The following is a 57671-nucleotide window of genomic DNA, read 5'->3' on the forward strand; positions in this document are numbered from 1 at the left end:
TTGTCAAACTTTGTGAGTCCCCCAGCAGAGCTGGGGGTTTACCTTTGATTAATTACCTTGTGTTTTTCTTAATGACGCCCAGTCTTTACGAATTGCCGTTTTAAACGCTGCGTCGAAGTTGATGTATTCGTATCCTTTTGCTTGGCACTGGTCTTTGAAGTTTTCCAGGTGCTTGAATATGTCTTCGCTGTAACCCTTCTCCTGGTACCAATTTAGAACCCCGACCGATACCGCGAAATCTTCGGGAAGAGTTGCTTTTTTCTTAACCGATTTTTTGACGGTTTTCTTTGTATTTATAACTGGTAGATTATTGATGGTTCTATTGATAGGTTCTGTGTGCCGTTTTTGGGACTGGTGTCGCTGTCTGTGTTAGCTTCTCTCCCCCTACACCTATCAGCTGGTAATAATTACCCTTACCCACATCTCTTTTAACACTCAAAATACCAGCGCTTTCCAGCTCGCAAATAACCTTCATTACCGTCTTTCTATCCAGACCAGTGTCTTTATTCAATCGAGCCAGAGACGGCCAGCATTGATGGTTTTCTCCGGCGCGGTCTGCTAATGACAGTAAGATCAATTTACAGGTCGGCTTTATACTGATGCCCCAGGCCCACCGCGTGGCATCAATGCTCATTGACAATTCTTCTTTCCAACTCATCAATTGCGGCAATAAATTTATCTAACCTATTTCCTAATTCTTTTTTTAAAGCGATTAGTTTCATTGGTTCAATAAAGTAAACCTTGTAGTGAGTTCTCCGGCCGCTGTATCTCGCTATTCCGCCGGGTCTGGTTTCATCCACAATCGGCCAACCGGCCTCTCTTAGTTTATAAATTGGGTGACGCAAACAATAACTTCTGCTGTCACTTTGAAAATCCAGGTGGCTAACTTTTAAGCCAGACAAAATCATTGCTAAAGCTGCGCCCTCCAGGGATTTGACCGAAGGAAATTTTTGGGCGGTCATAGTTAGGCCGCCGAGGAGGTAGATTGCTGAGGATGGTGTTTATCAAGCCAAAGCAAAACGTCAGCCTTGCGGTATTTAACAGAACGGCCAAGCTTAATAAACGGGATCCCGGTACCTGCCCAACGGTCCCGCTCCATTGTTGCCAGTGAGCAGTCTCTAACGGCTGCAATTGTCTTTTGATCAAATAATGCGTCGTCTGGCGCAGCATTGAACTGATTTAACAAATCAATCCTGGAGATTGTGTTAACTTTGCTCATTCAAGTTTTCCTTTTTTGTAAGAAATTGGTTGAATGAGATTTTAAGTATTTGAATATATTATAAAAGATTGGCTTCCGGGGAAAAGGTATGCAATCCCCGGTTTTGGTGGGTATTTTTAGTTTTTCGGCTTTCCAGCTAATAAAAATGCCGGCAATTCCTCTTTCTTCACTGCCGACTTAATAGCATTTCTAATTTGCCCAAGCGAGGGCGGCTTAGGAAAAACATTATTTTCCCAGGGTATTTCGCGGCTGTTTGCCCAATGTTTTTTTATGCATTCAGCAAGGGTTGATGACCTATATTTCTCAACCTTTCCTTTGTAATCCGGCTCAGGGTTCTTCAAAAAAAGTTGGCTCTATATTCAATTTCATTTTCCAACGCTGTCTTTTTTGTGCTCTTTGCGTTATTCCCTAAAATTGACGCCCCTTTGCCTTTAAGATGCGCGTGAAGCGCTTTTATATTACTGACAAGCGGTGCCGGCAAGTCATTAAAGTACTTATCTTTTAACAAATCTGGATCGGTCGTTTGTGCAAGTAATACCAGTTTTCTTAATTCCTCAAGAGCTCGTTGTTCAAGCTCATTAAATAACCAACTTACCCAATAACCATCAAGGCCACCACAATCAGCCAAGGCAGTATTAATCCGCTCGTGTCTCGCTTTTAACTCATCTGGAGATTGAGCCACCGAACCATTAAAAAACCGCAGAAACTCGGCTTTCATCACTTCAATCGCTAAAAGCTGGGCGTCAACAGTGTTTTTATCCGTTGTCATGTTAATATCCTCGTGCCCTCGTGTAGTAATCAACCCAGGTAAGCGCTACAGTGAAACTCCCAGTTAGTATATAAATCGTCAACTCACCTTTAGCGCCCAGATAGATAAGGTCATCTTCAGAGCAATTTAGGATTTTTGCCACTTGTTCAAGTCGATAGTAGTCGCGTTCGATCAAGACAACCCCCCTTTAGGTGTAAGCCTTTGTAAAAGAATCTGAACCAGTGCAGCAAAGGAACTGCCTTTTCTCCCCGTCGGGATAGGTTCAGATAAACGGGTATGGTTTCAAGTAATACGGATAAATGAAACTTCATCGTTTTGATGAAATTCAGCGATAACAGCCGCTTTATTTCTCAATAACAATTGAATCTGTCGATTGGTAGAGTTTCCGCGCTTTACCCAGATGACCTTGGGCGGATGTCCGTACAAAATGCTTTTTTCGTAAAAGTCGGAATCCTTGCTGACAATCATAAAGCCGTTGTCTTTGGCATAACGCCAAACCTCGTCATCCGATCCACCGCCTAAACCAATCCGGTCAACATGTGCTGAATCAGGGAAAATGTCGGCGAGTGCCGCCACCATTTTCGGCGATAGGTTTTCATCAAATAATAGCTTCATCCGGCAATAACACGGCTATGGCGTTCCCTGTCGGCGGCATAGGCAAAACAAGCCCTGATGTCGTCTTGGGTTAGGTAATCATAATCGTCCAATACCTCTTGTTCGGTCATACCCGCCGCAAAGCAGTCAAGAACGTCGTCAACGGTTATCCTAAGCCCTCTAATACAGGGCTTACCGCTACGCTTGCCCGGCTCTATGGTAATAATTTCGTGATAGTCGATAGTCATTGCATTAACCTCTGTTTTGTTTGAGTGGCACAATATCGGCGGATTGCCTTAGCCCTGCCGACTTCAACATAAAATCGGTAATGGTTTGCATCGGTTGCCGCAACCGCTCCACGTTCATTTGAATATAGCCGCTGGTCACATCATCGCCTTGTTTGTGATTCACCAAGGCCTTGACCGCAAAGGATGAAATATCCAGCGATTCAGCTATGGTGACAAAAGTCCGGCGCAAGTCGTGCATACCGAACGGCAATTCTGTTTTTTCAATGATTTTGGCTAACTGCCGCTTAGGTTCGACCAGATAACCCCGCGCGCCATCACCAGGGAATACAAAAGCGCTGGCGCTGTTCGCCTTGCGTGTTGTCAGCATATCCGCCAGATAATCGGATAACGGTAACTGTATCGGCCTATGGTTTTTGGGGTCTCGCAAAATATAGCTGGCATCGGTCAAGTCAATATCAGTCCATTGCAGTTTTGCCGATTCATCTTTTCGGCATCCGGTCAGCAATACGAAAACCAAATAATCCCTGATGGTGTCGTTATCGATGCTTAACACGGCATCGAACCACGCCGCCAATTGGTGGGGCTTAAGGTGGCCGGTACGGCGTTCCACCTTAAACCAGCTTCGAGTCTGGCTGATCCGCTTAACGGGATTCTCGGGCAGTACCGATAAGCCTTTGCCGGTCTCGTATTTAGCGCCAGCATAATTCAAGACGCTACGTAAGGTACGCGCTCCCAGATTAGCGTAAGCTTCGCCGCGTTCCTCGCCTATCTTTTTATGGCGGCGCTCCACTGCATCGCGGGTAATGTCGGTAATAGGCAGCTTTTGCCAGTCGGGGTAAATGTTGTTCATCACGCCGGTATAATCCCTTATCGTCTTGGGCTTGAGCGGTCGAGCATCCAGAAATGCCGTGAATACTTCGCCCAAAGTGACCGCCTTGATATTCTTCTCGCGCTTTTCCTTTACTGGATCAATACCCGCCGCAAGTGCGCCTATTCCTTTCTTAGCCGCAATCCTTGCCTGCTCTGCTGTCATGGTGGGGTACTTACCTAAAACGACACGTTTTGTCTTGTTGCCGATACGCTGCTGAACACACCATGTTTTTGATGTTGTGCCAACGTACATGCCAAAACCGGGAAGCTCATCATCCCAATAAAAAACCTGTCCTTTTTCCACAAATCCCAATTTATCAACAACAGATTTTGTTAGCTTCATCCTGTCCACCCAGTCCGAAATTAATAAGCATATAATAAGCAGATTATTTAAAAGTCTTTCAAAGACCGTCTGATTTATTATAACAACAAACCTTGATACAGCAAGGCTTAATAGTGCTTATTAAAAGTCAGTAAGAGTGGGTAAAAGTACAGGTAGGCTAATTTGTAATCAGCCGGTCGCGGGTTCGATTCCCATCGCCAGCTCCAAGAATATCAAGGCCTTAAATGCAAATCTAAGGCCTTTTTTATTGCCTGTAGTAAATTTGTCACGGCTTTTTGCATATCCCGCATATCCTTGAAGATGCTCACTCGACAAATGGATGCGTAATAATACCATCGACAAATCAGCCCAACCTCTCAGCTCTTTCAGAACATGCACCGGAGTATCGTTTTGAATGTGTCATGATGCCCAAGTATGTCGCAAACCGTGCCCATAAAAATCAACGATACCGGCGCGTTGTAATGCTTTACGCCATTTATGATTATTTATACGGGCCACTGGTAATTGAAAAACGTGCTGGATATCGGTAATACCAGCCGCGACCTCTATGGCGACAAGGGCTATGGGGATGGCAACCACGAAGCGCAGCTTAACGCTGAAGGTTGGCGGGGCATATCCAGCGCAAGGCTGCCAAAAGTGTCACAATACTCGTATCGCCAAAACCCGAGGCAAGTCGAACATGTCTTTGCCAGACTTGCGCTGAATATGCTAAAGCTTAGCCGACTTCCACTATGCTCGCGGCATAATCTTCCGGCGGCTCAAAGCCCAACAGCGTGATACAGGTCGCCGCCAGATTTGCAATGCCGGCCTTCGGCACATCAGCCAAACGAGCGTTGGCCGCCCCCGACGGATCGTACACAATCCCAGGCACCGGATTCAACGAATGAGCCGTCTTCGGTTTACACCGCCCCTGCTCATCCAACACCAGCGCACCGGTCTTTTTATCCAGTTCGCACATGTCGTCCGCATTGCCGTGATCGGCCGTGCAAACCATAATGCCATTGGCCTTCTTCAGTGCGTCCATAATCCTGCCGACATTTTCATCCACGGCTTCGACGGCCAATTTTACTGCGCTGACCACGCCCGTATGCCCCACCATGTCGCCATTCGGAAAATTCAGGCGGATGAACTTAAATTCCCCGCTCTCAATCGCCTGCACCACCACATCGGTAATTTCATCCGCTTTCATCCGCGGCGCATCCTCGAACGGGCATACATCGGACAGAATCTCTTTCCAGGTCTCGGTCGGGAACTTACCCGAATTATTGCCGTTGAAAAAATAGGTCATGTGGCCGTATTTCTGCGTTTCCGAAATAGCCAACTGTTTGACCCCCGCATTCGAGAGATACTCGCTCATCGTGCGATCAATCGCAGGAGGCGTCACCAGATACCGCGCCGGCACCCCAAGGTCGCCGTCATATTGCATCATGCCCGCATACAGCACGTCCGGTTTCGGGCCACGATCGAATTCCTTCAATTCATCCGCTTCAAATGCTTTGGTAATTTCCAGCGACCGATCACCGCGGAAGTTAAAGAAGATCACGCTGTCGCCATCCACAATCGGGCCCACAGGCACACCGTCGCGTTCAATGACAAACGCGGGTAAATCCTGGTCTAAAATACCCGGATTTTCAACACGGAAAGTTTCCACCGCTTCTTTCATAGAAGCAAACGTCCGGCCCTCCGCTTTCACATGCGTTGCCCAGCCGCGCTTCACCATATCCCAATTGGCGTCATAACGATCCATCGTAATATTCATGCGCCCGCCGCCCGATGCCACGCAATAATCGACCGTGCCATCCGCATTGATTTCTTTCAAGAAGGCATCGAAACGCTCAACATAGTCCAATGCCGATGTCGGCGGCACATCGCGTCCATCAATCAACGCATGAATCCTAGCCTTCTTTACGCCCTGCTCTTTCGCCTTCCGTAACATCGATTCCAAATGATTCAGGTTGGAGTGTACATTGCCATCCGAAAACAGGCCGATAAAGTGCAGCGTCGACGATCTGTCATTGACATTGGAAACGAGCTCCTGCCAAACCGAACCGTCAGCATACATCGCACCCGAGGCAATCGCCTTGCCAACCAAAGCCGCGCCCTGTTCAAAAACACGGCCACAGCCGATGGCATTATGGCCCACTTCCGAATTACCCATGTCTCCGTCGTCCGGCAGCCCCACTGCAACGCCATGCGCCCGCAACTCCGTATACAAGGCATTCTCATGCAACCAAGTCAGATTCGGAGTATTTGCCTGTTTCACAAAATCGCTTTCTGGATTTTTACCAATTCCGACCCCATCCATAATCACCAACACCACCGGACCTTCCGGCCCCGCAAAACTCTTACTCTTTTTCAACTCAATCATTTAAAACTCCAACTTACAGGTGCATCAATAAAAAACAATAAACGGCTTTTAATATTCCAGTCCCCGAATGGCAAAATCATTATCATCAGAAAATTGGCGAAATTTTTAACGATTCAACCAAATCGGGCATTTACTTGAATGCTGAAAAACTGATTTATTCAACAGCGCCTATTTTAACCTGATTTTTAAGGTGTAGTTTATCTATGCTGGATAATATGCCGATGTACGTAAAAACAATTTTCCGGATTACGTCAGATCATACTTAATCATCAATTTTTAATGGCGGGTCTTAGCCTAACTGTGCTGTTCGTCGTTCAATGTCGGCAGGGATTCTGTGAGCGGCCATTCAACGCTACAGTAAGTGACGTGCTGCTAGCGGAAGCAGAGCGAAGCCGCCGAACCCTGATAAAAAAACCGCCAACGGACGGCGCGTCCCTTTGACCGTTTTTTTAGGCCAGAAAGTACATCCAAAACCGCGCAGCCACAAGCAAAAAGGCGATGTGCTTCGAAAAGGGTAGCGTCCTCTTTTCCTTTTTTGGGTGCGAAGTCGATCACGAAGCACACGAGTTTGAGGATTCCTTCATTGTTTCCCGTGAATCTGAACATCAATTGCCGAATCGTCGCTACGGACTTCGTAGTAACGCTCCGGATTGCGATAAACATTCACCATCTGATGGCCAGTTGAGAAGGTGTTTTCCTCAAGGTAATTTGCATTGCCCCAGATCATTTCCTCAATAGTACGGGACGCATATTCGCCGAACGCACCGCCTGACTTCACAAGTTTTTCAACCTGAGCGACCTTGCGCAGATTTTGGATGCCTTCTGTTTCTGCATCCGGCATGATGATAAAGAGATAGTCTCGTGCACGGCTGATGGCAACATTGAGGATGTTTTGCTTGTTGAGAAACATCTGCGGGCTTGAAGAGATTGTCGGCGGTGGATTGAGAACCGCAATGATGATGTCGCACTCATCACCTTGGAAGCCGTGAATCGTGCCAACCTGAATTTCTACGGCATTAGGTTTGGGTGTCCATGAGTCGATCAGCCTACTCAACATGTTCGCTTGGGCGCGATAAGGGGCGATGACCCCGATGCGGATCGTGTCTGCATGGCCGATCTGTATTTGCCCTGCAAGCCACCGGACAAACTCGAAAGTGAACAGCGCCGAATAGGTCTGATAGGGCGTTCCGCTCTCCAACCGCTTCGCCCGGTAGATGCTTTCGTATTTGCTAACAGGAAACTTGATGAGGTTGAGCGGTTGGACATCAAGGCCGTTGAGCTTCAACGGGCGTTGCGTTCCTAGCGCGCGGTTGTGCTTCAAGATGCCGTCATAGGTGAAACGGCTGAAAACCTCGCCGATGGCTGGGATACTTCGGTATTGCGTATCCAGATTCGTCACCAAGTAGTCGTGTGGCTCCGTAACAGGCTTTGCAAAAGCTCCTGCTTTATTGAGGCCGACCAGCGTGTAGATGTTTTCGTCCTTCCATTGCTCGACTGCGACAATCGGTTCAATCTGGAAAGGGTCTCCGGCAACGATGAACTTCCGGGGCTTCTGGCGATATAGCGGATAGATGATGTTGGAAAGCGAAATCATCGAAGCCTCATCAATGACAATGGCATCCCACTCCATTTCATGCAGCTTCTTGCTGCCATATTCGACCGCAAACCCATCGTAGGCGAAGCGGGCAATGGTCGTGACTGTCACGGAATGGCTTAACGCGCCGATGTCAAAGGAGCGTTCCCGCCACACGCCTGCTTTCTCGATGCGCTCGTCAACTGAGGTTCCGAAGCGAACCAGCCAGTTCAGATATGAATTATCCGCGCCCATCTTCTCCATGATGCGGGTCGTCAGTACATCCGCTGCCTTGTTGGTCGGCGTAAGAACAAGCACTCTTGTCGGTTCCGTTCCCTGCACCATAGGTATCAGTATCTTCTCTGCAAGATGAGTGGTCTTGCCTGTTCCCGGCGGGCCGAATACGAACTCGATGTCGGGCGTCAGGCTCGCCTTCATGTCGAATTTTTCGTCAAGCCTCAACTCACGGAATCGCTCCAGCAACTCTTGCAACAGAAAGGACGGGTTCTGGACTTCGATACGCGCCTCTAATACCTCACCCAAGTCAATTCCGCTCAACTCACCCGCAGACGCCAGTTTGCCGAGCAATGAGAACTCTCTGGCAGAAAACGATTCGACATGCAGCTTCCCTGTGCGGCCATTGCCAAAATCGAGATCCACACGCACGCGCGAAAACTCTTCGATGGATTGTGGGATGAAACGGTTCGGCTCTTTCAGGACGATGGTTCTGGACGATTGACTATCCTGCTCCACCTTGCCGAAACTAATGGAAATAGTCTTGCCATCCGCGTTCTTTTCGCTGCTTGCTCTGCACTCCAGTTCCAGCAATGCGAGAAACCAGCCGTAGCTGTATTTCGGGAGTGAATTGGCCTTGTTCAACAACGCTTGTTCGCGTTCAAAGCGCTCAATCTCGCTGGCGTAACGGTCTTTGGCGCGATCCAGTTTTTTGCCGTAGTCCACCGTTTTCGGGGTGTAGTCGTCCGTGTCTTCGTTAGCATCACTTGGCTGGGCGGGTGGTGTGGGATCATTTTCCCGATGACCCGACGAGTTGGCGTTCTTGACGGATGGGCGGCGATTTAGAATGTCACGAATGAGCTGCGAGTCAGCCACGGCTTGTTCGTTGTTGGTTCCGTCATTTTCTGGGTTACTTATGCCGCCTTGCTTTCTACGACAGAACTGCTGGAACTCCTCCCATTCGTCATCTGAAACGCCTTCAAAGCGTTTACCAAGGCGGATAAGGTGCGCCTCTTCCTCACTCAGATGCGCGGTATCCAGCGCTTCGTCGCGAATGCCCAAGAATTTGATGAGAGACTCTGCCGCTGCGCTGGTCTTATCGTATTTTTCGGAAAGCGTTTGGATCGTTACTCCTTCGACTGAACACAAGACGCCCGAATTGTTAAGAATCCAAGACTTCGTGCGCAGATTCCGGCTCGCGCTGGAGTCGCACCAAGAACTGCCCTTGTAGCCTCCTCTCGGCCCGTAATGTTGCTTCAAAACCCTCATTGAGTCTACATATCGGCTCCACGATTCGCTGAGCACCTTCCAAAGAACTTCAGAATACTCGCTCTCGATCTTTGATAACAGCTCATCCAGCCCATCAATCTTCTTGTCGTTGGTGGCATCCACGACCCTTGGCGCACTTGAAATTCCCAGTTGTCGAAGAAACTCATCCAGCCGCCTAAAGTCGTTCTCGCCAACCATCTCGCGGTATTCGTCCAATAGCAGAAACTTGGTGTCCGGCTTGGTTTCAAACCACGCCTTCAAATCTGGAGTAGGGAGATAAATGTCCTTCGCCCTCCCGCGAAAAATCTTATCGTCCTCGGCGGCGTTGTATCGAAGAAACTCCTTATCCTTTATCAGCCCAATAAATTCCCCGACTTCCTCGTTCCTGCATTCCTTGAAATAGCGGAAAAACTTGTTGAAATGAGGAGATGTGCCAATCGCTTCATTGGTTTTGTATGCCGGAAGTATCTTGTTGTAAATCTCGTCGCGGAGACTTGGCTTCTTGACGCCGAACTTCTCGATGAACTCACGAGTGGCCTTTTTTGACAATAGTTCCTTTTTGACGGTTGTGTAGCCTTCAATGTCGTCGTCTGGCAGGAAGAGGACGAGCTGATCCTTGCCGTCAAAGGCCGGGGCAGCATTGCCATCCTGGTCAAGAAAGATAGGCTTGTCCTTAACGAACTTCTGGTAGGAAACACGCTCGGAAAGGTAGGCATAAAGTTTGTGTAGCCATAGCTGTGACTGTGCGGCGATGAAGTTAGAGGTGATTTTTTTGAGAACAGCTTCGGGATCGAGGCTCGAAACAATCAGATTCGGGTCTTTACGACTGCGGGCATCGCCTCCGTCAATGTATTCTGCCAGTGCTCTTTTGGCGTTAAGGACTTCCTTCTTACCCCGACTCGGAAAAACCCACTTCGCTTTTTCCATGCCGGTCAGTTGTGCCAATTGTTTGTCAGAGAACAACTCGACCAGTTCGGTGTCGGATGCCCAGTATGAACGGCTTTTGGATGAACACCCCCCCTTTGCCGCTGGCAATAGGGTATCGGTCTGGAGTTTGTGCTTGATGTCGTCAAAGAAAGGCTTGAACGAAATCTTGGTTCTGTCATCCAAGCTGCTGAATCTCGATTGGTCGTAGGGAATGATCTCAAGGAGGCTGTCATCTATCAGTTTTTCATCTCGAAGAATCGACAGGCTGTCGGCGGCTAGCTGCGCCAACTGTTGGACCAATTCCTGGTTGTGCTTTTCGCCAGCCTTAATTCCTTCCCGGCTATCTGTCAGAAGAAACGGCGCGTGAAGGATGAAGTTCAGATTCGTTACTTCCTTGGTCGGGAAAAAACAGAATGCAGGGCGGTCAATAGGCATGAGTCTTCCGCTCTCTCCCAAGGCATAGCCGATGGAGCAGAGTTGTCCACTCCCGCCGTTTCGCGTGAATAACAAAAAACGCTGAGTAGTTCTTCCGCCATTCACTACCAATGCCAGCGTGATCCACTGAACCGTTATGTCTCCTTGCTCAATTTTCCGCGTGACTTCCTTGGTGTATTTGCCAGTGACTTCCTCCGCCTCAAAGGACACGGATTTCAGACTGGAAAGGAACAGGACAGGAAACTCCAGAGCTTTTAGTTTCTCAAGAATTTCGTCATGGCTCTCTTGGGGCTGTTTTTCCTTGTGGTCAAACGGAAAGAAGAACACCGTCTCTGAACATTTTCGCCAATCAAGGTCGGCATCCAGCATGTGCGGCACGATGAAGCGTTCGATCTTGAACCGGATTTCCGGGTCGTAAACGTGCGGTGATTGCGTGTATTGAAAGACCGCCTTGAACCCGACGCCGAACTTGCCGATGGAAGCCTCTGTCTTGTTTGAATTGGCAATGGAAGTAATGGCGTTGATATGCCCCAGAGTGCTGTTGTTCGTATCCACTTCTTCGTTCTGCGGATTGGAAACGGTGAACCGGACAGAGCCGTTATGCGTGAAATAAAGTCCGCTTTCTTCAAGGCGGAATGTGGAAGTTGCCGCCTTGACATCATCTGCGTTTTGTAGAAGCTCGTAGATGAAGTGCGCTTGATCGGAGTATTTGTCCACGACGCTGCGCTGGACGCCGCGCATGGACGGCTTCTCCAGTATGTGGGCGCTATCGGAACGATCCTGCGTCAGCGCATCGAACCATTGTTTTTCTTGTTCAGTCATTATCTTTTGTTTCACCTTTTTCTTCCTGTATTCCGAGTGATTATTGCGCCAACTAGTTATTAGATAGTTTCCGTATGATTACCATGAAACCCGTATAATCAAAATAAATTTGTAATCAGCAAGGATTTTCCCCTTCTGTATATCATCCAAACTGCACAGATAGCTATTTTGGAGGTTGCCATGTTAGCCGTTCGGCGCATACGCTTCGCCACAGCTTTGCCAGTCATCTTCTGTAAGCCAACGTCGATATTCGCACCATTCAAGAATTATTGGGTCATAGCGATTTGAGAACTACAATGATCTACACACATACCGTGCCCAGTCGAACGATCAAGGACGCGAAAAGTCCACTGGATTTATGAAGCAAAATCATCGGCGGCAATGTGCCGGGTTTCAGTCATTCCTCAACAATTGTTCTGTGGCGGGTTTTGGCCGATTGAAGCCATTCGCTGTCAGTACCTGTGTAATATTACCAAATCAAATCTGAACATTTAAAACTGGTCACTGTATTTATATCAATGAGAAATTTGATAGCGTAATGCGTCATCATTAGTCCTTAATGCCGCATTGGTTTTGCGCTGCATTCACTTGGTCTATTGCGCTCTTCGGCCGAGAAGGTTCTAAGTTCGTGCGTATGAGAAGGTTAAGTACTACCCTCTCCTTAAAAACCGACATCCTACAAAATCAGAAAGGTGCGGCTTATGGGTAAACACACAGATTTGCAGATTGAAAAAAATGGCCGTCATTCACTCGGCGGCTTTGTAGTTATACATAACCCGAGTCACACCGATTGTTAAAGATCGCCTATCTCAATTAAGATCATGTGCCCAACACACAAATAGTATGCATAAGATGAACGAAACAGAAAACCTAAGCGAAAGGACAATCGATTTTCAGGAACTGCTTACCTCACAGCAAACACTATTGCTATCGACGGCTTCGGCAAGCTGTGTTCCTGATCTTAGCTATGCTCCGTTTGTACGGGACCAGGCAGGGTATTTCTATATCTTTGTCAGCGAGCTTGCTTGTCATACTGCCAATTTATTTAATAATCCGCTGGCTTCGGTCATGTTTATTCGCCCGGAATCCGAGGCCCGCAATCTTTTTGCGCGCGAACGTGCGGTATTCAACTGTTCAGTCAAAGCGCTGGATCGTGATGAGCCAACTTACACGGCACAGCTAACGGCGTTGCAGGATAAATTCGGCGAAGTTGTCAGTGTATTAAGGTCGTTATCCGATTTTCACTTATTTGCCTTATGCCCGGAAAGCGGCCAATATGTTGCAGGTTTTGGCCGCGCCTACACAATCAATGTTGAGGATGATACATTGTCCCCGTTGACTAAAAAGCAAGGTTGAACCGATGACTGCGCGTCTGTTCCTATCCGTCAAGACTTACCTGCTCTCCTTTCTATCTCATTGTTTTTAAAATAACCGCCATCTTAATTGCCTGATAAATGGATGCTGATTTACAGGGATGACAGAAATCCGAGTAGTGGCTGGATTGACGATCCGATTCCGTTCATACTGGACCCCGTATTCTCAAGCCGACTTCCGATGCCATGCCGTTAACATCGTTCCATCCTATCGTCGCCCAGTGGTTCAATGCCCATTTCGACGCCCCCTCGGACGTTCAACGCCAGGCTTGGCCTGCGATTCGTGCGGGCGAATCCACACTGATCGCCGCCCCTACCGGCTCGGGTAAAACCCTGGCCGCATTTCTTGCGGCCATCGACCAGTTGGTGCAACAGGGACTGGAATCGCCGTTACCGGATGAAACCCGGATTCTCTATGTATCGCCGCTCAAAGCGTTGTCTAACGACATTCACAAAAACCTGGAACTGCCGCTGAACGGCATTCGCTTTGCGTTGTTGGAAAACGGTCTGCCCGATGTCGCTATCCGCGCGCAAACCCGCACCGGCGATACCTCGACGGCGGAACGCGCGGCGATGAAGCGTCATCCGCCGCATATCCTGGTCACCACGCCGGAATCGCTTTACATATTGCTAACCTCGAACTCAGGACGCGAGATGTTGAGCACGGTGCGTAGCGTCATCGTCGATGAGATTCATGCGCTTGCCGGCAACAAGCGTGGCGCGCATCTTTCGCTCTCACTGGAACGCCTGACACAACTGACAGCAACGCCGCCAGTGCGCATCGGTTTATCCGCCACGCAAAAACCGGTCGAATTGATGGCGCATTTTCTGACCGGAACCCAGACAACGCAGTGCACGATTATCGATACCGGCCATAAACGGCAGCGCGATTTGCAGATAGAAGTCACCGGCTCTCCGCTAGAAGCGGTCATGGCGGCGGAAGTCTGGGGCGAAATCTACAATCGTTTGGAACAACTGATCGAGCAACACCGCACGACCTTGATTTTTGTGAACACCCGCCGACTGGCCGAACGCGTGGCTGCGGCGTTGGCCGAACGCTTGGGCGAAGAATTTGTCACTTCCCATCACGGCAGCCTGGCCAAGGAACACCGGCTGGCAGCGGAGCAGCGTTTAAAACAGGGCACGCTCAAAGCCCTGGTGGCGACGGCTTCATTAGAGCTGGGTATCGATATCGGCGAAGTGGATCTGGTTTGCCAGCTGGCATCGCCGCATGCGATATCAACCTTTCTGCAACGGGTTGGGCGCTCCGGTCACCGCCTTGGCGCTACGCCGAAAGGACGGCTATTTCCGCTGTCGCGTGACGATCTGGTGGAATGCACGGCCATGATGGCGGCAATTCAACGGGATGAACTGGACCATATCTCGATTCCCGATCATCCGTTGGACGTACTGGCGCAGCAAATCGTCGCCGAGATTGCCTGCCGCGAGTGGCACGAAAACGAACTTTATCAGGCTTTTTCCGCTGCCTGGCCTTACCGGGAGCTGACGCACGAGCAGTTTATAGACGTCGTCAAAATGCTCAGCGACGGCTTTCACACACGGCGCGGTAGGCGTGGCGCCTATCTGCACCGGGATGCCGTTCACGGCATGCTGCGGCCTCGCAAGGGCGCTGGACTGACTGCGCTGGTTAACGGCGGCGCGATACCCGATCAATTCGATTACGATGTGATATTGCAACCGGAAGGTATTTTTGTCGGCACTTTGAATGAAGACTTCGCGTTTGAAAGCCTGCCGGGCGATATATTCCAACTGGGCAACAGCTCGTACCGGATGCTCAAGATAGAACAGGGCCGCGTCTATGTTGAAGATGCCCACGGACAGCCGCCCAATATCCCGTTCTGGATGGGTGAAGCGCCCGGCCGTAGCGATGAACTGTCGCTTGCCGTATCGAATTTACGCGCGGCCGTGGATACCAAGCTCGAACAGGGCGAAGATGCGGCTTACCATTATCTCAAAGAGGACTTGCAGCTTCCCCATGCCGCGGCGGAACAACTGGCGCAATATTTGGCCGCGGCCAAGGCGGCTTTGACGGTCTTGCCTACGCAGCAGAAAATTGTGTTCGAACGCTTTTTCGATGAAACCGGCGATATGCATTTCGTCATCCACTCGGCTTACGGTTCCCGGATTAACCGGGCCTGGGGCCTGGCATTGCGAAAACGCTTCTGCCGCCGCTTCAACTTCGAACTACAGGCCGCTGCCGGCGAAGATACCATTGTGCTGTCGCTAGGTCCAACCCACAGTTTTCCGCTGGATGAACCCGCACAGTACCTCAAAGCGGCTACGGTCAAAGACATTCTGATTCAGGCGCTATTAGCCGCCCCGATGTTTCCGTCGCGCTGGCGCTGGGTTGCCAATACCGCGCTGGCCGTGCCGCGCAACCGCGCAGGCAAGAAAGTTCCCGCCTATTTTCAACGCAACGATGCCGAAGACCTTATCGCCCTGGTCTTTCCTGATCAGCTCGCCTGCCAGGAAAATATCGCCGGAAACCGGGAGATTCCCGATCACCCGCTGGTCAACCAAACCTTATCCGACTGTTTGCACGAGTTGATGGACATCGACGGCCTGGAACGGCTGTTAACCGGCATCGAACGGGGAACGATCACCGTCATTGCCAGGGATTTGGCCAGCCCTTCACCGTTGGCCCTGGAAATACTGAATGCACGGCCCTATGCCTTTTTGGACGATGCCCCGGCCGAGGAACGCAGGACTCTTGCGGTTCAGCAACGCCGCTTCATGGACCCGCAAAGCGCTGCCGACATCGGCCGCCTGAACCCCGAGGCCATAGAAAGAGTGCGCATCGAAGCCTGGCCGGAAGCCCATACCCCGGATGAACTTCACGATTCGCTGGTGGTGCTGGGATTTCTGACCGAAGCCGAAGGAGAACGCGGCCCGCTTTCGGATTTGCATGACAATCTTGCCCACGGCTGGCCCGCCCTGATGGAAAGCCTGCAAAAGAGCAAACGAGCAACCGTCATGACCCTTACCAATGACATGCGCCTGTGGATTGCGGCCGAACGCTTGGAGGTTTTCCAACTGCTGTTTCCGAAGGCCCCGATTCATCCTGCCATCGAAGCGGTTGTCGCTGATGAAGCCAGCGATCCGGACAGCGCCGTCAGGGAAATCATCCGCAGCCGCCTGGAGGGCTTGGGACCGGTCACCGTAGCGCAACTGGCTGCCCCGCTGACGTTGGACATCGCCGCGATTGATCGCGCCTTAATCGCTTTGCAACAGGAAGGCTTCGTGATTCAAGGAAAGTTTACTCAGGGCGCTACGACCGAATGGTGCGAACGCGGCTTACTGGCGCGTATTCATCGCTATACGCTCAAACAATTGCGCACTGAAATCGAACCGGTTGCGCCGGCGGATTTCATGCGCTTCCTGTTCCGCTGGCACAGCCTGGACGATCCCGGCGAAGGAGAAGCCGCCTTGCAACAGCGTCTATTGCAGCTGGAAGGCCTCTGTCTTCCTGCCGTCAGCTGGGAGGCCGATATTCTGCCGGCCAGAATCCGTTTTTATTTGTCTTCCGACCTGGATAAATTGTGCAGCTCCGGCAAAATCACCTGGCTGCGTTTGCAAGCTCCTAGCGGGACTGCGTTGAACAAACGTAAAAATCCTGCCGGGAAATCCACCTCAATCAGCTTTATCAGCCGATCAAATCTTCCTCACTGGCGCGCCTATGCGCCGCTACCGGCCAATGAGGCGCTGGATTTGTCGGGCAAAGGGCGAAAAGTCTACGATGCGCTGAAGCAATGGGGCGCGAGTTTCTTCGAGGACTTGCTGGCAGAAACCGGCCTGCTCAAATCGCAACTGGAAGAAGCGCTGGCGGAGCTGGCCGCCTGGGGACTGATTACGGCTGACAGTTTCCAGGGTTTGCGTACGCTGATTACGACTCAGAAAGTCCAGCAACGCCGCAGCAAAAAATATCCGCATCACGATCCGTTCGCCGCCTCCGGCCGCTGGTCGTTAAATAGGTCGAATCAGCCTGTCGAAACCGACCGCTATCAACACTGCGAACACATCGCGCGAGTCCTGCTGCGCCGTTACGGCATTATCTTTCGTAAGCTGCTGGACCAGGAAGATATTCTGCCCCCATGGCGAGAATTGTTATATGTCTTCCGGCGCATGGAGGCGCGGGGCGAGCTGCGCGGCGGCCGCTTCGTGCAGGGCTTCGCCGGGGAGCAATATGCGTTGCCGGAAGCGGTAAGCGCCCTCAGAGAAATCCGCAAACAATCCAAACAGGGCGATCTCATCGCCATCAGCGCTGCCGACCCGTTGAATTTAACCGGCCTGGTTACGCCGGGACAACGTGTACCAAGCCAGCCGGGTCAGCGCATTTTATACCGTGACGGAATTCCGATTGCCTATAGCGCACAAAATAAAATCAATTTCCTTGTACAAGTTGAACTGCAGGATGAATGGCGGATTAAAAATGCGTTAGTGCGTAAACCGAACTTAGCAGCCTACCAACACACTGCTCGCCTGCCGTTTGATCTGTAACAATTAAGCCCATACCTTTTAGGCCTCAAATAAGGATTTGGTTGGAAATAACTTTCCGGCTTGGAATGCCCTGTAGGGGCGAATTCATTCGCCCAGGGCGATTAAAATCGCCCCTACAACTGGAAAAATTCAAGGAAATTATTTATAGCCACATTCTAAGAAGTCTCCGTTCGTGAATTGGATGTAAGTACCAATGATCAAAAGGACCACCAAGTCCCATAGATCAAGGGCAGTTGCAGGAGCATCGCTATTAATAAATACTGCGAACAATATAAGATTGACAATCAAACGCTTGTTTGAAATCATATCATTCAATCGTTTGATTTATTTTTACGGCAAGCAATTTATCGAGGCAGCATGGTCAAAAACGAAAACACCGAAACAGAAACGCATGATGCACGCAGCAGGCTGGTTTTAGCCGCATTGCGCTTGTTTGCCGAAAAAGGTTACGAGGCCGCCACCACCAGGGAAATCTGCGACGCGGCATCGGCAAATATTTCGGCCATCCGCTACTATTTCGGCGATAAGGCCGGGCTCTATCGTGTCGTGTTCACCGAGCCGATGGGCGAGACCAAATGCCACACCAATATTGCAACATACTCAGATCTACCTCTGGCCGAAGCACTTGGCAGGTTTTTCACCGAATTTCTTGAATGCCTGAAAAAGGGCGAGGAAGTCAGGCTGGTGATGAAACTGCACTTCCGGGAAATGATCGAACCGACCGGAATCTGGCAGCAGGAAATCGACACTGAAATCAAACCGCAACATGAAGCTCTCGTTGCGATGCTTAAAGAACATTTGGGCCTGCAACGCATTGATGCGGATGTGCATCGGCTGGCTTTTGCCATCGTCGGCATGGCCGTATATTTTTATGTCGGGCAAGAAGTTGTTGCGGCCATTTCGCCGCAACTGTTGAGCACGCCAAAAGTGATTGATGTTTTGGCTGAACGTCTGGCCGGTTACGCCGTCTCGATGATCGAAGGCGAGGCCCGGCACCGCGCACAAGAAGCCAATCATGAGTAATAAAAATCTGCAAATACTAGGCAGGAATCTTCTGCCGTTGCTGTTATCAGCGTGCGGCTCCAGCGGTTTGCTGACCACAGTGGGGCCCGATTACCAAACATCACCCTTGCCAACTGAGGCTAACTGGCAGGCGCCCCAGCCACCCGGAAATAACTTACCTACTGCACACCAAGGCGACTCGATGGATTTAAGCCGGTGGTGGGATCGTTTTCAAGATCCGGTTCTGAATCGCTTTTTGGCATCAGCCCAGCAAGAAAGCGCGTCAGTAGCCGATGCCCGGGCGCGCATCGAGCAGGCCAGAGCCAACCTCGTCGGTGCCGATGCGGCCTTATTGCCGACTATAGACTCCAGCATCGGCGCAAAACGCTCCTCTTCTTCCTTTGGCGGCGCTCCGTTCTTGTGGAACCAGTTCCCGGCCGGGCTGCAATCGAGTTGGGAAATCGACCTGTTCGGCGGTTTGGCGCGGCAGGAGCAAGCGGCCCGCAGTCAGCTGGAATCGAGAAACGCATCCTGGCACGACGCCCGCGTATCGGTGGCGGTGGAAGTCGCCAATGCTTATTTGGCATATCGCTATTGTGAGGCTCAAGTGCAAATAGTGCAGGCCGATACCGATTCTCGCCGGGAATCGGCGCGGCTTGCGGAAATAGCAGGTAAAGCCGGGTTCCGTGCGCCGGGGGATGTCGCCCTCGCCGATGCCAGTGCAGCCGAAGGCAACAGGACTTTATTACAGCAACAAACGCAATGCGAACGCTCGATAAAGGGCTTGGTCGCACTCACCGGCATACAGGAAACAGAAGTTCGTAAATTGTTAACCGAGGCACCGGAGCGGGTGGCAAAGCTGCCCAGCCCGTCGGCGTTCCGGATCGATTCCCTGCCTGCCCGTGTGTTGCTGCAACGGCCCGACGTGGCCGCCGCAGAGCGCGATGTTGCGGAGGCCAGCGCCAAAATCGGCGTCGAGCAGGCCAAGCGCTTTCCGAAGCTAAGCCTGTCCGGCAACATCACGCCCACGTTGCAAAACATTAACGGATCAGCGCTTTTGCTGGCGCAAACCTGGGCGATCGGTCCGACGCTCAGCTTGCCGCTGTTCGATGCCGGTAAGCGGGCTGCGGATGTGGAAGCGGCGCGAGTCCAATATCAGGCCGCCGAAAGCACGTTTCGCAGCAAGGTGCGCACGGCGGTCAAAGAAGTGGAAGACGCTTTGGTGCGCTTAGACAGCGCCAGCCAACGCTTACCCGAAGGTCGCAAGGCTGTCACCGGTTATCGGGCAAATTTTCTGGCTGTCCAACAACTTTACCAAGTCGGCTTAGGTAATTTGATCGACGTCGAAACGGCCCGGCGTAACGTTCTGTCCGCTGAAATGGCCGTTAAAGAACTGGAGCAGGAACAGGTAAGCGCCTGGATTGCCCTCTACCGTGCAGCCGGTGGAAGTTGGGATGAACCTGAAAATACCCGGAAAGTGGATGCTGCAAGCTCTTTTGTTCCGGGCAACAGCAAGCCCGACAAACCAAATCAATTGTTAAATCATCAAATCGATTTCAACGAAGGAAAATCATGACAAAAGGAAAAATAGCTGCCCTCCTGACAGCCATAATCGTATTGGTCGGCATAGGCATTTTCGCCGGACGTAGCAACCAACCTGCCGCCAATACGGCTTTGGCGCCTAAGCCTGCGCTCAGCGTTACGGTAGTGCAGCCCGTCATGATCGATATTCCTATGACACTGACTGCCAACGGTTCGATAGCCGCATGGCAGGAGGCCATTATCGGCTCTGAAATAAGCGACCTGCGTTTGGTCGAAGTGAATGTGCAGGTGGGACAAACAGTAAAGAAAGGCCAGGTGCTGGCGGTTTTTTCCGACGAGAGCGTTTTAGCCGATGTCGCCCAAAGCCGGGCAGCGCTGGCCGAAGCCGAGGCTAACTTGGCCGATGCACGCGATAACGCCGAGCGGGCTAAACAGATCTCTGCTTCCGGAGCCCTGAGCAGCCAACAAGTGAATCAATATCTCACCGGCGAAAAAACGGCTAATGCCAAGGTTCAATCAGCCAAAGCGCAGTTGGATTCGCAATTGTTGCGGCTGAAATATACCAAGGTTTTAGCCAGCGATGACGGGGTTATTTCTTCCCGTAGCGCCACATTGGGGGCTGTCGCGGCAAAGGGCCAGGAGCTATTTCGGATGATCCGGCAAAACCGGCTGGAATGGCGGGGTGAAGTCACCGCGGCCGAAATGGCGCAGCTCAAACTCGGCATCCCTGTCAGCGTCGATGTGCCCAATGTTGGCAGCATCAAGGGCAAGATTCGCGCACTGGCGCCGACGTTGGACGAAAAGAGCCGCAATGGTTTGGTCTACGTAGATTTACCCGAAGCCGCCCAGCACGGCTTGCGCTCAGGAATGTTCGCCAAGGGAGAATTCCAGATCGGCGTCAACGCAGGCCTGACTATTCCTCAGACTGCGCTCTCTTTGCGGGAAGGTTTTAGTTATATCTTCAAGCTGGGCGAGCAGAACGGCTCGCTTGTCAAGGTCTCCCAGATCAAAAGCCAACTGGGCCGAAGAATCGGTGACAGTCTGGAAATACTTTCGGGGCTCAAGCCGGGGGATAAGATAGTCGCCAGCGGCGCCTCGTTCCTGGCCGATGGCGATACTGTGCAGGTGGTGCAGCCATGAACGTCTCCTCATGGTGTATCCGCAACCCCATTCCGGCGTTGATGTTGTTTGTGCTGTTGAGTTTCGGAGGGATGTTGAGTTTTCAGTCGATGAAAGTTCAAAATATGCCGGATCTGGATTTGCCTACTGTGACGGTCACCGCATCATTGCCCGGCGCCTCGCCGTCCCAGCTGGAAAGCGAAGTGGCGCGTAAGATCGAAAACGCTGTCGCCACCTTGCAAGGTCTAAAGCATATCACCACTAAAGTGCAGGATGGCAGCGTCACGATCACTGCCGAGTTCCGGCTGGAAAAACCGGTGCAGGAAGCGCTGGACGACATACGCTCCGCCGTGTCCAAAGTGCGTTCCGACCTGCCTGCCGATTTGCGAGACCCGGTCGTTACCAAGCTGGATTTGGCCGGATCCCCGATTCTGGCGTTTACTGCCGCCTCCGCCCAGCGCGATGACGAAGCGCTGTCCTGGTTTGTAGAAGATACTATTGCCAAAAAACTGCTCAGTGTCCGAGGTGTGGGCCAAGTTAGCCGGGTGGGCGGCGTTAGCCGGGAAGTGACCATTGCCCTGGACCCCGTCAAATTACAATCGCTGGGCGCTACGGCGGCCGATATTTCCCGCCAGTTACGAGCGATACAAAGAGAAAGCGCCGGCGGGCGGGCTAATTTGGGCAGCGGCGAGCAGCCGTTGCGCACTTTGGCTAACGTTGCTTCGGTAGAAGAAATGCGGCCGCTGCAACTGTCATTGGCAGACGGGCGCAGTATCCGGCTCGAGCAGGTCGCGACGATAGACGACACGGTGGCGGAGCCTCGAGCCCTGGCTTTGCTTAACGGCAAACCGGTGGTAGCGTTTGAAGTCACCCGCAGCCGCGGTGCCAGCGACGTCGAAGTGGGCGCGGGCGTGCAAAAAGCCTTAGCGGAGTTGCGCCTTGCCAACCCGGATATAGAATTTACCGAGGCGTTCAATTTTGTCACCCCGGCCCAGGAAGAATTCCAGGGTTCGATGACCATGCTTTATGAAGGCGCCTTGTTGGCGATATTGGTCGTATGGCTGTTTTTAAAAGATTGGCGGGCGACTTTCATTTCCGCCGTAGCCTTGCCGTTGTCGATAATTCCGGCTTTTTTGGGTATGGACTATCTGGGTTTTTCACTGAATGGCATCACCTTGTTAGCCTTGTCCTTGGTGGTCGGCATTTTGGTAGACGATGCGATTGTCGAAGTGGAAAACATAGTGCGCCACTTGCGCATGGGTAAAACGCCCTACCAAGCGGCGATGCAGGCGGCCGATGAAATCGGCTTGGCGGTGGTCGCCACCACCTTTGCCTTGGTTGCGGTATTTTTGCCGACGGCGTTCATGAGCGGGGTTGCCGGGCGCTTCTTCAAGCAATTCGGCTGGACAGCCGCGCTGGCAGTACTGGCCTCGCTGGTCGTGGCGCGGATGTTGACGCCGATGATGGCCGCTTATCTGTTGAAAGACAGCGGCCACTTCGAGCCGCCGGAAGGGCGCATCATGAAAAACTATATGAAACTGGCGGCCTGGTGCTTGCAGCATCGCCTGACCACGATAGCGGCTGCGGCGGCGTTTTTCGTCGCGTCCTTGTTGCTGATTCCTTTACTGCCCACGGGATTCATACCGCCGGACGATAATCCGCAGACCCAGGTTTTCGTCGAATTATCGCCCGGCGCCAGCCTTGCTCAAACCAGTGCCTCGGCGGAAGCCGCCCGCCAACTGGTGGCGAGCGTGCCTTATGTGAAATCGGTTTATACCACCATCGGCAGCGGTTCAGCCGGCGGCGATCCTCTTGCCGGCTCTCAAGGCGGCGAAGTGCGTAAAGCCACGCTGACGATTACGCTGGCTAATCGGCAAGATCGGCCTGTGCGTAAGCAAGTCATCGAGCAAAACATCCGGCAAGCGCTGCAAAACCTGCCTGGCGTGCGCACCAAAGTGGGCCTCGGCGGATCGGGCGAGAAATACGTGCTGGTGCTGAGCGGCGACGATCCTCAGGCCTTAAGCACCGCCGCCCGTAACGTTGAGCGCGATCTTAGGACTATTCCCGGCCTAGGCAGCATCGCCTCCAGCGCTGCGCTGGTAAGGCCTGAAATTGCGGTACGAACGGATTTTGCCCGTGCCGCCGACCTGGGCGTCACCACCGCGGCTATCGCAGAGACGCTGCGCATTGCCACGTTAGGGGATTACGATTGGTCTTTGCCCAAGCTCAATCTTGCCCAGCGTCAGGTACCGGTGGTGGTGAAACTGGCCGCAGATGGACGCAGCGATCTTTCGGTGCTGGAACGGCTCGCCGTGCCGTCAGGCAAAGCAGGTTCGGGTTCGGTGATGGTGAGTCAGGTGGCCGATCTGGAGCTTTCCAGCGGGCCTGCGGTCATTGATCGTTATGATCGCTCACGCAATATCAATTTTGAAGTTGAGCTTTCCGGTCTACCGTTAGGGGATGTGACTTCAGCGGTGCAAAATTTGCCGAGCATTCGCAACCTGCCCGCCGGGGTAAAGCAGATCAATATTGGTGATGCCGAAATGATGGCCGAGCTTTTCGCCAGTTTCGGCCTCGCCATGCTGACCGGTGTGTTGTGCATATTCATCGTACTGGTGCTGTTGTTCAAAGAGTTATTACAACCGATCACCATTTTGGCTGCGTTGCCGCTTTCTTTCGGCGGCGGTTTTGTCGCGCTGCTGTTAACCGGCAAAGCGTTTTCGATGCCGTCGCTGATCGGACTGATTATGCTAATGGGTATTGCCACCAAGAATTCCATATTGCTGGTCGAGTATGCGATTGTTGCCCGGCGGGATCATGGCATGTCTCGAATGGATGCGCTGCTGGATGCCTGCCGGAAACGCGCCCGCCCTATCGTTATGACCACCATCGCGATGGGTGCCGGTATGTTGCCGATTGCGCTTGGCATGGGAGGCGTGGATTCATCCTTTCGCAGTCCGATGGCGGTCGCCGTGATCGGCGGCTTGGTGACTTCCACCTTGCTCTGCCTGTTGGTGATCCCGGTGGCGTATACCTATTTGGATGATTTCAATAATGTAATCAAGGCATTTTGGCGGCGCTATGCCCCCGCCAAAGCATTAGGCGCTAAACCGGGTGCTGCTGGTTGATGCCGCATGTAAAATCCGGGAACGATCTGATTAAGCACTTCGGCCTGTGGCCCCGGCGGCGGGTTACTTCCAATGTCACTAATGGCCGCTTTCCGACCGGCGCTAACGGCCTTAGCCTGCTATGCCCTTCGGCGAGGCGCATTTTTCATCATGTGCGAACCGACACAGACTGCTCCACACGCCGCCACCGTCATTTATTCCTCATTTCCAAACGTGTCTAACCAAATCAATTATTCGCCCGGCCAATTCCATAATAAGCAATACCTTGTTTTTTAAGTAATTCAGGCTGATATAGGTTTCTTCCGTCAAAGATCACACTATCTTTCAAGGTGTTTTTTATATGGTCAAAATCAGGGCTCCAAAAGTTTTTCCATTCTGTCACAATGATTAATGCATTTGCGCCCTGTAATGCTTCATCGGCTGTTTTAGCCAAGCTCAGACCAGGCTTATCGCCATAAATTCGTTTTGCTTCTTCCATCGCTTCCGGATCGAAAGCTTGAATGCTCGCACCTGCATTAATTAATGCTTCCAATATGACGCGACTCGGCGCTTCCCTCATATCATCTGTTTTAGGCTTAAATGCCAGCCCCCAAAGTGCAAAAACTTTTCCTTTAACATCGCCGTTATAATGTTGCAGCACTTTAGTAATAATGACTCGTTTTTGACGATCGTTAACATTTTCGACGGCATTGAGTAATTCCGCATTATATCCAACCTGTTTTGCAGTACGCTCCAGGGCTTTGACATCTTTAGGAAAACAAGAACCACCGTAACCACAGCCGGGATAGATAAAAGAATAACCTATGCGTGAATCGGAGCCTATGCCGGTTCTGACATGTTCGATATCTGCGCCTAACAATTCGGCTAGATTGGCCAGTTCATTCATAAAGCTAATTTTGGTTGCCAGCATTGCATTAGCCGCATACTTAGTGAGTTCGGCTGAACGAATATCCATGACGATGACTCTGTCGTGATTACGATTAAATGGCGCATAAAGCGCTTTTAATAATTCCGCCGTTCTTGGATTATCCGTTCCCACAACAATTCTGTCAGGCTTCATAAAGTCAGTAATCGCAGCGCCTTCTTTTAGAAACTCAGGATTTGACACCACATCAAAATCAACATTAGCGCCACGTTCGTTCTGAACTTGAAGCATGACTTCTTTCACTCTATCGGCGGTGCCGACAGGTACCGTCGATTTATCAACGACAATACGATATTCGGTCATATTTTCAGCAATCGATTTAGCGACAGCTAAAACATATTGTAAATCCGCCGCACCATCTTCATCAGGAGGAGTCCCCACCGCAATGAATTGGAACACACCATGACTAACTGCTTCTTGTATATCAGTGGTGAACCTTATCCGGCCGGCTTGCTGATTTTCTATGACCAACGCTTCTAAACCCGGCTCATAAATTGGGATAATACCTTTTTTTAAGTTGTCGATTTTTTCTTGATCGACATCGATACAAACCACATCATTCCCAACCTCGGCTAAACAAACGCCTGTTACTAAGCCTACATAGCCAGAACCAAATACCGTTACTTTCATTACTACGTCCTAAATTTTAATTGATTGAGAAAACATTTTTGATTGACTCTAATTTTTGGATATTCCGAAACTCAGGGCAACCCCACTCTATTATCCAAGTCAGTAATTACTGATGACATGGATTATGAGCCATTATTTTGTTTCGATACCGACTAATACCTCAATTGCCCGTTCCTGCGGCGGATTAGATTCAATAGACTTCTAAGCTTAAGCGCTAGATTTTCTGGAGCGTGAAGAGTACACGTCCGATTATTCTCTTCATCGAAACAACACATATATTATTTCCTTGATTTTATAAAAACCGCCTTGATAGCTCCCTGGGACGGTATTTCAAAATATCGCCAGCAAAAATAACAACACGGAATAAACAGCATCAAAAAAACATAGCCCGCAGTCGGAGTAAATACGCCAATCTTTGCTCCCCAAAAAACCACAGACAAACCGGAAAATAAAACAATAAACGGCGTTTGCAAGAGATAGACAGAGTACGATATATCTCCGATAAATTGAGCGATTGCTTTAGTATTACCGACAACGTTGGCGTTAACGCTAACGATAAGGATCACTGGAAAAACAAGCGTTATAATGATGAGGTCGTAAATCCATCCCAAGTCGAATTGCAGCGTAGAAACAAACAAAATCGCCATCAAAACAAGCCAGAAGGCCGACCCCCTAAATCGCTCAAATACTCCGCCGCTGAAAATCACTAATCCGAGAATAAAGGAGTAAAACACTCGAGCAAAACCATAAATAAAATTTTGGCTCGACCAGCCAACATCCAAACCTTGGTTTGAAAATGCACTCCAAAACAAAGCGCACCACGAGACTAAAAGTACAATCAGCAAATATTTATTTAGCAATTTCCGAAAAAAAATAAAATAAACAATATTAATCATCAACTCAAAAAATATTGACCAAGCCGCACCATTAAAAATATAGAGCCTGTCAATTGAATACGGTTGAAAAAAACTGGGTAGCATTAAACCGTTAAAAACCACCGTTCCAATGACAGGAAGCGTATCAAAATAGTGAAAGTCTTGATAAAGTTTTGCCCCCATCACAAGAAACCCAATGGATACTGAAGCTGCTAATAAAGGCCATAAGCGCGCTACTCGAGCTATTAAAAACTGCCTGAAGAATATTTTAGGCCTAGCTTCTACTGAATAATTAGCTGCGATCACAAAACCGCTAAGAGCAAAGAAAAAATCCACGCATAAATAAGCTTTGGGTAGGATTATTCCTCTGGCATCAAAAAGAAAGTCCGTGTGATACAGCAGGACGCAAAGTGCAGCAACGCCCCTTAAAAGATCCAGCGACGCATAATGTGGAGCTGTTTTATTGACTCCACCCTGCGATTTGTTCGCTTCGCATTGAATTAAAATAGTGTTCACAACATTCCTAAAAATATTTAATGAAAAAGCAGCTTGCATCGTTCAATTTTTCACTGCAATCTTGGGCGAATTCGTTGCATTTGGGGACGATCAACGCCACCAATCGGCTCTAAGGACAGCGGATAGGCATCTGACCACCACATGCCACCGGCCCAATAAAACCAACCCAAACAATTCTGATCAGTCATATCCAAAAATTTATCCAGCGCAAGCAACCACCTTGGATCATTCCCAGGTACCCCCCACTCGCCGATCACACCACGCTGCCCATATTTTTTGAGCCAATCGATAAAAGGCTGCAAGCGCTTTTCTACCAGCAGCGGCAAATTGACGCTACCATCAAGAGGGGCCAAATAATGGCCGGTGTAATCAGCATCAAAATAGGCATGGGCTTCGTACACCACCAGCCCGCTGGGATCGGTAACAAAAGGTTGAGGGTTAACGCTAGGCCAGCGGTGAGCATTACTCCAGCCCTCGCCTGCCACATAAATATAATGGGAGGAGTCAACCATCCTGACGCCATCGACACCCGCCTGGGCCACCTGAGGCCAACGCCCCCCGGTATCGTGAGGCTCATTCATCAGCCCATAGGCAAGTAAGGCACGGTGATTGCCTATGGCTCCGGCAAGCCGTTTCCATAGGTCGTTAAATGCCTTCGCAGGAACGGCCGCTGTACCGACAATATTTCCACGGTAGCGACCATAGTTATGCAAATCCAGCACGACATGCTGATTCCGCAAGGAGGCATCGTCCAGAACCTTGACGATCCCGGCCAGATAGGCGGGATCCAGTGGTCTGTACAGCACGGGCTGGAGCCGCTCCCAAATGAAAGGAAAACGAATCGCATTGAACCCGGCTTCGTCGTAATACTGAATCTTGGCCGGCGTGGGAAATCTGTAATCGTAATTTACAACGCCGGGAATCCGGTTGGGGCCGAATTCGGCGCCTGCCAAATTGATACCACGTTCCGGTGATACGCACCCCGCAGCCATGGCAACTGGGGAATAAAGCCAATAGGCTTGGATTATAATAAATACGATTAATTTGAACATGTCAGCAACTCCCGAATAATTTGTTGTATTTGATTAAGGTAAGGCACACTTTTTTAGACTTCATCTATTCACCAAGTCTAGCGCTATACTTGGGCTAGACCCGGCAATTCCCAGGCCTGATTTAGCAACTCATCCAGCAGTGACTGACAAGGCATTCGCTTTCATGAATAAGATCGCTTATCACCCCGTGCCTATTATTTCGAGGGCTGTTCCGAGCGATCCAGCGCTACATTGACCGGTGAATATTCCTGATGTGCATGACCAAAGGCACCGGCAACAGTACCGGCGCCCCGAAGGATATGAGTGATCGCGCGCATCCCATAATAGGATGAAAAAAGTAACCCCGGCAACATAGCAACCCCAAAGCCCATTCGCATGAAGCCTTTAAACGCTACCAGTTTAACCAAGCTCACCGGTGTTCCGTCGAGTCGCTCAGTCACTGAAAAAGTATTTCCTAAGCGATACTGTCGCTGAACAATCCACCTCATCTTCAAACGGCTCATAGGAACTTCTTCGTACACAGGGGCACCGGCCGACCATACGATACGCATGCCCAAAGCAACGGCCTTACGGAAAAACATAAAGTCGGAACCTCCCGTCATTCGCATACGCTCGTCAAAACGATGCCGGGTTTTACGGATGAATGCACGCGAGATCAATACGTTATTAGTAGCCGCTTCCCTCAGCTGCGCTTGATCGGCAAATTGCCAACTATCAAAGACCCGGCTTTTAACTAACCACTGCGGCGCGGATTCGGGGTAGACAGGAATGACCGCGCCAAGCACACAATCCGCACCAGTCGCGCGTTGCGTTTTCAGCAATTCGTCAATCCAGGTATCGCCCGGCCACTCATCATCATCGATGAAACAAAAGAACTCGGCATCATCCTGCACCACAGCCATGCCCGTATTGCGTGCGATGGGAATGCCTTGCGCGGGCTCGGAGATATAGTGAACGTCCAACGTACTGCCTAATTGGAACAGTTCTATACTGGCTTTAGCCGAACCTTCCTTGTCATTATCGACAACGATGGCCGTCACGCGGAAACCGCGTGATTGATCATGGCATTGTTGTCGATCCAATCCTTCCAGAACCCGAATCAAGCCCTGCGGGCGACGATAGGTGATGATAATTACAGCAACATTAATCATAAATCCTCATTTTCACTATTTATTCAATACGATTTGACGTCATTTTTTATGACCATCATCCGAAAACTTTTAATCCAAATTCTCTCAACACACGCACAATAAATTTTGGATTACCCAACACATATCTCCGCCACATTCTTCCGGGCTCCTGCAACAACCGGTATACCCACTCAATCCCCAGCCGGCGCATCCAAGCCGGCGCCCGCTGAACTTCATTACAAAGGAAATCAAAAAGCGCCCCAACTCCCCATGCAGACACGGTAACGTCCGGCACTAATCGTTCGATCCAGCGTTCTTGCAAGCCATTGCCCATTGCGACAAGAACAAGAGTAGGGCTAGCGGCCCTTATCCTGTCTATCACGTACTTTTCTTCCGCTTTGGAAAAAAATCCGTGCTGATAGCCGACGATAGTGTGATGAAGCCAACGCTTAGCGAAAACATCCGCGCAACGGGTAATCACATCTGCACTAGCGCCCAATAGAAAAATACGTAAAGGCGTAGCGCAATGGTCGAGAAAATAGGGCGTGAAATCCGTACCGTTAAGGTTGTCTGGAAACGCTTGCCGATAAAGCAGTTTGCTGGCCAAGTTGATGCCCGATCCATCGTTAAGCAGTAAAAACCGGTTGAGCATGTTTCGAAGCCGGGTATCTTCATAGGCAACATTTGCAAGATTGGCATTCAAAAACGCCAATCGCACCGGAATTTTCTGCTTGAGTCTGGCCTCAAGCAGGACTAAAGCTTCCTCTCGCGTCATCACGGCAACCTCCAAACCAAAGACGCCACGGCTTTCAATCGCAAGCGAATCAGGGCTGGTTTGTTCTTCAATCGCAGGAATCCTCAGCTTGAGTGTTGACTCAAGCTGGGCTAAAACTTCCCCACACGTGATCACGGCAGCATCTAAGTCCATGGCAATCGACAGTGAATCGGGGCTGGTTTGTCCCTCACTCACCGGAGTTACCTGCTTGAACCTGGACTCAAGCTGAGCCAAGACTTCCCCACATGTGCTCACGGCAGCATCTAAATCCAAGATGCCACGGCTTTCAATCGAAAACGAATCAGAGCCGGTTTGTTCCTCAATCACCGGAATCCTCTGCTTGAGTATTGATTCAAGCTGGGCTAAGACTTCCTCGCATGTGATTACCGCCGCATCTAAATCCAAGACGCCACGGCTTGCAATCGAAAGCGGATCGTACCTGGTTGGTTCCTGAGTCACCGGAAGCCTCTGTTTGAGCCTGGACTCAAGCCGGGCCAGAACTTCCTCACGTATCATCAGCGCAACATCTAAATCCAAGACTCCGCGGCTTTTAATCGAAAGCGAATCAGGCCTGGCTTGTTCCTCAATCACTGGAAGGGTATTTTTATTCATAGCATCTCTTTAATATTGCGATTGCACTTCTGTTTAAATATGCGCAAGTCAAAATTCTGTGACTTGGCGTAAAAAACTAATACAGCCTGAACATTTGCAATCCAAGGGCATGACGAAACTTTCCGGTATTCAGCCAAAACTTGAATGCACATTTAAGCGCCAGATCTTTACGAAAAGGAAAACAAGCCGCCGTAAACACCAGAAAAACCGGTATCTTGATTAAGGCCATCAGGTAAGTTTGAATGCGCGATGCGAAAGAGGTACGCGCAATGATAATGCTGGCGTATGTCTGGCCGCCTCGCATATAACGCCTATATAAATGGCCAATGCGCAAGCGTTCCGGCGGAACGGCTTCATACAGTTTGGCGTTTTCAGATGCCAGCAATACCGCACCGGAAGCATGAAGCCTTACGAAAAAATCCGTGTCCTCTCCACCCGACCGGCCGAACTCTTCCCGAAACCTTAAACCAAGCCGTTCAATACTTTCCCGACGGACTATCGCATTGCATGTTGAACCTGTATTAACTTGACTACCGTGCAAGCCGACTCTCTTTACAAAGGGCCCTGCTTTACAGATCCAGCCGGGGGCGGTCTCGGGAAACACGGCATCAATGGGCCCAAAAATAGCATCGGCCCCAGAATCTTCGGCCTGATTAATGAAGTTGACCAGCCAATCGGCATCGGCCCACTCGTCATCATCAATGAAAGCCAGATAATCGCCATTTGCGGCATTAAGACAGGCATTACGTGCAACAGAGATATTGCCGGCCGCGGACGTAACAACCCGAATAGCAAACGGCCAACCGGTTTCCCCTGCCAGAATCAGGCCGACAGCGCCGTTTGCGCTGTCATCGGCAATGACCACATCGATTGTCGTATCCGCCGGTACACGGCAAGCGGCAATGGAACGCAGCGCAATCAATAGCGACGGCCGTCCTATGCTGGCGATGCAGACCGTAACAGTCAACATGCGTGGTTTTCCAACACTCAAGTCATCAGCCATAAATCAATCTTTCCAATCTTCAAAGCTGAACCGATACTTGCCCTTTTTCAAATCTTCCTCAATCGAACGAAAAGGTTTCGCGGGAAATCCGGAAACGAGACTGCTATCGCACACGAGTTTAGAAAGGACGACCGATCCGAGCGCAACAATATTATTGTTTCCTATGGATGTACCCGGAGAAAAACGCACCGCGGAACCGATGTAGTTATTATCGCCAATCTGGATGTCCCTATCTTCAACGCTCAAGCCATGGGTCCAAAACTGACTGCCATGACCGGCAATCCAGCTGCCTTCACCGATAGAAATCTCGCCGTAAACGTCGAAGAAATGCTCGTCCAGCACCAAGGAACGAGCGCCCAGCATGAGACGGGGCGTGTAATGACGGTCCTTAAAGCGATCATGGGTAATATGCCAAGAACAGGTAAAGCGGTTGCATTTCCCAATTCTGGCGCTATCGCCAATTCGCACCTCAATCGGCCCTTTGAACAAATTAAGCATTCCGATATTGACCTGTTCCCCCAATTGGAAACCCGATACTGCTATGACAGTAAGGAAACCTGTTTTGGATGAAGCCGGAATTTCGTATCCCATCAGAACACGATAAAACCACCGTCGTAAACCCGCTAACGGCATGGCAGAGATTAACGCTGCAAGTACTATTTTTTTCAACTTTCTCTCCTAATTTTAATTATTAATATCAAGTAGTAATCTGGATTAAGGTGCTGTCCGCCCGACGGCAGGTTCCCGCCAAGTTACGCCGCAACATAACAAAAACACCATCCAAAGCGGGACGTAGCTGCGGAATAGACTCGATTCCATTGTGTTGTTCAGCAATACAAACAATAGACAAGTCAATAGCAGCAGACTGGTCAGAGCGTCATACTGCGCCAAACGTAGGATGCTTAAAAACAAACCGATAGTCAGCACAGCAACCAATAAAAGTCCGACATAGCCCATCTCCAATACAACGTCAACGTAGCCGTTATGGGCTTGTAACAGACCGGCAATAAATCCTTCGCCTAATGCTCGGGCTGCGTCTCCGACTCCCCAAAAAGAGCCGAAACCGTAGCCAACAAATGGAGCCTGATCAATATAATGGCCGGCAAATTCCCAAATCTTGGTGCGCCCGGTAAATGTCGTATCGTGAAATATAAATTCCGATATATCACTGATTCCAAATGGAATGATCATTGAGGCCGCTATAACCGCTACGGCAAGGTTTAAACACATGACGACGGCAATAGTGCGCGCAAGCGCGTCTTTTATCCTGGACAGGCTAATGATCAATCCCGCAAGAACTGGGGTGACAAACAACAAACCGATAGAGGTTTTAGAATGACTTACAATGCACAAACCAATTGCCAGTAGCGCCAGAGCCGCAAATAGCCAGCGCAAACACCCTTGACGCCGGGCAGATGCATACGCGAAAAAAAAGAAACCCGTTGTGACAATCTGGCCCAAACTATTCTTTTGGGAATAGATACCCCGATAGCCGAAGTCCGGAATTCCCAATAACGGCAGCGTCATCACGTTGATTATGATGACGGCGGCAAAAATCCAGCATACTTTGTCGACTATCTCTTGCCGATCAACAACCATCACAAAGGGAGCAACCACACAAGATAACAATAATGCCTGTTGCATTGAACGTCGCAGACTGATTGCAGGCACATCGCTCCAAACAGCACTGACTATCTCCAGCAACAGATACGAAAACAGCAAGAAGATGTGCAAGCGGGCTCTTTTCAGCTCCTTGTTGCCCGTATTCGCCCAAAAGTAGCCAACCATTCCTGTCAGCACAAGCCACACGATCTTATTGCTCGCGGTTCCCTCCGATACAGTCTGGTTAATGCCCGAGCCAAACTCAGACTCCGCTGTCGCGGAGAACATCAGCAACGGCGCGATAATCAGCGCATAGGCAAACGCCAGCGGAGCGATCCATGACACAATCGCACTCTGGGTATTATTTAGGGTGTCTTTCAGGAGATTGCCGTTGCTCAGCTTATTTGTCACGAGAATCCTTACTTACGTTCGTTAATCGGGTTCGTGCCAAGATATAAAATATACCGGCCGCCGCAACGACTTCACCGGCAATGACTGATGTAACGGCCCACTCCGACACGCCGGCCATACAAACGCCGAAGAGCACCCCCATTGAAGCGACAGCGCCTATAACTGTCGTCAACGCAAGCTGCCTGAACTTTCGACATGCCTGTACCCCTACCCCGCAGACGGAGCGTATTTGGAAAAGCAGGGTAGCAAGCGCCCACAGCATTACCGTCAAGATAACACCGGAATATTTATCGCCAAAAAAGTGCTGATTCAGGAAAGGCCATGCGAACCATAGCGCGGACGAGAATGCAATATTCAATACGATGAAACTAAGTACAGATACGCCTAGCAAACGGAAAAACTTACCAGAATTACGCTCTTCTACCAATACGGAAAGATGCGGTCTGGCCACACGGCTCCATGCGGAAGCAACCAGATTAAGCGGACCGAAAAAAACTCGCCCCGCCTGGATGCTCCCCACTGCTGCGGTCCCAAAGACCGCTCCAATCACAAAAACATAGCCTCGATTCTGAGCCTCCGTTGTTGCAACGCCTATCAAGCTCCAGGAGGCTTCTTTCCATACTCCCGGATACAGTTCCTTACACGTTTGCCACGGACTTTGCAGGATGCTGCGTATTTCGCTTATAAAAGAAGGGATCATAATCATCAGGTTTGCTAAGGCCAAAGCATTCAAACAAAATGAAAGCGACAACACATTGGGTTCAAGATACAAATACGCATAAGCAAGTTCGGCCGCAGCCAGGATCACAAAAAAACCATCATCAATTAATACCGCTTTGAGCCTGCCCACCACTATGGCCCGATTTCGAAGATATTCCCGAAATAAACTGGTCGCCAAATAAAATCCAATTGCTGTAATTGTCGGCATACCCCAGTTTAACGCTGGGAATATGGCGAACAAAAAGCTGCTCAAAAAAGCGACAATACAAATCAAAATATTGACGACTGAAAATAATGTACGAAGCTGCTTTTTTCTTACTCCGGATGTTACGGTAGGCAGCATTACAGAGGCGGGCGTATTCACCATCGCATTCTGAATACCGACAAGTAAAAATCCCACCGACAAGATGATCCCGAACTTGCCGTATTCCTGTGGACTCCATGCCTTGATCAGCATTAAGTTCAACGCAAAGTTGAATGCTGAAACCAAGCCTTGATCCAAAATTGAAATTGCAACACGCTTTTTCAAAACTAAAAACCGCCAACATTTCTCTGAGCATTAACTGACCGACAGCCAATGCTCCAAGATACGAGAGGAAGGTTATGTTGCATCGGTATTATCATTTCATTCATAGGCTTCATTGGTCTTATAAAAAAGCACTGCCAATCAGGCGCTTCCGATTTTCAGCGGATAACGTCTTCAAAAGAGCCTTAATGAAATCTTCCTGCGCAGGGTAAGCGACAGCCTCATCGCCCAGACTGGAAACCCGGAAAACCATGCCATCGGGGACTTTCCCGGTCAGACCATATTTCAATTGTGCCAATTTCCATTGACGCCTGTTGATAGTCATTGTGTCCCCTATTGTTATCCAATAGATAACTGACTCGACTCGAGTACCTTGCACTGCCAATAACCGTTTGACCGGAACTGTTCCAAAACCCGTATTGAAAATACCGGCCGCACTCTTTAGTATCTGAAACCCCTGAGCGCTGTAACATACTTCGGGCTTGTGGACCTGCATCATGTCGCTTTGATCACTGCCATAAGCAATAGATAGCATAATCCGCTGACCTTCATCGTTGATATAAGCGCGTGACAGGGTTTGACTATAAAGTATATTTATCAAGGACTGCGCTTGGGAACTGACCAACAGGTACACCAAGCTGTCATCCTCTCGCCAATGGTCAATTTGCTTGGGAATCATAGTTTCCAGGTTAATTTGTGTTTGTTGTTCCGCTGTCTTTTGCGCCGGCTTTAAGAGCATGGCAACCCCCGCCGTCAACAACATCAACATAAAAATAGTTAAAGCTCTAAGCTGGAATGATCGAGCGTTCGTGACCGGCAACCGAGAGTATCTGCTTTTCATGGTGATCTTTGCAGTAGGCTTAAATATTAGCTGTCAGGTTTGACGGCACAAAAACCGGCTCTGGAAATACTTTTCTCAGCAAGCTATCCAGCGTAAAAAATACTAGCATTGCCGCTGTAAACATAATAATTCCAGCCGCATTATGCAAAATCCCCTGCCCGGCTTTATCACCCAAATGGTAGGTTATCAAAACTAATAAAATAACCCGCACCACGTTGGCAAAGAAGGCCACAGGGATAATGCTCAAAAGCAAAAACAGGCGGTGTTTCCAGTTTTTATAGGCTCTCAGGTGCTGATAGAGCAAGCCGACGGCTAATAATGAAAATAGCGAGTGCAATCCTGAGCAGGCATCGACAACCAAAAGCTGATACTTGCCGATCAGCAGAGAGACGCCGAGCCGGGCAATGGGATACCCGGCCCAATAAAGGATCTGTTCCGCTATCGAGGATATTAGCTGCTTTAATGGTCCGGTAATTTCATCAACCAGAAAGCCAGGCATTGGAATCATGAATACGATAAATAACAGTGGAAATAGTGTTTGCTTAACCGCATCAATCCCCACGGTAATAAGCAGGCTTCCGCCCAACACCAGCATGATAGAACCGATTTCAAATATTAAAATGTCCTGGGAACGACCCACTGCGTAAAACAACAGTCCTGATAGCAATACCAGACTGCCCGCCCATAAATGACTGGTGCCGGTTGTTGCTATGAATAGATGGCGCTTTTGCCAAAATAAATAAACCGTTACCGCCAGTATAAAAGGCCCATGCCCCTGCTCTTTGTTGTTCCAGAGTCCGTGGGACAAGTCGTAAAAAGTCGGCACATATAGAATCGCCAGCCCTAATAGAACCGGCCAACCCTTTTTAATGCCGTAATCTCGACACCATTCCGATACAGAGGTCATCACCGAAACTTTCCGTTTAGTTCATTACCACGCCGAGCAGCTCTGCGCCGGTAGTGGAAAGCTGATTTTTAATACGTAATGCATGCGCCATCCGAGTTTGGTTGCGGCGAACAACCAGAACGCAACAGCCGGCCCGTGCAGCGACAATTTGTGCATCGGCATTGTCCAATGCGGGCGGAGTATCACAAATAATGATGTCGTATTTTTGCCCAACGGCTTCCAGCATCTGGCTAAAACTTGTGCGACTGAGAAGTTCTTGGGGATTAGGCGGTTCAGCCCCGGCACAGAGAACTGAGAGATTGGCGAAGGATTTAATCGGTGTGATTGCATCGGAATAATGAATGCGTCCTGCCAATACGCTGGATAATCCCAGTTGATTGTCCAATCCGAATAACTGGTGTTGATTAGGGCTACGTAAGTTGGCATCTATTAGCAAGGTTCGCTCGCCCAACTGTGAAACTTCGATGGCCAGATTGGCAGCCAGCTGGCTGCTTCCATCTTCATGCTGGGCGCTTATTAAAGCCAGTGTTTTTCTGTGTCCACCAAACCAGCGCAGCATAAGTTGGCTACGCAGGACGCGCAAAGCTTCGCACTGACTGCTATTTGGCTGATAAGCGGCAAACAGCTCCGAACTGATACTGCTCTCGCTGTCAAGCGGCAAGCAAGAGTAATCGAACTGACGGGCAAGCGCATTTAAAATATCATCTTCTTTAAGCAAACCAAGGCGAAGAGCCGCTTCGCCGAAACGCAAATGATATTCGCGCTGCACTTGCGAAATTTGTTCAATACTTTGTTCAGTCAGCTTACCTGACGCAATCAATAATTTGCCGATTTTGGTATCAACCGGCGATATCAATGGTCTGTCCAGGATATTTTCAACTACGCTATTCATATTAAATTTTCCAAAGCTCATCTGGCTTTTAAGCTAGTCGTGTTTAAGGGGTATTCATGACGGGTATTTCTCCCAATACAGCTAAGCCTAGTCCCTCTGAAATATCTTCAGTTGTACGCAAACGCCGATCAAACAGTTCAGCGAGCAGCGCAAAACCAGTGCCCAAGAAAGTGCCTAAAAAGAGTGACAACACCAAATTTAGCCGAATCTTTGGGCTGGCTGGTTTTAACGGAGGAACTGCCGGATTAAGGACTGCGATATTACTTTGATCGATCTGACTTTCTAAATGTACCTGGCCTGCACGTTGCGAAGCAGCATCATAAGCAAGTTGTGCGTTCTCGACTTCTTTGGTAAGCACATCCAGTACGTCTCTTTGTTGTTTTAAATCAAAAATCCTTTGCTTCTGATTTTCCATTGCTTTTTGCAATTCTTTTTCTCTGAGTTGATCAATTTCAGCCACTTGCCTTACCGATCCCATCGCATTATTGATCTCTGTTTCCATTTTTGTGCGCAATGAAGACAATTCCGCGGCAGCACTTTGATATTGCGGATGATTTTTCCCATAGCGTTCGCCAAGTTCGGCCAATTTAGCCTCCGCTTTTGCAATATCCGCCTTCATGCTTTGCAGCAAGGTGTTGCCTAAAAGATCAGGCAACGCCTGCAAATGCTTTTTTGCGGTCGCCTGAGTCATTTGTCTTAAGCGGGTTTGACTATCGTAAGCTTGCGCCTGAACAACAACCAGTTGACTGGAAATCTCCGCCAGCCGGGTGCTCTCCAAATCGAGCCTTTGACTGTCAGCCGCAACAATGCCGTGTTCGCGTTGCGCTGTGGATAGTTTTTCCTGCGCCGCTTGGACGTCTTTTCTCAAGTTCCGAGTCTGCCCTTCAAACCATTCATTCTGGCGTTTTGCCGGTTCAACTTTAAGGTCCAACACAGTTTGAATGTAAGCATCGCCAAAAGCATTAGCCAATGCAGCGGCAAATTGCGGATCCTCACTCGTGTAATTTATCTGAATTATGCTGCTTTCTCTTGAAGGTTTGACATCCAGGTCTTTTAGTAAAGCATCGGCCAGCCAATCCCGAATGGTACCTTCCTCATTTGTGGCTTCTATATATTGCTCCTTAACCTGGGCAATATCGGTCAGATGTAACTGATCAACCACTCGCAAGGCGACAGCATGACTGGAAATAATATCAACCTGTGTCGCCATATAACCGGGTATTAATTGCGATATTACTTGTGACGATAGTGTAATGCCGGTTAGTGGATCGGAATTTTTACTATCGGTAACCACAGACACCGTTGCAATATAGTGTTTTGGTAAAAGCAGGCTGACCGTCAACGCAATCAAAAAGGTTATCGCCACAGTCAACAATAAAATATTTTTGTGCGCTCTAAGAATCAATAGTAATTGGTTAAATCTCATGACTTACAACCAACTTTCTTTTACGTACAACACATCATCCGCCTGTAATAAGCTAACGCCTTCCACATCTATCTCCCGTTCCTTACCTTCTGCATCGCGGCGTTTAACAATAGGCGCCGGCCAGGTTTCCGATCCTTTAGCTGTTAAGCCGCCTCCTGCCGAAATTGCCTGGGCAATGGACATATTTTTTTCCAATTTATAAGAACCGGGCCGTTGTACTTCGCCGTAGATATAAAACATAGGCGCACGCGGCACAACAATGACATCGCCATTGGTGACGGCATGATTCTGTGTTCGATCTCCTGCCAGTAACGCGTTCAAATCTATAGTTACCTTGGTTCCATTACTATGCAATAACGTAGCGAAATCAGCGGCTGGAGGCACTTCCATAACACCACCCGCCAGAGCCAGCAAATCGATGACATGACTGGATACTTCAAGCGAATAGATACCGGGTTTGTTAACCAAGCCCAGTACATTGACTTTCTGGCTTACAAACTGTGTGACCACGAGGGTGACTTGCGGTCCTTTAATATAATCACCATCGTTCAGTCGCTGAGTAATCAATCGTTCCGCTTCGGCAACTGTTTTTCCACCGAGACTGACTTCACCGAGCATCGGAAAACTCACATTGCCGGTCTCGCTGACGCGTATCTCCGTCGTTAAATCGGGGTACTCATAAACACTAATTTTAATAACATCCCCGGAACCCAAGCGGTAATCTTTATTAATTTCAGCCGACCAAGCGATTTCTAACACGCTAAACCAAAACAATATGATTACTGTAAGCAAACATCTCATATTCATCATGCTGAAGGACTCTTATTTAATTTTAGACAAACCATGTTCCAGAATTTTTTGTTTATCGGGTTCTGGTTTGGTGTCGGAAGCTGGCGCAGTTTGCTGTTCTGCTTGTGCGGTCGCAATAGTTTTATCCTGTTTTACAAGATCTCCCGGATAGACAATGGTTGCCGCCGCATGTAGCTGTTTAAGATGCTCGTCCAGTATTTGTTTGTTACGGGTATTGACAAGAAACTTTTCAATCTCAACTTGCGCCTGCTCCAGGCTAACCGGATGCTCAGCGAAATTGATCACCTGCATCAGCAATTGTTTTGACTGAGCTTGAGGAACGAAGAGGATATCGCCAACTTTAGCATTGGAAAAAGCGTTTAACATTTCCAAAGGCAACTGTTCAGCAGGCTTGGTCACTGTTTCTTCCAGAAATTTGACTTTATATTGTTTAAGCAAGTCTCTGACTTGTTCTGGGGTTGAGGCCTGGCCTAATGACGCATTAAGAGCGGGATCAAGTTTTGCCGTTTCCAGATCAAAAAGTTGGAATTGATAAATGCGTCGTTTTGCAAAAAGCTCGGGATGTTGTTGGTAATACTCCTGCTTGGCTTGAGCGCTAATCGGGGCAGGATTCAGCACGTGGCGCTGTACATAAGATTGCGAGAGTATTTCCCGTTGGGCATTATCTAACGCCATCATCGTCTCCGGATCCCGATCCAGCTGGTTTGAAAGGGCTTTTTGAACCAACAACTCCTGATCGATCAAGATGTCCAGTGCCTTACGCGATGCGCCGTCTGCCGAATCGCTGAGGCCTGAAGCCTTCATCACTTTATTGACTTGGTGTATGGTTATTTCGGAATCATTAACCTTGGCAGCCACTTGAGTAGACTGTTGTTCGGTTAATTCTTTACCGCAGCCGGCCGCTGCCAATATTGATAACGTTAAAACGCTGTTAGCCAGATTTCTGACAACATATTTTTTATCAACACGTTTAAAATAAATTCTACTCATTGATTCCTTCGTACTCTTTGTCGAATTAGTATGCATTTTTGTCACCCAGTACAACGCCCACGGTCCGCATGATAATTTGCAAATCCAGCCCGAAAGACCAGTTCCGCAAGTAGTCGAGATCATATTCAATACGCGCGGCCATTTTATCCAGACTATCGGTTTCGCCTCGAAAGCCGTTGATTTGCGCCCAGCCGGTAATACCGGGTTTTACTTTATGGCGAATCATGTAGCCTTTTATCAGTTGCCGATAAAGTTCGTTATGAGCAACCGCATGAGGTCTGGGACCAACGATGCTCATACGTCCTTGCAAAACATTAATGAACTGGGGCAGCTCATCTAATGAGGTTCTGCGTAAAAAACCTCCAAAACGAGTAATTCGCGAATCATTACGTTTGGCTTGCTCAATGACACCGCTATTTTCACAAACAGTCATAGAGCGAAATTTATAAACCCATATTTCTTCGCCATTCAGCCCATAACGTCGCTGTTTGAACAGCACTGCGCCCGGAGAACTCAGCTTGATGCCCATGGCAATTAAAATAAACACCGGGATAAGGGGTATCATTAATAACGATGCAATAATAATGTCGCTCAAACGTTTCAGGAGACTCCGCAAACCGTAAAACGGCGTTTCACAGACAGCAACGACAGGCACATTGCAGACTTGATCGAAACGTGCCTGAATCAGATCGGCAATAAACAAATCGGGCACGAAATAAATTGATGCGGTTGAGTCCCGCATGGCATCCAATAGCTCTATGATGCGAGGCTGATTCGCCATTGGCAAAGCAATAAACACCACATGCACACCGTTCCGACGCACAAACTCAGGCAGCATTTTAATGGTACCCAGAATTTTTTCACCAGCCGGCTCGGGAACTCTGTCAAGACTTCTGTTTTCAAAAAAACCCAAAAAATCAAGGTCGGAAAACTTATCCATTCGGCTGTTTTTAACCAATTGCAAGCCCAGAGCATCCAACCCGACAATCACTGCCTTACGCTTTCTAGGGTTATGTTTTAAAAAGAAGTCCAGTAAAAAAAGAACCGTAATTTGTATTAAAAAAAGCGCAACAGGCGTAACAACACTCCATATTTGAATTCCCGGTTCGAACACCAAATATCCGAAACCGGATAGTTCAAAAATTAACCAGAGAACCACCAGCATCAGTAACCAGCGCAGTAAAATATCCAGGAAGCTGCGCAGCCAGGGAAAACTATGTTCTGCTCGATAAATACAGACTCCATCCATAAAATGCATGGAGGCAAAAAAAACCAAGACCATCAACAACAAAAAAACACCGGATAATGACCTTTCCCAATACATAAAGCTGCCTGCCAGCAGGCTAACTATGCTAATCGGATACAGCAGGTTTTTTATAATAAACAGCACCGGCCTGCCCAACGCTATCAAACTCCCGCTGTGGATGCTGGATTTAGAAGCCAATCGTGTTATGTCTGTGTTTGCTTCCATATATTTTATTAATGCAATTTTCTTTAAAATTCAGTTGTATTTGATGTTCCGCAACATATTCGTATGAAACGGTCTCAGCATATGCCGCGCAGTCGATCTTAGCGGTGCATGGGAAGTGGCTATTTCTCAGAATATGTGCGGATTAAAAGCATTGGAAACCAACAATTAGATTGTTTTAATCAGACAGAAAGAAACATAGGGTCTTGACTTATGTTTTTTCGACGCAGCTGCAAACTTAGCAGGACGCCTCCAATCATCAACAAAATCCATGTTTCGGGTTCCGGCACTGGAGCAACCGCTAAAGAACCTGAGTAACGACCACCCGCGAGACCGTCCCCAATACCGCTAACTTTTAAAGCGTAACTGCCGGAAGCCAAGGAATTAAAAGTCATTCCAGTTGTCGTCGGATTCAAATCTCCTGAAACAGCACTATAGTTCAGAGGATTGAACGTCGACGACCCCAGCACTGTGGAATACAATTTAAGGGATAAAGTCTGAATGTCTTGGATCTTAAAAGAACCGGAAGGTACAGAAAGCGTGTAGTTTTGATTATTTATTTGAGCATTAATATTGTTAATTCCACCCAAATTAAAAGTCCAATAATCTTCGAATGCACCTGTACCGACAGTTGCGTTGAATGAGCCCAGAGGTTGATTTAAATACAGCGCATTTGCTGAAGCTACTGTACTAACAACCATCGTCCCCAAAAAAACCAGTAATGGCAATATTTTCATAATCAACTCCATATATCGTAATTAACAAAAACTCACATTTTCAAAAGGCAATTTTTTATCTAGCTTCCATTATTAGCCACCCGCAACTTACGAATTAAATACTTAAAAACCTAATGCCTAAACTCCTGCGATAATGCTTGAGCGAGCGTAGATTTATGTAGTTTTATAATTAGTAAGCTCACAAAATCTATTGTGCGAAGAAATTCTATCTTTGACGATTAGCCTTGCATTTCACTCTAACCATCAACATCTGCTTCCAAATAGTAAACAATACATTTGTCTAAATCAGACCAGATGAAATAATCAACAAAAACAGATTGTCGTATCGTCGTATTCCGGTTTGGTAAAAAGAATTTCAATTGGCAACGAGCTGTATGAGGACTTATAAATAATTAACGAGCGGTATATTCGTTAATATCCTTATCTTGTGTACTCAATAATGAACTGAAAAAAAACCGTTCATCCCCAAAATCATCGCTACTGACATTTCGCTCAGGTCGCGATGACTTTAGGTACAGAATACACAAGCAAGATGAAAGGAACCTGTGGATTTCATTAAAATCAGATGAAGATCCGCATAACTTCAGGTCGCGGCAGTCTCCGACGCGCTTAATAGCTATTAGGCTTAATGTCACAAATGCGCTTACTGATAACGCCAAATTCTTTGACATACTCAAAATTTAAGTCTAACAGTTGCAGTAATGCTATCACCGACATATGAATAAAATTGGCGATTACTATCACGCTGATAAAACTGGTAAGCCAGATTAAGTTCCGCATAATTAACCGGTGTGTAGCTAACGCTGACTTGCGACGAAAACAGTTCGTCTTTACGCACTCCAGAGTGATTCTGGGTTTCTATGCGCGCTTGCCCTGACAGTACAATTTTGTTGCTAACATTCCAGCTGGGCGTAAGACTCACCCCCTCAGAGATATAATAATTTGAAGCCAGCTCGGCAAAAGCCGCTAGCTCGTGCCAAGTTGCGACAGCTACTAATGTTTTAGCCGTAGGCATCCAATTCATACCAATACGCCAGATTGCTCCTTGATAATCGGTCTGGGGCAAATTCGGATGGCTTCTTATCAAATACCCAACCTGACCATCAAAGTGAAGCTTGGGCGAGTAATCATATTTAAACAACGCCCTCGCTAAATTCTCCTGATAGGCAATATCCACACCTCCCACACCAAAACTCAACTGCCTGAGGGGAAACCGTGCATCAGTATGCGCATATTCAACGCCCAGGGAATTGCCATGCGATGTTAAAAATGTAACACCGCCATGACTCGTTTGCGCCTCGATATTTTGATTTTGCCGGGTAGCGGCACTATGGGTTGTATCTGACTTTCGCCAACCTGCATCGAAGCGTAAGTTCGAATTCAATTGATAGCGAACATCAAAATAGTATTCAGGCCTATCCAAAAGGTCGAGCGCAAAAAACTGCGTGTTTGCAAAACCCGCCAGCGACCTGCTGTAGTCCGCTCCCAGTTTGCCGGACCAGCCGTGGCCGACCTGCCATCGCCAAACGGCACTGTCTTTTGTAGACACATTATCAAGCTGCGTATTGGCAGCGTAGCGGTTATCATCTACCTGCAGATCCAGATCAAATATCTGGCGACCTAAAGCCTTATGTATACGACCGCCAGCTGAAGCGTTATTGATAAAATCACCCGTTTCCATCTGCGGTCCTAACTGCCTATCCCCTGAAATCCTATACAAATTATCGTCATAAGTTAGCGACTCACTCACAATCGGTTGTAACAAATCACCTGCATCGGCTACTGACCAGGCAGATGGCGAGTATATAAATAACAGTAACTTTATCCATAATAAGAATCGACCCCAGCTATTCAATTTATTTCTGGCTAGAGCTTTAATTGGTAAACTTTGCAATAGAACCTCATTTTCAAATAGACGGAATGTTTTGAAAGCTCAGACACACTAACTGAAAAGATTAGGGTGACGGATAATGGATATAAAAGTCTCCGATACATATACCGCAAAAGCTTATCCAATGACCTACCCAAGGCACTAACGTGTAGGTTTTGCGATAAAATGTTCAGTGAACGGAATGTCTCGGCAACATAGACACATTAAATGGAAGAATCAGGATAAAGAATAACCGCCCCTCCATCATATGCAGGCAGAAACTTATGAAGGGTCCTTATAATTGCTTGTAATTGATCGACTAACGTAAACACTGAAGAACATTAAGAGCTTTTACACTCCAATGCCTCAAAGCTTTCTTTTCAAATTGATGCTTCGCCATTTTTCTTAAAACACGCTCATATCTTTTAATGTCTTGTTTGAGCAATAGAATGTCCTCATCCCAGAGTCCCTCTTCAGCAGTGCCCTCCATGAACCACGCTCTATGTTGTTTTTCATTTAATTCTGCTTTAAGGTCGTCAAGCCAGCCGGTAATAACGCCTTTACCGACAAAAAAATCTTTTTTGCTCTTCCGCTCAAGATCACAGTCCTTAACGACATAATCACCCACAGCAAAATTGCCATACTCATTAACTAAATAACCTGTAAATTCTGCAGCATTATCAATATCAGCCTGAGTTAACTTATAAATACCGATATCCATGCTTAACTCACTCTGTTTATTAATTAAGTATTGATCTAGGGCTGATATTTTTAGGCAGTTCAATATCTGCATCCATAGTCTGTCTCGTATTCAGTCATCTTTGCTTATCACCTTGCTAAATATGACTGTCTTTGATCACTACAGGTTTCGGTTGGCGCATTGATAGTCAGTAATACGATTAAAACCATCGTCTTATAGGCCGTCAGGTTTATCTATGATTTTTTAAGGTCTGTTATTGCTCTGAACTGAAAAGCTGGAGCCTTATGAATTACAGTTATGGATGTCATACTGTTTTTAAAATTCAATATTATTTTGTATTTGTCACAATTATCGCAATCGCGACCGGCATTTTGCGAGCGCAATGTTAGGGTAAATATTACAGAAGCAAGATGAGGGGAAACCAACGGATTTCATTAAAATTAGATGAAGATCGGAATAGTCTGGATAAGACAGTAACAATCACAGATTAAACAAACTATCGTGAAAGGCGAAAGAATTATCGCCGCTAACTCAAAGATTGGGGGGTCAATAGTCAACGACCTGAGTGTCATGTCATTATTATCCAGCTGTTCGAAGAACCGGTATTGATGAACGCATATAAAATATTGCACATCGCCAAGCCATTAGTATATTGTTCGGTTGACGTTAGCAAAGACGCTTGCTGAATGTTTTCCAAAGAGTTAAATAATGTATTTTTACTGGCCTTTGCAGCCCTTATGCTACAGGGGTGCGATTGACAAAAGCGGCCTCCATGCCCATGCGCTCAGATGGAGCAATTGTGTCGATAATACCTGGCGTGAGTAATAGCGCTCATGATGCAATCGATACCGCCGATAAGATTGATGACATTCCGGTTTAAATTCCGGAAAATTAACAGGCACCGGAATTGCTGACAGATTGATCTGACCAGGAGAATAATCCTTTTCAGACAGGGACATAGTGAATAAAAGTTTATTTTTATCCTGTCGAAAGCAATCAGCAGGGACTTAATCAAACACAGCAAACCGCGCTGGCCCCGAGCGTCACCCGTATAAAAAGGGTCCGAGAAACCACAAAATCATCGGTAACTTAATAAGAAGGTTTGACAATGGACTATCCCTCATAAAATAACCTTTAAATCAAATATTACAGATTGTTAAGCGACGGCTGCATTATTGCCCCTTGTAACTGCTGAAATTTTGTGTAGCCAATTTTTTATATTACAAAACATTGGATAAAAACCATGCAATATATCTATTCATTCCTGAAAGGTGACGGAAAAAATAAAGCTCTGCTGGGTGGTAAAGGCGCCAATCTATGCGAAATGACTCAAATAGGACTTAACGTACCGCCGGGATTTGTCATCACAACCCAAGCTTGCCTTGATTACCTTAAAACCCAGCAATTGCCCGAAGGTTTGCTGGAAGAAGTTAAAGCCCATATCGCCGAGGTAGAAGTTCTTTCCGGTAAACAATTTGGTGGCAGCCATAATCCATTGCTCGTATCCGTACGCTCCGGCTCGGCTATCTCTATGCCGGGAATGATGGATACTATTTTGAATCTGGGTCTCAATGAGCAAACCCTGACCGGTCTTATTACCCAGACTGGCGATACCCGCTTTGCCTATGATGCCTACCGCCGTTTTATTCAGCTATTCGGCAAGGTTGCATTAGGTATTGACGATGAAAAATTTGACCTGCATTTCGCCGCCATCAAAAAACAAGCCGGGATTAAAGCCGACGTAGGTTTAGATGCCGATCATTTACGCCAAATCAGTGAACTGTTTCTCCAAGTGGTCTTGGAAGAAACCGGCAGGCCTTTTCCTGAAGATGTTTATGAGCAGCTGGAATTGTCGATTAAAGCCGTTTTCAATTCATGGATGGGCAAACGGGCGGTAGACTACCGGCGTGAATTTCACATTACCCCGAACATGGCCAACGGTACTGCCGTTAATGTGGTCGCCATGGTATTCGGCAACATGGGTAACGATTGTGCAACCGGCGTCGGATTTACTCGCAACCCAGGTACCGGTGTTAATGAAATGTATGGCGAATACCTTGTCAATGCCCAAGGCGAAGATGTTGTTGCCGGTATTCGCACGCCAAAACCGGTGCACGAATTAATCCATGAAATGCCGGACCTTTACAAACAGCTGGTCGATTTGCGTAACAAACTGGAAAACCATTACAAGGAAGTCCAGGATTACGAGTACACCATTGAACGCGGCGTATTGTATTGCCTGCAAACGCGTAACGGTAAAATGAACGCGGCAGCCATGGTCCGCACTTCAGTGGAAATGGTAGCCGAAAACCTGATCAGCAAGGAACGGGCTTTATTACGCATCAATCCCGAATTGCTGGAACAGCTGTTACATCCCCAGCTTGATCCCGATATTAAAGCTCAGCCTGTTGCTCAAGGCTTGCCCGCATCTCCGGGCGCAGCTTTCGGTAAATGTGTATTTGATGCCGATACGGCTGAATTGATGGGACGTGCGGGTGAGAAAGTTATTTTGCTCAGGGAAGAAACCAAACCTGAAGACATTCACGGCTTTTTTGCCGCCCAGGGTATTTTGACCAGCCGCGGCGGTAAAACCTCCCATGCCGCAGTCGTTGCCCGAGGCATGGGCAAAGCCTGCATTGCCGGAGCCGAAGATATAAAAATAGATGTGCGTACCCGCCAGGCTATTATTGGCGATCTGCATATTCGCGAAGGCGACATCATTACCATTGACGGCAGCACCGGCCTGATTTATTTGGGCAAAATCGCCACGATTGAACCTTCATTTTCCGATGAATTAAAAACCTTATTAGCTTGGGCGGATGAGTTTGCCGAATTGGAAGTTCATGCCAATGTAGATACGCCGGAGCGCGCACGGATGGCAGTCAGCTACGGAGCCACCGGTATTGGCCTGTGTCGTACCGAGCGTATGTTTAATGCATCGGATCGATTGCCTTTAGTGATTGATATGATTTTAGCGGACAGCAAAGAAACGCGGCAGCAAGCTCTGGAAAAATTATTTCCTATCCAGCGAGATGACTTTAAACAACTCTTTGAGGCCATGTCGCCTTATCCGGTCACGGTACGGCTACTGGACCCGCCGATGCATGAATTCTTACCCAGCGAGCACCAGCTGGAAGATGAAATCAAGGCGTTAAATCTCTACAAGGTTATGATTCAGGGACAGCAGGTTGCTCTGGATACCCTGACTATACAGACATCATTACCGGCACCGTTTAATTATTTAAATGAGGAGGTTATCAATAAAGCGATTGCTAAAAAGCAGTTAATGCTGAAAAAAGTCAAAGAATTGTATGAAGTTAACCCGATGCTGGGACACCGGGGCGTGCGTCTTGGCATGTCGTATCCGGAAATTTACCAGATGCAAATTCGGTCGATTCTTGAGGCGGCGGCTCTTTGCGCTAAACAACGCACACCGATCTTGCCTGAAATCATGGTGCCCCAAGTGATTACCTTACAGGAATTGATACGGGTAAAAGCTTTCGTTGATCAGATTCAACAGGAAGTCGAAAGTCAGTACGGCATCACCCTGGCATTTAAATTTGGAACCATGGTGGAGACTGTCCGGGCTTGCACCCGTGCCGAAGAATTAGCCCAAGTCGCTGAATTCTTCTCGTTCGGCACCAACGACTTAACCCAGGCAACCTTTTCATTTTCACGCGAAGATGCCGAAAACAAATTTCTGCCGCTTTACAACGAAACCGGATTGCTTGAAGACAACCCGTTTGAAGTGCTTGATGCCAAAGGCGTCGGCCAGTTAATGAAAATGACCGCTGATTCGGGGCGAAAAACCCGGCCCGATATTAAAATAGGTATTTGCGGCGAACAGGGCGGCCATCCGCAATCGATTCGCTTTTGCCATCATATCAAACTGGATTATGTTTCCTGTTCGGCACCGCGCATACCCATAGCCAGACTGGCTGCCGCCCATGCTAAATTACAGGAGGACGACTACAGGATTTTTTAACCTGGAAGCTATCAATTCCGGCCTATCAAGCTCAAAATTATGCTTTCCCCCGTAACTATCGACTACCCGGCGGCACGATGCGCACATCAAAACTGATAATTGCTTTATTCTTTTCGCTATTCATTCCGATTGCAAACGCCGGAGATATGGCATATCTGCTCAATACCACGCCGGCCGAAAGAGCCGCTTCACAAACCCGTTTCATGAAGGCAAAGCTGAACCTCTCCCAGGACGTTGTGGCCAAGGTTCAGACGATCAACGAGGACTATGCGGAAAAGATAGAACCTGTATTAAAAGGATCAAGTATCGGTCTGTTTAAAATGCATGACATCAAAGCTGTTCTGGATCAAAAGGATGACACATTACGCAGCATTCTGACGCCCGAACAGTTTGATGCCTACGTAAATGCCAAAGACGAGTTGAAGCAAGCCATGCAACAAGACCTGAAGCACTGACCCGGTATTCCGGAAGGTATAGGCGTTACCCACATGCAAAGCGATTTGATAAATTCCATCAATCATCACCGGAGACAAACGAGATGCCCTATTTAAAACTAAATACCAATGTTGTGATCGACATAGAGCAGTCAGCAGAGTTATTAGCTGAGTTTTCCCAGTTACTGGCTAAAGAAACCGGCAAACCGGAACGCTATGTGATGGTTGAAGTGAACGCCGGTAAAACCATGCTGTTCGCCGGAAATGCCGATCCGCTGGCTTATGTAGAATGCAAAAGCATTGGCTTAACCACGACTCAGGCAAAAGCTTTGTCCGCTTCCATTAGTCGGTTCCTGACCGCAGAATTAAAACTTTCGGCCGATCGTATCTATATCGAGTTTAGTAACTGTCCTGCCGAATGGTGGGGCTGGAATGGTTCGACATTTGGCTGATAGCGTTTGCATTAAGCTGTATTAGCATAACTATAGGAGTTGGGGACTTATCAAGCTATCGAAGTTCCCGCTCGTTAGATCACCACGGTGCGGATTCATAATCGCTATTTCATCAAGCTCACAAAATTACTCATAAAATGTATTGATGAGGCGCGAGGCGACTATATACATAATGTACACCGGTTGTATGAATAATAGAATAACGCTAACCGCGGTCAGTATTGAAACATGGTACGACAGGCCAATAAATAAAAGCACTATCGCTACAACAACCATTAGTCCGGAGTAATAAATTCTATAATCTTTATTCATTACCCTCCATTTCTTCATTTTTGAAGAAAGCGCATTCGCGGCAATTCTATACAACTCCTCCTCGCTGTAGAAATTCTGATCATGTACTTGATTATCAGAATATTGCGCTGTATTTTGCCCACAATACCGAATTCCGTTGATCCATATTTTTGCCTGAATTTAGCTTCAAGCTCACTAATCCAGCGATCATGCTTGGCGCGCTTATCAAAGTGGATCAATATTTCGTAGGAGTGCTGGATTATTTTAGTTATTCTTAGCGCCTCTTGAACGGACCCGTCGAACTTATCCGGATGGTATTTCTGCATTAAGGCTTTGTAAGCAGCCCGTATTGTTGCATTCGAAGCATTTCTCCTGATTTTTAAATTATCATAGTGCGTGCGGAATTCAGGCATACTTTAAAGACCGGATAAATAACAGCGAAAAACGGATTGCGGATGTCCGATAGCTTAAGCTTTTGAGAAACATATTGGATAAATCTTTACAGGATTATTTTTGACGGAAGTATTTGATAGTCTAAAACGGCATCGATTTTTTGCCAATTTCAACATTTATTATCAATAAACTTTCTTATACCACATAACAGCGTAGTAATGATTTCTGGCCATTCTTATGCGCTCTGCCGGAAAGCTTTAACATCCCTACCCCTCACACTTTAAACCAAAAGCCACGACCTCTTAACCGGAACATTGAAACATGGCCAATAAAGCCGCTCCCGCCAGCTCACCGCGCCACACTATTATGGATGAATTTTGGGGGGGACTGGCATCCATGTTAGTCGCCTTGCCCTCAGCAATTGCTTTTGGCGTGCTGGTATTTTCGGCGATTGCGCCGCAAATGGCCGGTGAAGGCGCTCTTGTCGGCATGATAGGCGCGGCCTGCATGGGATTGGCGGCGCCCTTATTTGGCCGCACTCCGGCTTTAATTTCTGCTCCTTGCGCTCCGGCCGCGGCCGTTTTATCAGGGTTAGCGATTGAATTAATCAGCACAGGCACTGAAATTAACCGCATCCCGGCGTTATTGGCCCTGACTGCTCTATTAGCCGCGCTGTTACAAATCCTTTATGGTTTATTGAAAGGCGGACGACTGATTAAATATATTCCTTTTCCAGTCGTCAGCGGTTATTTATCCGGTGTCGGTTTAATTATCGCCGTCGGCCAGTTCCCTAATTTGCTCGGCTTACCGAAAGGAGTGGGCTTGTGGCAAGGCTTAATGTCACCGCATTTTTGGCAATGGCCCGGAATCGCAGTGGGTTTGGTCACTATTATTGCGATGTTAACCGCGCCGCGCCTGACCCAAAAAGTTCCGGCCGCTATCGTAGGTCTATTTGCAGGAATACTCAGCTATTTTCTATTAAGCCTGTTTATGCCTGCACTGTTGTCTGTAGAAACCAACTCGCTGATCATCGGACCGATTCGTGCCAATACCGATTTTCCGGCAATGGTTAAAAGCCGTCTTCAATCCGTACTGGAGATCAGCTTGGCCGACTTGCACATAGTCGCCTATTCAGCCTTGGCTTTATCGGCTTTGCTGTCTATCGATACTTTGAAAACCTGCGTAGTGCTGGATGCGTTAACCAAAAAACGCCATGATTCCAACCAGGAGTTATTCGGTCAAGGTATTGCGAATCTGCTGTCTTTTGTAATGGGCGGAATGTCGGGTTCCGGCACAATGGGCGCAAGTTTGGTCAACGTCACCAGCGGCGGACGTAAAACCCAATCGGGGCTGATTGAAGGCAGCCTGGTAGTGCTGGCTATTCTAGCGCTGGCGCCATTAATTGCCTGGGTGCCGATTGCCGCATTAGCCGGGATTTTGCTGGTGGTCGCTACGCGCATGTTCGATTGGCATGCTTTCCATTTGCTACGGCATAAAGAAACACTTTTTGATTTTGCCGTGATTGCCGCAGTCGTGGTTGTCGCGGAAACAGTCGGCTTGATTGCCGCCTCCGCCACCGGCATCGGCTTGGCGATTTTCTTGTTTATCCGCGATCAAATTAGAGCCTCGGTATTACGGCGACGGGCCACGCTTAAAGAAACTTCCTCTAAAACCCATCGCTTGGAGGAAGAACGCTCATTGATAGCCGAACATGGCGACGAAGCAGCCATTTATGAATTACAAGGCAATTTATTTTTCGGCACCACCGATCATTTGTTTAGCCAGTTGGAACCCGATTTAGCCATTTGCAGATGGCTGTTATTCGACATGCGCCGAGTGGAATGCTTAGATTATACCGCCGCGCATTTGTTTACTTTAATGCAGGACCGATTACGCGCGCGCGGCGGTGAACTTATCTTTAGCGGCATGCCTTCCAGGTTGCCCAGCGGCCAGGACCTGTTGCAATACATGACTCAAGTCGGCTTGGTCAACAACAATGGTAACGGGATTCGGATTTTCGATACGCGTGATGAAGCTTTGGAATGGATGGAAGATAAAATTCTACAAGCAGCCGGGTGGACGGAAGAATTTACCGAACAAGTTCTTGATCTGGCGGACATTGAGTTATTGCGTAAATCAGATGACGCAACGCTTGCGGCATTGCGTCCTTGTCTGCATGAGCGGACTGTGCAGGCGGGAGAGAGAATATTTGTCTTCGGTGACAGCGGTGATGAACTGTTTCTGATTCGCCGTGGCATTGTGCAAATTTTCTTGCCGCTGAGTGGCGGCAAACATCATCATTTAGCCACTTTCAATCAAGGCGACTACTTTGGAGAAATGGCGTTTCTCGATCACCGTCAGCGTTCGGCTGAAGCCATTGCCAAAACTGAGTGCGAGCTTTACGAATTGTCGCGGCATGAATTTGATATCCAGGTACATAATAATGCGGTGTTAGGAACGCGGATTTTTGCCCGCATTGCCAGAGCCATTTCCTTGCGGCTGCGGCAAACCGACATTGAGCTTTGTTCGTTAGAAGATCGCTAAACTTTTCGTTAGCCGCCAAAATTAGACCGCCCTTACGGTCACTAGCAGCTGGTTTGATAATAGGTTAATGGCTACGCTATAGTTAGCCATCCGAAATATAAAAAACTTTAAATAAAGCATAAAGAGGCTACTCATGAAACGGCAAAAAACCATCATTACTAGGCTTACATTATTGACCGTTACCACAGCCGCCTTGGTGCTGAGCGGTTGCGCGATCACCACTCTTAAGGAAGCTGAGCAAAATGATCCTTGGCGAGGCTGGAACAAAAGTACGCAATCTTTTAACGATAGCTTCGACAAACACGTATTGAAACCGGTCGCTAAAGGCTATTTGGACATTACCAATACTGCCGTTGACGAAGGCGTAACCAATTTTTTCAGCAACATTAACGACATAGGCGTCACTATCAACGATCTTTTGCAGCTTAAACTATTGCAAAGCGGCATGGATCTCAGCCGTTTTATAATCAATACAACGGCCGGCGGCGCGGGTGTTTTTGATTGGGCCAGCAAGATTGACTTACCTAAACATAATGAAGATGTCGGTCAAACTTTAGGTTTTTGGGGAGTGCCGTCCGGCCCTTATTTAGTACTGCCGTTTTTTGGCCCCAGTACGCCCAGAGATACTATCGGTTTAATCGGTGATGCCTTCCTGGACCCTATAACCTATGTTTCGATCTTCGGCGGTTTTACTGGTACTGCCGTATCAGCAGGAACCAGTGCACTTGATGTAACGGATTATCGTGCCGGCATAATGACATCCGAAAAAATCGTTAATGAAGCATCCAATGGCAATCGCTACGATTTTATAAAAAGCTCCTATCTACAACATCGTCAATACCTGATTGATGATGGTAATCCGCTGAATGAAGATGATCCTTTGTAGCCGGCGCTAATCTCACTTTACTGCTTTTGACCGTAACTTTGCACATGCCGGCAGTCCCTGTGACTCATTCATCCCTGCTCGTAATTCAAACCGCTGCCAGCGAGATTACTTTGGCTTTTTTCAAAGCCTTGCTGAGCATCAGGTAAGTATCTCGATCAAACGCCGGTCGACCTCCCGCCAACAAGTCATGAATTTCCGATTCATGCTTGGCGGTGCCGAGATAGCACCAGCGATCAATAACATGTATTTCGTCACCTTCCTTTATGCCTATCGCACCGCGATAAGGCCAGGTGGTTAGTTTGAGTTTAGTCATCGCCACCATCAAGCGCGCGGCATGTTCGAGCGGTTTTTCATAGCCAACGCACGCACCTTTGCATTTTTTAATCTGGTAGGCGAAACACGGCCGGCCTTTGGCGGTTTCTTCCAAGCCTAAGCTGCTCAGGCACAGTTGATATTGATCGGCAATACTGCGCAGGGCTTTTTGCGCATCGCGCTGGTTATGATAAAGACCGTAAAGATTATTTTGGCTGCCAAAATCAAGATCATCGGCCCAAATCAGGGTTGGGCGCAGTTGTTCATCTTCTTGTTGCAGCAGTTGCCAGGCACATAAGTCATTTTTGCGCCGTAAGCGCCGGTTATGCGTCGGCATCAATTGCTTGATCAGTTTGGCTTCAGTCAGCAACGCACCCAATTCGCCAGCGGTTTCAATCCAGTCAATCCGCCGCAGCTGCTGCGACAGCGTCATTTCCTTAGTGTCGCGATGGTCCGCCGAGAAATGCGACAGTACGCGCTGTCTAATGTTGATACTTTTACCAATATATAGCGGCAGATCGTTTTCTCCATAAAACAGATACACACCGGGGCCTTCCGGTAAATCATGAATCAGCAGCGGGTCGATATGCGACGGCAGGCTGGATCGACTGACCAATTGCTGGACGGTATCATTCAAGGCCGATACCGAAAAACTGGCTGCAAGATGTGTCCAGAACTGATGAATCAGCTGGGCATCGGCTAAGGCTCGGTGACGGTCTTTGGCTTTGAGGTTATAGCGTTCGATCAGGCTATCGAGATTATGATGCCTGTATTCAGGGTAAAGAGTCCGAGAAAGTTTGACTGTACATAATACGGTGGGTTGAAATGTCATTCCCAGCCGCTTGAATTCGTTCTTCAAAAAGCCGTAATCAAACCGGGCATTATGCGCGATAAACAAATGGCCTTGCAGCAGCGCACCCACCTCTTCGGCAACGGCTTCAAACCGAGGGGCATTTGCCACCATGGCGTTTGTGATGCCGGTCATCTGTTCGATAAAGACAGGAATGCGAGTTTGCGGGTGAACTAACTGACTCCATTCGCGTACACCGCTTTCATCCACCAACACAATCCCAATTTCGGTAATGCGATCTTTGGTGGCTGAACCGCCAGTGGTTTCCAAATCAACAAAAGCTAGAGGTTGCATAAAAATATTAAGAGTAAGTCGCTAATAAAGTAATGTTGCAGATACTCCTTTATCAAGACCCGTTCATCCAAAAATCCCGGAAAGCGTGTTGCTATTAAATTCTAAGGGCTAGCAACTCATGCCGGTCGGTGGTGAAAGATTGTGATTTGAATTGTTGATACATAGGCCAACGTTTACTGATCATTTCGCTGCCATAACGAATGGATAGTTTATCATGAACACGATTGATGTTCTCCAACCTTGGTCATCGACTGTTCCGACCGGAAAGAATTTTCACCGCTACCCAATCCTCAACAAGCATCAACGGTTTTAGGGTGAAGTGAGATAAGAGTAGAATACAAATTTCTTTACGTATTCGACTATTTCCTTTGGCCCAAGAAAAATTTAAGCCTTCAAAGCTGACCATTGCAGCCTTAAATAAATCGCTGCTGCTATCAGCGATTTACTTTCTACTGGGTATTGCCGGGCTAAAACTTGCCATCGCCCCCGGATACGCGACCGCCGTCTTTCCCGCAGCGGGTCTCGCTTTTGCCGCAATTCTATATGAGGGATCTCGACTGCTTCCCGGAGTATGGCTTGGCTCAGTCGGCATCAACCTCTGGGTCGCTGCAAATCATAGCGGTCTAAGTAGTGAGAGTCTGCTAACGGCTGCCATCATAGCGGCAGGATCGACCCTTCAGGCCTGGGTCGCCGCCTCTCTGGTACGTCATCGATTGAAAGATTCCTGGCGTAATCTGGATAATGACCGTGACATCATCCTGCTACTCTTTTTTGCAGGGCCGCTAGCCTGCCTTGTTTCAGCGACATGGGCGAATACCGTACTGATACTGTTCCACGTGATTTCCAGCAGTGAACTGTTTTTCAATTGGTGGAACTGGTGGATCGGAGACACGATAGGAGTATTACTGTTCGCGCCGCTAACCTTGATGGTTTTACAACGTAAAAACCCATTATGGAAATCACGCTTTAAAAGTGTCGCAATACCCTCGCTTATCGTTACCGCAGGCATTATTGCCGCCTTTGTCTACGTATCCAATATTGAAGCCCTGCGTTTAAAACAGCATATTGCCGAACGCGGTCTCTCACTGAGTAACCAGTTACAGTCCACGCTCCTGTCTTATGGGGAAATTTTAGCCTCAGTAGATAACCTGATTCAAACCTATCCCAACCTTGGCTTGTCTGAATTTGAGAGGTTTTCAAGACAAAGTTTCGAACATCATCCCGATCTACAGGCGTTGAGCTGGAATCTTGTCCTTAAAGGCGAAGCCAGGGAGAAACTGGAAACTGACTTAGGCAAGGAACTCCATATCAACGGCCTTAAAATTACGCAACGCGATTCATCGGGCAAACTCATCCCTGCAGATTACCGCGATGAATATGTCGTCGTGCGATACATCACCCCTTTGGACAAAAACCGTGATGCGATAGCTTATGATATTGCATCGGATACTGTTCGTTA

Annotated in this window: 46 protein-coding genes (1 of these 46 running past the window's edge); 14 read left to right on the forward strand and 32 right to left on the reverse strand. The window is 48.4% G+C overall.

What is annotated here, in order from left to right; all coding sequences use genetic code 11:
- Positions 1-319: 319 nt before the first annotated feature.
- The 10 genes from V7051_RS09905 to V7051_RS09950 form a co-directional block, all read right to left on the reverse strand.
- On the reverse strand, positions 320-634 hold the full coding sequence (locus V7051_RS09905) for a helix-turn-helix domain-containing protein (protein WP_333874796.1): 315 nt from the start codon (positions 632-634) through the stop codon (positions 320-322).
- A complete protein-coding gene (locus tag V7051_RS09910) occupies positions 624-962 on the reverse strand; it encodes a hypothetical protein (RefSeq protein WP_333874797.1) in 339 nt (112 codons plus the stop codon). The genes V7051_RS09905 and V7051_RS09910 overlap by 11 nt, the downstream gene beginning before the upstream one ends.
- Before the next feature lie 2 nt (positions 963-964).
- The gene (locus V7051_RS09915; RefSeq protein ID WP_333874798.1) at positions 965-1219 is read right to left on the reverse strand and encodes a helix-turn-helix transcriptional regulator; all 255 of its coding nucleotides are present in this window, start codon (positions 1217-1219) and stop codon (positions 965-967) included.
- Positions 1220-1335: 116 nt separating this feature from the next.
- Positions 1336-1560, reverse strand: a complete 225-nt coding sequence (locus V7051_RS09920; protein WP_333874799.1) for a hypothetical protein — start codon at positions 1558-1560, stop codon at positions 1336-1338.
- The gene (locus tag V7051_RS09925) at positions 1557-1988 is read right to left on the reverse strand and encodes a hypothetical protein (protein WP_333874800.1); all 432 of its coding nucleotides are present in this window, start codon (positions 1986-1988) and stop codon (positions 1557-1559) included. Before V7051_RS09925 ends, V7051_RS09920 begins: the two co-directional genes overlap by 4 nt.
- 282 nt (positions 1989-2270) lie before the next feature.
- Entirely contained in the window at positions 2271-2603 is a 333-nt protein-coding gene (locus V7051_RS09930) for a DUF5615 family PIN-like protein (RefSeq protein ID WP_333874801.1), read from the reverse strand.
- Positions 2600-2830: a DUF433 domain-containing protein gene (locus V7051_RS09935; protein WP_333874802.1), complete on the reverse strand. Its 231-nt coding sequence runs from the start codon at positions 2828-2830 to the stop codon at positions 2600-2602. The genes V7051_RS09930 and V7051_RS09935 overlap by 4 nt, the downstream gene beginning before the upstream one ends.
- 4 nt (positions 2831-2834) lie before the next feature.
- Positions 2835-4043, reverse strand: coding sequence for a tyrosine-type recombinase/integrase (locus tag V7051_RS09940; RefSeq protein ID WP_333874803.1), 1209 nt, complete (start codon positions 4041-4043; stop codon positions 2835-2837).
- A 715-nt stretch (positions 4044-4758) separates the two neighbouring features.
- Positions 4759-6411 carry a 2,3-bisphosphoglycerate-independent phosphoglycerate mutase gene (gpmI, locus tag V7051_RS09945; protein ID WP_333874804.1) on the reverse strand — a complete coding sequence of 551 codons (1653 nt, stop codon included), beginning with the start codon at positions 6409-6411 and terminating at the stop codon, positions 4759-4761.
- A gap of 580 nt (positions 6412-6991) precedes the next feature.
- Positions 6992-11671, reverse strand: coding sequence for a DEAD/DEAH box helicase (locus tag V7051_RS09950; RefSeq protein ID WP_333874805.1), 4680 nt, complete (start codon positions 11669-11671; stop codon positions 6992-6994).
- 248 nt (positions 11672-11919) lie between these two features.
- Here V7051_RS09950 and V7051_RS09955 point away from each other — a divergent pair, with 248 nt between their 5' ends.
- The 7 genes from V7051_RS09955 (at position 11920) to V7051_RS09985 (ending at position 24353) form a co-directional block, all read left to right on the forward strand.
- Positions 11920-12033: a hypothetical protein gene (locus V7051_RS09955; RefSeq protein ID WP_442919650.1), complete on the forward strand. Its 114-nt coding sequence runs from the start codon at positions 11920-11922 to the stop codon at positions 12031-12033.
- A gap of 490 nt (positions 12034-12523) precedes the next feature.
- Entirely contained in the window at positions 12524-13027 is a 504-nt protein-coding gene (locus V7051_RS09960; protein ID WP_333874806.1) for a HugZ family pyridoxamine 5'-phosphate oxidase, read from the forward strand.
- Between the two features lie 203 nt (positions 13028-13230).
- The gene (locus tag V7051_RS09965) at positions 13231-17562 is read left to right on the forward strand and encodes a DEAD/DEAH box helicase (protein ID WP_333874807.1); all 4332 of its coding nucleotides are present in this window, start codon (positions 13231-13233) and stop codon (positions 17560-17562) included.
- 357 nt (positions 17563-17919) lie between these two features.
- Positions 17920-18585 (forward strand): CerR family C-terminal domain-containing protein, encoded by a 666-nt coding sequence (locus V7051_RS09970; RefSeq protein ID WP_333874808.1) that lies wholly within the window; start codon positions 17920-17922, stop codon positions 18583-18585.
- Positions 18578-20140 (forward strand): efflux transporter outer membrane subunit, encoded by a 1563-nt coding sequence (locus tag V7051_RS09975; RefSeq protein ID WP_333874809.1) that lies wholly within the window; start codon positions 18578-18580, stop codon positions 20138-20140. The genes V7051_RS09970 and V7051_RS09975 overlap by 8 nt, the downstream gene beginning before the upstream one ends.
- On the forward strand, positions 20137-21246 hold the full coding sequence (locus V7051_RS09980; protein ID WP_333874810.1) for an efflux RND transporter periplasmic adaptor subunit: 1110 nt from the start codon (positions 20137-20139) through the stop codon (positions 21244-21246). Before V7051_RS09975 ends, V7051_RS09980 begins: the two co-directional genes overlap by 4 nt.
- A complete protein-coding gene (locus V7051_RS09985) occupies positions 21243-24353 on the forward strand; it encodes an efflux RND transporter permease subunit (RefSeq protein WP_333874811.1) in 3111 nt (1036 codons plus the stop codon). The genes V7051_RS09980 and V7051_RS09985 overlap by 4 nt, the downstream gene beginning before the upstream one ends.
- 226 nt (positions 24354-24579) lie before the next feature.
- Here the strand turns inward: V7051_RS09985 and V7051_RS09990 are convergent, their stop codons facing one another.
- The 19 genes from V7051_RS09990 to V7051_RS10080 form a co-directional block, all read right to left on the reverse strand.
- Entirely contained in the window at positions 24580-25908 is a 1329-nt protein-coding gene (locus V7051_RS09990; RefSeq protein WP_333874812.1) for a UDP-glucose dehydrogenase family protein, read from the reverse strand.
- A 278-nt stretch (positions 25909-26186) separates the two neighbouring features.
- Positions 26187-27299 (reverse strand): acyltransferase family protein, encoded by a 1113-nt coding sequence (locus V7051_RS09995; RefSeq protein ID WP_333874813.1) that lies wholly within the window; start codon positions 27297-27299, stop codon positions 26187-26189.
- 50 nt (positions 27300-27349) lie between these two features.
- Positions 27350-28351 (reverse strand): glycoside hydrolase family 5 protein, encoded by a 1002-nt coding sequence (locus V7051_RS10000; protein WP_333874814.1) that lies wholly within the window; start codon positions 28349-28351, stop codon positions 27350-27352.
- 194 nt (positions 28352-28545) lie between these two features.
- A complete protein-coding gene (locus V7051_RS10005; RefSeq protein ID WP_333874815.1) occupies positions 28546-29502 on the reverse strand; it encodes a glycosyltransferase family 2 protein in 957 nt (318 codons plus the stop codon).
- 55 nt (positions 29503-29557) lie between these two features.
- A complete protein-coding gene (locus tag V7051_RS10010) occupies positions 29558-30868 on the reverse strand; it encodes a WecB/TagA/CpsF family glycosyltransferase (protein ID WP_333874816.1) in 1311 nt (436 codons plus the stop codon).
- A gap of 76 nt (positions 30869-30944) precedes the next feature.
- Entirely contained in the window at positions 30945-31871 is a 927-nt protein-coding gene (locus V7051_RS10015; protein ID WP_333874817.1) for a glycosyltransferase, read from the reverse strand.
- A gap of 3 nt (positions 31872-31874) precedes the next feature.
- Entirely contained in the window at positions 31875-32540 is a 666-nt protein-coding gene (locus tag V7051_RS10020; protein ID WP_333874818.1) for an acyltransferase, read from the reverse strand.
- 45 nt (positions 32541-32585) lie between these two features.
- Positions 32586-33884, reverse strand: a complete 1299-nt coding sequence (locus tag V7051_RS10025) for an O-antigen ligase family protein (RefSeq protein ID WP_333874819.1) — start codon at positions 33882-33884, stop codon at positions 32586-32588.
- Positions 33874-35133 (reverse strand): lipopolysaccharide biosynthesis protein, encoded by a 1260-nt coding sequence (locus tag V7051_RS10030; protein WP_333874820.1) that lies wholly within the window; start codon positions 35131-35133, stop codon positions 33874-33876. The genes V7051_RS10025 and V7051_RS10030 overlap by 11 nt, the downstream gene beginning before the upstream one ends.
- Before the next feature lie 118 nt (positions 35134-35251).
- Complete coding sequence (gene epsI / locus V7051_RS10035) at positions 35252-35971, reverse strand: exosortase-associated protein EpsI, B-type (RefSeq protein ID WP_333874821.1); 720 nt, start codon at positions 35969-35971, stop codon at positions 35252-35254.
- 19 nt (positions 35972-35990) lie between these two features.
- Positions 35991-36878, reverse strand: a complete 888-nt coding sequence (gene xrtB, locus V7051_RS10040) for an exosortase B (RefSeq protein ID WP_333874822.1) — start codon at positions 36876-36878, stop codon at positions 35991-35993.
- Between the two features lie 16 nt (positions 36879-36894).
- Positions 36895-37770: a chain length determinant protein tyrosine kinase EpsG gene (epsG, locus tag V7051_RS10045; protein ID WP_333874823.1), complete on the reverse strand. Its 876-nt coding sequence runs from the start codon at positions 37768-37770 to the stop codon at positions 36895-36897.
- 43 nt (positions 37771-37813) lie between these two features.
- Positions 37814-39196 carry a chain length determinant protein EpsF gene (epsF, locus tag V7051_RS10050; RefSeq protein WP_333874824.1) on the reverse strand — a complete coding sequence of 461 codons (1383 nt, stop codon included), beginning with the start codon at positions 39194-39196 and terminating at the stop codon, positions 37814-37816.
- A gap of 3 nt (positions 39197-39199) precedes the next feature.
- A complete protein-coding gene (gene epsE, locus V7051_RS10055) occupies positions 39200-39955 on the reverse strand; it encodes a polysaccharide export protein EpsE (RefSeq protein ID WP_334181139.1) in 756 nt (251 codons plus the stop codon).
- 63 nt (positions 39956-40018) lie between these two features.
- On the reverse strand, positions 40019-40996 hold the full coding sequence (locus tag V7051_RS10060) for an EpsD family peptidyl-prolyl cis-trans isomerase (protein ID WP_333874826.1): 978 nt from the start codon (positions 40994-40996) through the stop codon (positions 40019-40021).
- Between the two features lie 25 nt (positions 40997-41021).
- Complete coding sequence (locus tag V7051_RS10065) at positions 41022-42467, reverse strand: undecaprenyl-phosphate glucose phosphotransferase (RefSeq protein WP_333874827.1); 1446 nt, start codon at positions 42465-42467, stop codon at positions 41022-41024.
- Between the two features lie 179 nt (positions 42468-42646).
- Positions 42647-43201 carry an FxDxF family PEP-CTERM protein gene (locus tag V7051_RS10070; RefSeq protein ID WP_333874828.1) on the reverse strand — a complete coding sequence of 185 codons (555 nt, stop codon included), beginning with the start codon at positions 43199-43201 and terminating at the stop codon, positions 42647-42649.
- A gap of 673 nt (positions 43202-43874) precedes the next feature.
- Positions 43875-45095, reverse strand: a complete 1221-nt coding sequence (locus V7051_RS10075) for an outer membrane beta-barrel protein (protein ID WP_333874829.1) — start codon at positions 45093-45095, stop codon at positions 43875-43877.
- A gap of 295 nt (positions 45096-45390) precedes the next feature.
- Positions 45391-45792, reverse strand: coding sequence for a hypothetical protein (locus tag V7051_RS10080; protein ID WP_333874830.1), 402 nt, complete (start codon positions 45790-45792; stop codon positions 45391-45393).
- 757 nt (positions 45793-46549) lie between these two features.
- Between V7051_RS10080 and V7051_RS10085 the strand changes: the two genes are divergently transcribed.
- From V7051_RS10085 to V7051_RS10100, 4 genes are all read left to right on the forward strand, one after another.
- A complete protein-coding gene (locus V7051_RS10085) occupies positions 46550-46651 on the forward strand; it encodes a DUF6726 family protein (RefSeq protein ID WP_333874865.1) in 102 nt (33 codons plus the stop codon).
- Between the two features lie 363 nt (positions 46652-47014).
- The gene (ppdK, locus tag V7051_RS10090; RefSeq protein WP_333874831.1) at positions 47015-49756 is read left to right on the forward strand and encodes a pyruvate, phosphate dikinase; all 2742 of its coding nucleotides are present in this window, start codon (positions 47015-47017) and stop codon (positions 49754-49756) included.
- Positions 49757-49833: 77 nt separating this feature from the next.
- Complete coding sequence (locus V7051_RS10095; RefSeq protein WP_333874832.1) at positions 49834-50211, forward strand: hypothetical protein; 378 nt, start codon at positions 49834-49836, stop codon at positions 50209-50211.
- Positions 50212-50294: 83 nt separating this feature from the next.
- Positions 50295-50642 (forward strand): phenylpyruvate tautomerase MIF-related protein, encoded by a 348-nt coding sequence (locus tag V7051_RS10100; RefSeq protein WP_333874833.1) that lies wholly within the window; start codon positions 50295-50297, stop codon positions 50640-50642.
- A gap of 326 nt (positions 50643-50968) precedes the next feature.
- On the opposite strand, the gene V7051_RS10105 is transcribed toward V7051_RS10100, so the two are convergent.
- Entirely contained in the window at positions 50969-51346 is a 378-nt protein-coding gene (locus V7051_RS10105; protein ID WP_333874834.1) for a J domain-containing protein, read from the reverse strand.
- 301 nt (positions 51347-51647) lie between these two features.
- On the opposite strand from V7051_RS10105, the gene V7051_RS10110 reads away from it, so the two are divergent.
- Together V7051_RS10110 and V7051_RS10115 are read left to right on the forward strand one after the other, a co-directional pair.
- The gene (locus V7051_RS10110) at positions 51648-53870 is read left to right on the forward strand and encodes an SLC26A/SulP transporter family protein (protein WP_333874835.1); all 2223 of its coding nucleotides are present in this window, start codon (positions 51648-51650) and stop codon (positions 53868-53870) included.
- 133 nt (positions 53871-54003) lie between these two features.
- Positions 54004-54756 (forward strand): MlaA family lipoprotein, encoded by a 753-nt coding sequence (locus V7051_RS10115; protein WP_333874836.1) that lies wholly within the window; start codon positions 54004-54006, stop codon positions 54754-54756.
- A gap of 85 nt (positions 54757-54841) precedes the next feature.
- Here the strand turns inward: V7051_RS10115 and V7051_RS10120 are convergent, their stop codons facing one another.
- The gene (locus tag V7051_RS10120) at positions 54842-56212 is read right to left on the reverse strand and encodes a 3'-5' exonuclease family protein (protein ID WP_333874837.1); all 1371 of its coding nucleotides are present in this window, start codon (positions 56210-56212) and stop codon (positions 54842-54844) included.
- A gap of 94 nt (positions 56213-56306) precedes the next feature.
- On the reverse strand, positions 56307-56450 hold the full coding sequence (locus V7051_RS24660) for a DUF4113 domain-containing protein (RefSeq protein WP_442919649.1): 144 nt from the start codon (positions 56448-56450) through the stop codon (positions 56307-56309).
- A 130-nt stretch (positions 56451-56580) separates the two neighbouring features.
- On the opposite strand from V7051_RS24660, the gene V7051_RS10125 reads away from it, so the two are divergent.
- Positions 56581-57671 carry the beginning of a PAS domain S-box protein gene (locus V7051_RS10125; protein WP_333874838.1) on the forward strand. The gene runs 3328 nt beyond the window's last position, so 1091 of the gene's 4419 nt are visible here — the first part of the coding sequence; it begins with the start codon at positions 56581-56583; its stop codon lies off the right edge, out of view.

The sequence above is a fragment of the Methylobacter sp. genome, assembly GCF_036845245.1.
Taxonomy (GTDB): domain Bacteria; phylum Pseudomonadota; class Gammaproteobacteria; order Methylococcales; family Methylomonadaceae; genus Methylobacter_A.

Bases quoted from the DNA above. Each gene is read 5' to 3' on its own strand.
- V7051_RS09905 (WP_333874796.1), bottom strand. From the start codon at position 634: ATGAGCATTGATGCCACGCGGTGGGCCTGGGGCATCAGTATAAAGCCG.
- V7051_RS09910 (WP_333874797.1), bottom strand. From the start codon at position 962: ATGACCGCCCAAAAATTTCCTTCGGTCAAATCCCTGGAGGGCGCAGCT.
- V7051_RS09915 (WP_333874798.1), bottom strand. From the start codon at position 1,219: ATGAGCAAAGTTAACACAATCTCCAGGATTGATTTGTTAAATCAGTTC.
- V7051_RS09925 (WP_333874800.1), bottom strand. From the start codon at position 1,988: ATGACAACGGATAAAAACACTGTTGACGCCCAGCTTTTAGCGATTGAA.
- V7051_RS09930 (WP_333874801.1), bottom strand. From the start codon at position 2,603: ATGAAGCTATTATTTGATGAAAACCTATCGCCGAAAATGGTGGCGGCA.
- V7051_RS09935 (WP_333874802.1), bottom strand. From the start codon at position 2,830: ATGACTATCGACTATCACGAAATTATTACCATAGAGCCGGGCAAGCGT.
- V7051_RS09940 (WP_333874803.1), bottom strand. From the start codon at position 4,043: ATGAAGCTAACAAAATCTGTTGTTGATAAATTGGGATTTGTGGAAAAA.
- gpmI (WP_333874804.1), bottom strand. From the start codon at position 6,411: ATGATTGAGTTGAAAAAGAGTAAGAGTTTTGCGGGGCCGGAAGGTCCG.
- V7051_RS09950 (WP_333874805.1), bottom strand. From the start codon at position 11,671: ATGACTGAACAAGAAAAACAATGGTTCGATGCGCTGACGCAGGATCGT.
- V7051_RS09960 (WP_333874806.1), top strand. From the start codon at position 12,524: ATGAACGAAACAGAAAACCTAAGCGAAAGGACAATCGATTTTCAGGAA.
- V7051_RS09965 (WP_333874807.1), top strand. From the start codon at position 13,231: ATGCCGTTAACATCGTTCCATCCTATCGTCGCCCAGTGGTTCAATGCC.
- V7051_RS09970 (WP_333874808.1), top strand. From the start codon at position 17,920: ATGGTCAAAAACGAAAACACCGAAACAGAAACGCATGATGCACGCAGC.
- V7051_RS09975 (WP_333874809.1), top strand. From the start codon at position 18,578: ATGAGTAATAAAAATCTGCAAATACTAGGCAGGAATCTTCTGCCGTTG.
- V7051_RS09980 (WP_333874810.1), top strand. From the start codon at position 20,137: ATGACAAAAGGAAAAATAGCTGCCCTCCTGACAGCCATAATCGTATTG.
- V7051_RS09985 (WP_333874811.1), top strand. From the start codon at position 21,243: ATGAACGTCTCCTCATGGTGTATCCGCAACCCCATTCCGGCGTTGATG.
- V7051_RS09990 (WP_333874812.1), bottom strand. From the start codon at position 25,908: ATGAAAGTAACGGTATTTGGTTCTGGCTATGTAGGCTTAGTAACAGGC.
- V7051_RS10000 (WP_333874814.1), bottom strand. From the start codon at position 28,351: ATGTTCAAATTAATCGTATTTATTATAATCCAAGCCTATTGGCTTTAT.
- V7051_RS10005 (WP_333874815.1), bottom strand. From the start codon at position 29,502: ATGATTAATGTTGCTGTAATTATCATCACCTATCGTCGCCCGCAGGGC.
- V7051_RS10010 (WP_333874816.1), bottom strand. From the start codon at position 30,868: ATGAATAAAAATACCCTTCCAGTGATTGAGGAACAAGCCAGGCCTGAT.
- V7051_RS10015 (WP_333874817.1), bottom strand. From the start codon at position 31,871: ATGGCTGATGACTTGAGTGTTGGAAAACCACGCATGTTGACTGTTACG.
- epsI (WP_333874821.1), bottom strand. From the start codon at position 35,971: ATGAAAAGCAGATACTCTCGGTTGCCGGTCACGAACGCTCGATCATTC.
- xrtB (WP_333874822.1), bottom strand. From the start codon at position 36,878: ATGACCTCTGTATCGGAATGGTGTCGAGATTACGGCATTAAAAAGGGT.
- epsG (WP_333874823.1), bottom strand. From the start codon at position 37,770: ATGAATAGCGTAGTTGAAAATATCCTGGACAGACCATTGATATCGCCG.
- epsF (WP_333874824.1), bottom strand. From the start codon at position 39,196: ATGAGATTTAACCAATTACTATTGATTCTTAGAGCGCACAAAAATATT.
- V7051_RS10060 (WP_333874826.1), bottom strand. From the start codon at position 40,996: ATGAGTAGAATTTATTTTAAACGTGTTGATAAAAAATATGTTGTCAGA.
- V7051_RS10065 (WP_333874827.1), bottom strand. From the start codon at position 42,467: ATGGAAGCAAACACAGACATAACACGATTGGCTTCTAAATCCAGCATC.
- V7051_RS10070 (WP_333874828.1), bottom strand. From the start codon at position 43,201: ATGAAAATATTGCCATTACTGGTTTTTTTGGGGACGATGGTTGTTAGT.
- V7051_RS10080 (WP_333874830.1), bottom strand. From the start codon at position 45,792: ATGGATATCGGTATTTATAAGTTAACTCAGGCTGATATTGATAATGCT.
- V7051_RS10085 (WP_333874865.1), top strand. From the start codon at position 46,550: ATGCGCTCAGATGGAGCAATTGTGTCGATAATACCTGGCGTGAGTAAT.
- ppdK (WP_333874831.1), top strand. From the start codon at position 47,015: ATGCAATATATCTATTCATTCCTGAAAGGTGACGGAAAAAATAAAGCT.
- V7051_RS10095 (WP_333874832.1), top strand. From the start codon at position 49,834: ATGCGCACATCAAAACTGATAATTGCTTTATTCTTTTCGCTATTCATT.
- V7051_RS10100 (WP_333874833.1), top strand. From the start codon at position 50,295: ATGCCCTATTTAAAACTAAATACCAATGTTGTGATCGACATAGAGCAG.
- V7051_RS10105 (WP_333874834.1), bottom strand. From the start codon at position 51,346: ATGCCTGAATTCCGCACGCACTATGATAATTTAAAAATCAGGAGAAAT.
- V7051_RS10110 (WP_333874835.1), top strand. From the start codon at position 51,648: ATGGCCAATAAAGCCGCTCCCGCCAGCTCACCGCGCCACACTATTATG.
- V7051_RS10115 (WP_333874836.1), top strand. From the start codon at position 54,004: ATGAAACGGCAAAAAACCATCATTACTAGGCTTACATTATTGACCGTT.
- V7051_RS10120 (WP_333874837.1), bottom strand. From the start codon at position 56,212: ATGCAACCTCTAGCTTTTGTTGATTTGGAAACCACTGGCGGTTCAGCC.